A 53,710-nucleotide genomic window follows, 5' to 3' on the forward strand; every position below is an offset into this window, starting at 1 on the left:
GGCATCGGCTCATGATTTTTCGGGAACGTTCGCGCAAAACACCCATCCAATCCCTGTGAAGCAACGCGCCGGCCAACGTCCGGCACCACAGGAGCATCGAGCCATGTTCACCCGACGGAGCGCGGCGATCGCCGCGGCCATTCTGTTGTCGAGTCCCGCGCTGCTGCAAAGCGCCGGCGCAGCCGACAAGCCCACCGATCCTCAGATCGCCCACATCGCCTACACCGCCGGCGTGATCGACATCAACGCCGCCAAGCAGGCGCAGAAGAAGGCGAAGAGCAAGGACGTCAAGGCATTTGCCGAGGACATGCTGCGCGACCACGAGGCCGTCAACAAGCAGGCGCTGGCGCTGGTCAAGAAGCTGAACGTCACGCCGGAGGATAACGACACCAGCAAGACGCTGTCGAAGCAGGCGAGCGACAAGCTGGCCGAGCTCGACAAGCTGGACGGCGCCGCCTTCGACAAGGCCTACGTCGCCAACGAGGTCGCCTACCACAAGGCGGTCAACGGCGCGCTGGAGACCCAGCTGATCCCGTCCGCGAACAATGCCGAGCTGAAGAGCCTGCTACAGACGGGCCTGAAGATCTTCCAGGGACACCAGCAGCACGCCGAGCACGTCGCGGCAGAGCTGAAATAGGGGAGTGGCAATGATGCCGGAGCGACTGGCTTCGATCGCCATAGCACTTGTCCTTGCGGCGATGGTCGCGCCGGCACACGCCGCGACGATCGAGATCACGATGGACAATCTCGTGATTGCTCCGGCCGAGGTATCGGCGAAGATCGGCGATACCATTACCTGGGTCAACAAGGACGTCTTCGCCCACACGGCCACGGCGAAGAACGGCGACTTCGACGTGACATTGCCGCCGAAGAAATCGGCGACATCGGTTCTGAAGAAGACGGGAGTGATCGACTATTACTGCCGCTATCATCCCAACATGAAAGCGACGCTTAAGGTCGAGCCGTGAGGGGAGGGAGCAGGTTCCTGATCGCCGCGGGAACATCTCCCGGCCGCCGCGAGACTAATGCTTGTCGGCGGCAAGCGGCTTCCGTGCGATAAACGCGGCAGACTTCGCGAAGGCTTTCGCCAAATCCGTTCGCAAAGTCATTCATCCGTTGACTGGCCCCGCCCGCGTGGCGGGGTCATTTTCGCGGAAAGCTCACTGCCTTGCGAGCGTGACCGAGAACTCGCCGTTGCGGATGCGACCCGGAAAACCCTCGACGAACTTGGCGACCGCGTCCTCGCCATAGGTCCCGACGAGCTCGGCGAAGGCCGCAAACAAGCTCGCCTGCGCCAGGCAGTCGCCGTCGACGCCCTCATGGCGCGCTTCGGCCCAGGCCTCGTTGAGATAGCTCAGTGCGGCCTGCTTCTGCTCGTGATCGGGCAGCGGCGCGCGGTCGGGGGCGTAGGAAATCGGCTGGCTCATGAAACTCGATCAGGGCTGGGGCGCGATCCACGGCGATGCGCTGTGCGAGAGGTGTAGCACGCACATTAACGACCGCTAGGCCACATCTTTAAGAACGGTTAACGGCTGTGAACAAAGTCGATGACAGGGTTCCACCGACTGCCCCAATCCTCATGGTGATAAGGCGCGTCAGCGCCGTCTCGAACCATGGAAGGCCCCGCTGCCGCAGCTGGGCCTTCCATCCTTCGAGACGCGCGTTCCGCGCTCCTCAGGATGAGGAGTTACGGCTGAGAGTGCGGTTGGTGAGAGCTCAGTTCGCGTAGCGCGCCGTCAGATCGCGCGAGATCTTCGAGCCTTCCTCGATATAGCGGCGGATCGCCACCGTCGCCGCCGGCGTGCAGCTCCGATAGGTCTGCTGAAAGCCGTTATAGCCGCGGTTGAAGCCGGCGATCATGCGGGTGCGGCGCTCCCCGGAGGGGGTTTCGGCATCGATCAGCGCCTGCATCTCGTTGCGCCATTTGTTGCCCTCGTTGGACCCGCAGATGCCGCGCAGATAGTGCAGCCCGCCGAGGATCTCCGCCAGCCGCTGCAAATCGCCGTCAAACGGCGCCGCCCCGTCCTGGGCCCTCGCGGGTCCGGAGGCGCAGGCGAGAATCAGGGCAAAAATGGCCAGAAATCGCGTGGACATCGGCGGGGTGTATGCCTCTTCGAGGCTGTTGACGCAAGGCGACGCGAGGGCGGTACGCTCCCTCTCCCGCTTGCGGGGGAGGGCTGGGGAGGGGGTGTCGCCGCGGGCGAGAACCCCCAAGAGGAGAAAGGCCCCACCCGCCGCGCTCTTGCAAGCGCGTCGACCTCCCCCGCAAGCGGAAGAGGTGCAGCGGAGCCCGGAGCTGGCTTCAGGTTATTACGAGCCGCGCGGCGGACTGGATGACCTCGTCCAGCCCCCCGGTCAGCTTGAGGTCTCCGAGGCCCGCCAGAACGTCGGGGGCGATCCAGCGGTAGTCGTCGAGCTCGTCGTTCAGGACCGGCTCCCGGGCCACCCAGCGGGCGGCAAACGACATGATCAGATAATGGCCGGCGCCAGCCGTCGCCGGCAGCACCTCGCGCCAGCCGGCGAGGCCGACGATTGCGATGTCGAGCCCGGTCTCCTCGTCGACCTCGCGGCTCAGGGCCTGATGCAGCGATTCGCCGAATTCGACCCGGCCGCCCGGGAGCGAATAGAAGCCCTTGGCGGGCGAGCGGGCGCGGCGGGTCAAAAGCACCTTGCCGTCGCGGAAAATCGCGGCGCTGACGGCGAGCTGGGGATGGGTGGGCTGGATAACCGAAGCCATTTCTCAAAGGACCTGATTCTTAAAGGACCTAATTCTTAAAGGAGTTGGCTCAGTTCGCCATGATGGTGTCGACGTCGGCTTCCGCCCCGCCATTGATGATGCCGCCGCAGGCGGCGATCAGCGGCTTGACCCAGAGCGTGGCCTGCTCGGCGAGGCGGACGCGGGTCGTGTCCTTCTCGACCTCGCGCATGGCCGAGCCGACCGCGGTCAGGATCGAGGTCATGGTATCGGTGATGTGGTCGAACTGGGCGCGCACGTTGGGGTTGGCCTTCTCATAGGCCTCGATAGCCAGATCCCGCGCCTTGAAGTTCGACGCCGTGAAATGCTCGGCATAGGACAGCGGCGACCAGGTCAAGAAATCTTCCGCGCATTCCGGCATGTCCGGAACCATTTCCAGCAGCATCACGGCTTCATTGAAATGGTTGAGATAGTCGGTGGCAAGCCCGGTCCGCGGGTTGATATTGGCCACGCGCAGCCGTTCGGCCCAGTCGGCGGCCTCGGGGCCCGTCTGTGCATGCGTCCGCGCGGGTTGGGAGGCCGTTGAGCTCATCTGCCGCAGTGTTAACGTTCGGGGTTAAAAGGACCTGAACGGACCCTATATAGACACCCTGGGATGTGTGGACGCTTCGTCATAACTTCGGCCCCCGCGGCTTTGCGGCAACTGTTCGGCTATGTCGAGCAGCCCAACTTCCCGCCCCGGTACAATGTCGCCCCGACACAACCGATTCCGGTCGTGTTGATGGAGAATGGCGCGCGCCATTTCCGCCTGATGCGCTGGGGATTGCTGCCGGGCTGGGTCAAGGACCCCAAGGGCTTTACGCTCCTGATCAATGCCCGCTCCGAGACGGTGCTGGAGAAGCCCGCCTTCAAACGCGCGATTCGCCGGCGCCGCGGCCTGATCCCGGCCGATGGCTATTACGAATGGAAGGTGGAGGACGGCCGCAAGCAGCCCTTCTTCATCCACCGCGCCGACGGTGCGCCGCTCGGCTTTGCCGCATTGTTCGAGACCTGGGCCGGGCCGAACGGCGAGGAGCTCGACACGGTCGCGATCGTCACGGCTGCGGCGGGCGAGGATCTCGCCGCGCTGCATGACCGCGTACCCGTCACCATCAGCGAGCGCGATTTCGAGCGCTGGCTCGACATCAGGGGCGACGAGGTCGATGCCATCCTGCCGCTGATGACCGCGCCGCGCATCGGCGAGTTTGCCTGGCACCCGGTCTCCACCCGCATCAACCGCGTCGCTAATGACGACGATCAGTTGCTGCTGCCGATCAGCGCGGAGGAGATGGCGGCGGAAGCCGAGGCGGCGAAGCCAAAGAAGGCAGCGCGGAAGGCGGCGGCCGGGCCGGCCGATGACGGGCAGGGGTCGTTGTTCTAGCTCTGCCGCCGTAGGGTGGGCAAAGCGAAGCGTGCCCACGATCACTCACCGAAGGAAACGGATGGATTGGTGGGCACGGCGCGTTGCGCCTTTGCCCACCCTACGACAGCGGAGTTCTAAACAATCTCCCTTGCCCGCAGCGCCGCGATCTCAGCCGCATCGAATCCGAGCTCGCCCAGCACCGCGTCCGTATCCGCGCCGAGCTCCGGCGCCATCCGGTCGAGCCTGCCGCCGCCATGGGCGAGCTTGAAGCCGCTGCCGGCAAAGCGCAGGCGGCCGTATTGCGTGTCCAGCTGCTGGATCGCGCCGCGCGCCTTGATCTGCGGATGGTCGATCACCTCCTCGACCTTCCAGATGCTCGCGCAGGGCGCGCCGGCGTCTTCCAGGATCGTCTCCCATTCGCGCGCCGGCCTGGCCGCGAGCGCCGCTTCGATGATGGCGCGCAGCGCCGGCTCGTTCTCGTTGCGCGAAAACCAGTCGGCAAAGCGCGGGTCGCTCAGCGTGTCCTCGCGGCCGAGCGCGCTCATCAGCGCGCGGTACTGCTTCTCGTTGTTGACGGCGAGCAGGATGTGGCCGTCGCCGCACTTGAACAAATTCGCCGTGGTCCTGCGGCTCACGGCCTGGTTGCCCGAGAGTGTCTGGCGATGGCCGGCGACCGACCAGTCCGCGATCTGTCCCGACAGAAACGCCATCGTCGCCTCCAGCATGGAGACATCAATGAGCTGGCCCTTGCCGGTGCGGTCGCGCTGATACAGCGCGCTCGACAGGCCGAACGCGGCCGTGGCGCCCGACAGCACGTCGCACACCGCAAAGCCCGCGCGCGTCGGTCCCGTCTCGGGATGGCCGGTGATTGCCATGATGCCTGACAGCGCCTGCATCTTGCCGTCATAGCCGGGCCGCAGGCGATCCGGGCCGGTCTGGCCGAAGCCTGAGACCGCGCAATAGATCAGTTTTGGATTGATCGCCGACAGTGCCTCGTAGCCGATGCCGAGCTTGTCCATCACGCCCGGACGGAAATTCTCCATGACGACGTCGACCGATGCCGCGAGCTTCTTCACGATCGCGATCGCCTCCGGCTTCTGCAGATCGAGCGTCAGGCTGCGCTTGTTGCCGTTGACGGCCTGGAACGCCGGCGCGAGGCCGCGGTCGGCCCATTCGCGGCTGAGCGGGGTGCGGCGCATGTCCTCGCCTTCGCGCCGCTCGACCTTGATGACATCGGCGCCCAGCAGCGCGAGCTGGTAGCTGGCATAGGGGCCGGCCAGCACTTGCGTGAAATCCAGGATCTTCACGCCCTCGAACGGTCGCGTCACGTCGCTCTCCCCTTGTTTGTTTTTGTCGGAGGACGTCAGGCGGCGCGGTTGCCGCGCGCGATCTCCTTCTGCTTGTCGAATTCGGCGCGGCGGCGGGCCAGCTCTTCCGGCGACAGCTGCGCGACGTTGTTGTAGTCGAGCTTCCAGGAGGCGTCCTCGCTCCAGCGCAACGGCGACTGCATCGTCGTTTGCGGGCCGCTCGCGCTCTCCAGCAGCTTGAGCGCCAGTTCCAGCGTCTGCGCCTGCGAGGCGACGTCGTGTGGCTTGCCGGCGGAATTGCCGAGCGGGAAGTCGGAGAACAGGAAGCGCGGCACGGCGGCGTGCTCGATGATGTCCTTGGCGCAGCCCATCACCACGGTCGGAATGCCGTTGGCCTCGAGATGCCGCGCCACCAGCGCCGTGGTCTGGTGGCAGACCGGGCAGTTCGGCACCAGCACCGCGACGTCAACCTTGTCCGCAAGGCAGCGCGCCAGGATGTCCGGTGCGTCGGTGTCGAGCGTGACGCGATGGCTGCGGTTGGTCGGCGCGCCGAAGAAGCGCGGGGCGACCTCGCCGATGCGGCCGGCGGCGGACGCCTTCAACAGCTGCGGCAGCGGAAACCAGGTGCCGTTGTCGGTCGCCGAGGTGTGCTTACGGTCGTAGCCGATATGCGAGATGCGCAAATCGTGCTCTTTCGACGTGTCGCCGTCATAGACCTGGTAAAACTTTGCGCTGCCGTTGTACGCCGCGCCCGGTCCCTGGTCGCCCTTGGCGGGATCATACGGCGCAGCGGTCGTGATGATGGTCACGCGCGACTTTGCCAGCGGCTTCTTCAGCGGCTGGAACGGCGCCTCGGTGTAATGCGCCCAGCGATACGCGGTGGTGTAGCCAATCGCCGCGTAATAATCGCGGGTGCGCTGCATGTAGGGGACGGGGGAGTCGTAATCGGGCGCAAAGCCGAATTCGTCGTCGCGCGGCGCGGACATGGCGCGTCTCCTGGTTCTTGGTTGGCGACAGATTAGAGATAGTTTTGGGGTTGCTCAACGGGGGGAGGGGAGATGCAGGCCTGAATTGCAGATGACGATGGTGCGGCACGCGCGGTGCCACTTACCCCTCCCTGGAGGGGGAGGGTCGGCTCACATTGAGCGCAGCGAAAATGTGAGACGGGGTGGGGTGACGGTCTCACCACATCCAACAGTGCCCGAGTGGAGAGATCACCCCACCCCGCTCGCGCTTCGCGCGATCGACCCTCCCCCTCCAGGGGAGGGTAAGTCACTTGAACACGTGCAGTGCCACATATTGCAGCAGCATGATCGCCTTGGCGTCGATGATGCGGCCGTCGGCGATCATCGCCAGGGCCTCGTCGATCGAGAGCTCCAGCACCTCGATGTCCTCGCCCTCGTGCTCGAGGCCGCCGCCGTCGCTGACACGCATCGAAGGCTCGTATTCGGCGACGAAGAAATGGAGTTTTTCGGTGATGGCGCCGGGGCTCATGAAGGCCTCGAACACCTTGTGGACGTGGTGCAGGCGGTAGCCGGTCTCCTCCTCGGCCTCGGCGCGGATGCGCTCTTCGGGCTCGGCGTTGTCAAGCACGCCGGCGGCGGCTTCGATCAGGAGATCGTCGTAGCCGCGGATGAAGGCCGGCAGGCGAAACTGGCGCACCAGGATCACGGTACGCCCAGCGCGGTTATACGGCAGCACGGCGGCGGCGTTGTCGCGCTCATAGGTCTCGCGGTGCTGCGTCTGCCACTCGCCACTGGCGCGCCGGTACTCGAACGTGGTGTTCTTCAGCGTGGTCCAGCCGTCCGAGAGCACGCGGACGTCCTTGATGCGGACGCGGTCGGAAATGGTCATTTGCTTGATCTCAGTTGCTTGGCGTGGTCGCGCGGCCGTCGAGCCACTTCTGGAACATCACGGATGTCGATAGCTCGAAGCCCAGCGAGCCGTAGAACGCATTGGCCTGCGCGTTCTCGCGGCGGACGAGGAGTTGCAGCTTCGAAATTCCCGCCGCGCGCAGCCAGTCCTCGGCCGCGGCCATGATGACGCGGCCATGGCCGCGCTTGCGGCCGTCGGGATCGACCGCGACGTAATAGACCCAGCCGCGGTGGCCGTCATGGCCGACCATGACGGTCGCCACGATCGCGCCGCCATCGCGGCCGATCAGCACGGTGGAATTGTCGCGCCGCCGCGCCAGCGCGATGTCGGCATGCGGGTCATTCCAGGGACGCGTCAGGCCGCAGCGCTGCCACAGCGCGACAACCTCCTCGACATCCGCATCCCCGATCGCGTCGATCGCAAGAGCGGTCACAGCACCTTCCCCGGATTCATGATGCCGAGCGGATCGAGCATCGCCTTGATGGCGCGCATCAGCTCGATCGCGGTCTTGTCCTTGACGTCAGGCAGCTCGTCGCGCTTGAGCACGCCGATGCCGTGCTCGGCCGAGATCGATCCGCCCATGCGCAGCACGATCTCGAACACGACGGCGTTCATGTCGTGCCAGCGCGCCAGAAAATCCGCGGTGTCGGCGCCGATCGGCTGGCTGACATTGTAATGCAGATTGCCGTCGCCGAGATGGCCGAACGGCACCGGACGCGCCCCAGGGATCAGCTTCACCACGGCAGCATTCGCTTCCTCGATGAAATCGGGCACGGCGGCGATCGGCACCGAGATGTCGTGCTTGATCGAGCCGCCCTCCGGCTTCTGTGCCGACGACATCTCCTCGCGCAGCTTCCAGAAGCCGTTGCGTTGGGTAAGGTTGGCCGCGATCACGGCGTCGTCGACGATCTCCTCTTCCATGGCGCGGGCGAGGATCGTCTCCAGCGGCGTGCGGGCGTCGTCGCCGGGGGACGACAATTCCATCAGCACGTACCAGGGATGCTTCTCTGCGAGCGGATCGCGCACGTCGATGCCGTGTCGCACCGAGAAATCGACCGCCATCTCCGACAATAGTTCAAAACTCGTCAGCGCATTGGCGGCCTCGCTCTGCGCGATGGTCAGCAGCTTCAGCGCCGCCGCCGGCGACTTCAGCCCGACATAGGCGGTCTCGACTGCCCGCGGCTTTGGAAACAGTTTCAGCGTCGCCGCCGTGATGATGCCAAGCGTGCCTTCGGCGCCGATGAAGAGATTGTGCAGATTGTAGCCGGTGTTGTCCTTTTTCAGCTTCGACAGCACGTTGAGCACGCGCCCGTCGGCGAGCACGACCTCGAGCCCCAGCGCCATCTCGCGCGCCACGCCATAGGCGAGTGCGGCGGTGCCGCCGGCATTGGTGGAGAGATTGCCGCCGATGGTGCAGCTTCCTTCCGCGCCGAGCGAGAGCGGAAACAACCGGTCCACCTCAGCCGCCTTCGCTTGCGCGATCTGCAGCACCACGCCGGCCTCGCAGGTCATGGTATTGGAGGCGGTGTCGACCTCGCGGATCTTGTCCAGGCGTCGCAGCGACACCACCACCTCGCCATTGTGCGGCGTCTGGCCACCGACCAGCCCGGTGTTGCCGCCCTGCGGCACCAGCGCGATTTTATGCGCGGAGGCGAGCTTGCAGATTTCGGAAACCTCCGCCGTCGAGCCCGGACGCAACACCAGCGGCGAGCGGCCGTGAAACAAATTGCGCTCCTCGGTGACGTAAGGCTCGATGTCGTTCGCATCGGTGATCGTATGGCGCTCGCCGACGATCTTGCGGAATTGTTCGATCAGCTCGGGCGCAAGTGGAGGGATCGCAGGCTTGTTGATATTCATTGTCTCGTCTCTACTTCCACTCTTGTCTTTTGCGCATGGTCTTATCGGAAAACCGCTGCGCACTTTTCCGGATCATGCGCTATCTTGCCACCGCAGCCCGGCGCAGCCGGTCGTTGATCGCTTCGCCCAGGCCTTCCTCGGGGATCGCCATCACCGCGATCGCCCGCGGGCTCTTCGCGTCGAGGCTGCGAAGATAGCCGAACAGATTGGCGGCGGCTTCATCGAGATCACCGGTGGGCGACAAATTCATGACGGCGACGGCCGCATCGACGCCGGGCAGGCGCTCAGAGCCGAACGCCAGTAGCGCTTCTCCGGGCGCAACGTCCTGCGCGCGAAGCCGCACATGGGCGCGCGGCGCGTAATGCGAGGCCAGCATGCCCGGCGCCAGCGGCTGGCTGTCGTCGCTCTCGGCCTCCACAGTCGGCCGCGCCAGGGGCGCGCCCAGCACCGCCTCGATCCGCTCGCGCGACAGCCCGCCGGGCCGCAGCAGCATCGGCGCATCGAAGCAGCCGACGATGGTCGATTCCACGCCGACCGTAACGGGGCCACCGTCTACGATCAGGTCGATCCGCCCCGATAAGTCGCTCTCGACATGGGCCGCCAGCGTCGGCGAGACATGGCCGGAGATGTTGGCGGACGGCGCCACCACGGCGCCGCCGAAGGCGCGCAGGATCGCTTCCGCCACCGGGTGCGCGGGAATGCGAATCGCGACCGTGTCGAGGCCCGCAGTGGCGAGATCGGCCACCGGGCAGCCCTCCGTCTTCGGTACCACCAGCGTCAGAGGTCCCGGCCAGAACGCTTCCGCGAGCTTCAGAGCGCGCGCGTCGAACCGGCCGATCCGCCGCGCGGCCGCAATGTCCGCGACATGGGCGATCAGCGGATTGAAGGCCGGCCGCCCCTTGGCGGCGTAGAGATGGGCGATCGCGGCGGCATTGGCCGCATCCGCCCCGAGCCCGTAGACGGTCTCGGTCGGAAACGCGACCAGCCCGCCGGCGGCCAGCGTGCGGGCCGCAGCCTCGGCGCCGGCCGCGCCGGCCGGTAAAATCAGCGTTTCAAGACCCGTTTTCACAGGGACAAAATTCCTCATGCCGGCCGCTTGCGGTGCGCCAAACCCGACGCTATAAGCCGCCTTCTTGTCGGAGTGTGGCTCAGCCCGGTAGAGCACTGCGTTCGGGACGCAGGGGTCGCAGGTTCGAATCCTGCCACTCCGACCATTCTTCCAAAAGTCGACGTTTTCCAGAGGCTTGGCGGACCGGCCGCCGGCGCCTCGGGAGCGCCTTTCTGCAACGATTTCGGGATCGGGTCCACGGCCGATTTGGCCGGGCAGGGCCGCTTGTTGCGGCGACATGGCTTGTTGGTTGTCGGCGCTGACGCGCCGCAGGTGTGGGTCCCGCCTACCGCCGCGCCACCACCACGCCCACCAGGAACGCCACGATCAGCGCCGGCAACGGGGCCTCGCGCACCATGCCGCGCACGACGTCGGGCCAGTGCTGCTCGGGGACCAGTCTCGGCGATCGTACGGTAGGCGCGGACTCGATATCCCAGCTTGATGCGAGTTCGGCGATCTCGCTTTGCGCGAGGCGCACGCCATCACGCACGCGGTAGATCGCGGCCTCCGATCGCTCGCGCGGCGCGAGCGCCGTCAGCGTCGCGATGGCCGTGCGCAACGTCATCTCGCCAAAACCTTGCAGCCTCACCTGCTCCTCGGGATCGGACGTCATGCAAAATCCCTCACAGCGCAAAGTGGCGCGCGACGGCGAAGGCCGCCGTCGCGCACAGGACCAGCGTGGAAACTGCGCCGGCGATGCCGCGTGCGAGATGGGCCCGTGTAAGATGCCTGGTCATGATCGTGCTCCATGCTCTGCATGGAAATGGCGGCGATGGATCTTGGTTCCTGCGCGCAAGAAGCGAATCGGCGAACTTACTTCCGCAGCAACTCGCTCAATGCCGCCGTCGCCTCGGCGCAGCGGATGTCGTCGATCTCGCGCGACAGGCTGATCGCGCTCGCTCTCAGTTCTTCGAGTTTCCAGGTCTCCGGATGCTGGTTTTCGAGCTGAACAAGACGCTTGTTCAGATCGTCCAGTCTCGATTGGAGCTGCCCGATGCTGGCGTCTCCATTCACCTTCCAAACGCGCTGTGCACGCATCGTCGTTCCCTTAGCTGTCTCACGGCCTTGTGAGAGCGGTTCGTGGCCGGAATGGGAGTTTGTCTTGTCCGGCTTCAGATCGTGGGGAACCGTTGCAAATTCGCAACGAATTTCGGGGGGTGATGCGCGGCCGCCGACCGCTGCACAATGATACCCACAGGCATGGAATTTGATTGTGCCTCACGTCGGCGGCAGTTGCATCATCGGGCCCTCGGGGGAGATCACCCGCGAGATGCGCGACCACGGGCGACGAGATCGCGCTGGCGCGCTGCGATCCCGATCTCTGCAACTCGTACAAGCGCACCACCTTCAATTTCGACGTTCACCGCCAGCCGCAGGCTTATGGGATGATCGTGGAACGGAAGGATGTGACTATGACGGCGCATGGGACGCCGGTGTTGCCGAAGGGGGATATCCGTAGCCCGGATGGAGCGAAAAGCGTAATCCGGGGCCGCTCGCCCGGTATTGCGCACTCCATCACCGTCACCCTGAGGTGCTCGCCTCTTTGGCGAGCCTCGAAGGGCGACGGCCCGACTGTGGCCGTCTATCCTTCGAGGCTCCCCATGGGACGCCTTGCGTCCCATGTCTCGCACCTCAGGATGACGGAATGAGCGTCGGTGTGTCGCCCGCTGTCAATCCGCTTCGCCGAAAATATTCCACTTTACCGAAATTCGGTTTCGGCGTATGTGTCGTCCATCCCGGCTCACCCAAGAGGGGCGACTATGTGGTCGTCACTGTCGCGAGCCGGGGTTGCGGTGGACGCGGCAGCGTCGGCACGAGAGGTGCGGGCAGGGCGGATAGTCCCTGTGAGCCCGAGGCTTCGTGCGGACGAGCGGCGCTGCCAGGCTTCGTCTCGTCTGTAAGTTTTCGGCTCCGTCGACAGGGCTGGAAAAACTGCGGCGAAATGGCGGGCCGTGCGTACGGCAAAACCGTGTGGTCCTGGCCGTCGTTGCTACGGTCAAGTCCTTGCGAAGGTGCGAGCGAGCCCAACCGGGCAGACTGCATCATCCAATTCGCGGGGCGAGGGAGGCCAGAAGGAATGGTCGGCTCCCGGGAGATCACGGCATAAGCCGTCCAGCCATCGCGCAGGGAAGGCCGAGTGATCGGCACCACCTGTATGCTGCTGTGCGGTCTCCTTTGCGCGTGCGCTCTTCGCGCAGCAGACCGCGGGTGCGAGCCGGCACCCGGCCTTCCCTGCGCCCTCTTGGATGAGAGGGGAGCGAGACGAAGCAAAGCTCGGGCGAATGAAGCCGCGAGATCGGGAAGGCGTGTCTGCGACTTGAGTGCATGCCACAAACCAGATCTCGTAGGGTGGGCAAAGCGCAGCGTGCCCACGCCTTGTCGCTCATGGAGGGAGATCGTGGGCACGGCGCTATGCGCCTTTGCCCACCCTACGGCACCGCCGCTGGGATGTGCACTAGAGTATCGCAATGACGATGCTGAAGCAGCGAGATCTCACTCCATGACCGTCACCCTGAGGTGCGCGCTCGGCGGCGCAACCGCGCCGCGGAGCAAGCCTCGAAGGGCGACGGCCCGGCTGCCAGCTCGGCCGTGCATCCTTCGAGGCTCCCGATGGAGCGCTTCGCGCCCCATCACTCGCGCGTCAGGATGACGGCATCACAACCAATTGTCTTTATTAGGAAACAATCATTCCCTAATAACCCGCAATGCAAAAAGCCGCCCGCCGATCCCCGTCTGCCGCCCGTCCGCCCGGTCGTCCCCGGGAATTCGACATGGATACGGCGCTGGATCGCGCCGTGCGGGTGTTTCGCGAGCGTGGCTATCATGCGACCTCCATCGGCGACCTCACCGCGGCGATGCGGCTGGCGACGGGGAGTATCTACAAGGCGTTTCGCGACAAGCATGCGGTGTTCCTGGCTGCCTTCGAGCGTTATACGGCGCGGCGCCAGGAGCAGACCCGCAGTGCCGCCGCGCGCGGCACAAACGGACGCGATCGGGTCCGCAATTTGCTGCTGTCCTATGTCGCGCAGTCCCAGGGCACCGAGGGACGGCGCGGCTGCCTCGTGGTCGGCAGCGCGGTCGAGTTGTCGGCAGTCGATTCCGTCGTCGCCGCCCGCGTCGGCGCGCAGCTCAAGACCAACGAAGACTTCATCGCCGGCCTCATTCGCGAAGGGCAGGCCGACGGCTCGATTCCCGGTCATGTTGCGGCTGACGACACCGCGCGGCTGATGATCTGCATCACGCAGGGCCTGCGAGTCGTCGGCAAGGCGCGCCTGCCGCTCGACGGGACCCGCCTCGTCGGCGTCGCGATGAAACTGCTCGCCTGAACTTTTGACTTGTTAGGGAACGATCGTTCCCGATTCCGGAGACCGTACGTCATGACGATGAATGCCACGATCGAGACCGCGCCCGGGCCGGATGCGGTGTCGCAGCGCCTGACCTTCGTGCTTGCCGCGGCCTGTGGCATGATCGCGGCCAACATCTACTACGCGCAGCCCCTGATCGCCCCGATCAGCGCCGCGCTCGGCCTGTCGCACGCAGCGGCCGGGCTGATCGTCACCATGACGCAGATCGGCTACGGCACCGGGCTGCTGCTGATCGTGCCGCTCGGCGATCTCGTCGAGAACCGTATCCTGATCTGCTCCGTCATCACGCTCGGCGCCGCGGCCCTGCTCGCCGCCGCGTTCGCCACCCATGCGCTGCCGTTCCTGATCGCCGCGCTGTTCATCGGCCTCGGCTCGGTCGCGGTGCAGATCATCATTCCCTATGCCGCGCATCTGGCGCCGGAAGCCATCCGCGGCCGCGTCGTCGGCAACGTCTCGACCGGCCTGATGCTCGGCATCATGCTGGCGCGTCCGGTTTCGAGCTTCGTCACCGCGGCGCTGTCGTGGCACGCCGTGTTCTTCGCTTCCGCCGCGTTGATGATCGTGCTGACGGCCGTGCTCTGGATGTCGCTGCCGAACCGCAAGCCGGTGACGCGGATGCACTATGGCGAACTGTTGCTGTCGATGCCGCATCTGGTGCGAGCAACGCCGCTGCTGCGGCGCCGGGCGCTCTACCAGGCGAGCCTGTTCGGCTGCTTCACTTTGTTCTGGACGGTGGCGCCGCTCCAGCTTGCGGACGCGTTCGGCTTCACCCAGCGCGGCATCGCGTTGTTCGCGCTGGCCGGCGTGGCCGGCGTGTTCGCGGCGCCCATCGCCGGACGGCTCGCCGATCGCGGCCACAGCCGCATCGCGACGCTGGTCGCGATGTTGCTCGCGGCCGGGGGCTTCCTCGTGACCTATCTCGGCGCGCCCGGCTCGATGCTGAACCTGGTCTGCCTGGTTGCGGCGGCGATTGCCATCGACGTCGGTGTCCAGGGCAACGTCGTGCTCGGCTTCCGCGCTATCTTCGCGCTCGGGCACGAGCACCGCAGCCGCCTCAACGGGCTCTACATGGCGACGTTCTTCACGGCCGGTGCAGCCGGCTCAGCGGTCGGCGCCTGGGCTTTCGCGCAAGGCGGCTGGACGCTCGCATCGGCCATCGGCCTCGCTCTGCCCGTCATCGGCTTGCTCTATGCGGCGACCGAATAGCCGCCGGCCGCAGCAATTGTGCGATGCGGGCGTTTACCAAGGCTCGCACACGAAGCCGCGGGCGGCGCAATTTCCGTCTCGCGATTTCGGTGCCGCTGTAGTACTTTGGTCTCAAGCGGGCCAGGTTAATGGGCGGCAGGGGGAGGCTGATGAGGCGTGCGGGGCTGTTTGGCGTACCGCGGGTACGGCCATGGTCGTGGCAGGCGTTTCTGCTCGGATGCGTCGTTGTCGCCATGTCGGCTGCATTTCAGGGCATTTGCGTCGCGCTCGGCGCAAAGCTCTATTTTGCAGCATTCCTGCCCGGCCTGTTCATGCTCGGCATCGTTGCGGGCACGCCGGCGGCGGGATTTGCCGCGCTGTTCACCATTCCCCTGGTGTGGTGGGCGTTCATTCCGCCCTTCTTCGAGTTCAACGCGCTGAGCAGCGCAAATACCGATTCCATCAACCTGTTCTGCCTGCTCGCGGTGCTGCTGATTGGCCTCGCCGATCTCTGCCGCGAGACCATGAGGATCGTCAGCCAGGGCGGGCTGAAGTCCCCGGGCGAGAGCGCGGCAACGAATCCGCAATAATTCGCCTTTGCACGACGGTGCGCGTTGCCTGCGCGCAACAGTCCGGCAACCATCCGCAAGCTTGCCGCGCGCCGCTAACTTTTCGAAAAAGATTTGGCCGCAGGTTCTCCCCCGGGAATGACGAGGGAGTTTTCGGACATGAACGGTCAAGCCATCTTGGAGAATGTGCGCCGCTATCGCGGCATCGCATCGCTTTATCGCCAGACCGCTGCGTTCCGCCCGGGCCAGAGCTGGTCGCTGCTGGAGCAGGCGAGCGATTGGGAAGCGCGGGCGTTGTCGGAGCTGGAAGCCTATTTCGCGTTGCGCGCGGACTACGCCGCTCCGCTCGCAGCCTGATTGTTAACCATCGCTCACGATATGATCGTCAGATCGGGTGCGGGCACCACGAATTGTCCGCCCCAGGCGCGAACCTCCGCCAGCTGGCCGATGATCTCGTCCTTCAGATTCCAGGGCAGGATGAAGACGTAATAAGGCCTGGCCGCGATCAGGGCGGCAGGATCGCGGATCGGCAGATGCGTTCCCGGCAGCAGCAGGCCCTGCTTGTGCGGATTGCGGTCCACGGTGAACGGAATCAGCTCGCGCGTGACGCCGCAATAATTGAGCAGCGTGTTGCCCTTCGCGGGCGCGCCGTAAGCCAGCACCGTCTTGCCCGCGCGCCCCGCCGCGACGAGGAAGTCGCGGATCGTCTCGCGCTTGGCCGCCACCTTCGCCTGAAAATCACGATAGATCGCGGGCTGGTCGAGCCCCGCCATGGTCTCGCGCCGGCGCAAATTCTCGAGTGCAGGCGAGGCTCTCGGAGGCGCAGTCTCGCTGCAGACGTGCAGACGGAGCGAGCCGCCATGCGTCGGCAATTCATCCACGTCGAAAACGCGCAAGGCGTGTGCGCGAAACACCCTCTCGAGGGTCGCGAGCGAGAAGTACGACAGATGCTCGTGATAGATCGTGTCGAACTGGATGGCTTCGATCAGATGCAACAGATGCGGAAGCTCCAGCGTCGCGCGCCCGGTCTCGGGCAGGAGAATGCGCAGGCCCGCGACGAAATCGTTGATGTCGGGGACGTGCGGCAGCACGTTGTTGGCGACGATCAGCTCGGGCCCGTGGCCTTCGGCGCGCAGCGCGGTCGCGACATCGCGGCCGAAATAGCAGGTCCGGGTCGGGATGCCCTTGGCGATCGCAGTGGCCGCCGGACCGCTGGCCGGCTCGATCCCGAGCGCGCGGATGCCGGCGCGCTGGAAATATTGCAGCAGATATCCGTCATTGCTGGCGATCTCGATCACCTCGGACGCTGCGCCGAGCTTCGCGCGGATGATCATCTCGGCGGCGTAACTCTCCGCGTGTCGCAGCCAGCTCTCGGAATAGGACGAGTAGTAGAGATACTGCGCGAAGATGTTGGCCGCCGGCTCGAATTGCGGAAGCTGCACCAGCCCGCAGGCACCGCACGCACGGGCATGCAGCGGATAGGTCGGCTCAGTCGCATCCGCCCGCTCCGGCGGCAGATAGGAATTCGCCAGAGGCGACAGGCCGAGATCGACGAAGGTCTCGTCGAGCTCCTGCGCGCAAAAGCGGCATCGGTGCCTGTCCATGAACGGATCGTCCCGTTGTGCCGTCGTGCCGCGCCTGTTAGTGAATTCTCTCAAGCCACGGAAATTCCGACAAGGTTGCGCATGATGCAACCGAAAAGGCGTTTCGGTGAACCGACGTTCGCAACGGCGGTGTCGCGGCGCGGAGGCCCGGGATGAAGTTCACTGCATTGGCTCTCCCAGGCGTGGTTGAAATTGGGATCGAGCCGGAGACCGACGCGCGCGGATTCTTCGCCCGGCTGTTCGACGCTGAGGCCTTCGCGGCGCAGGGCCTGCCGACGCATTTCGCGCAACACAGCCTCTCGCATAACGAGCGCGCCGGCACATTGCGGGGCCTGCACTACCAGGCGGGCCGGCCGGAGGCCAAGCTGGTGCGGTGCGTGGCCGGCCGCGCCTTCGACGTGATCGTCGATCTGCGCCGGTCGCTGCCGACCTACGGACAATGGTGCTCGGTCGAGCTCGCCGCCGACCGTGGCAATGCCGTGTTCATTCCCGCTGGATGCGCGCACGGCTTCCAGACGCTCGTCGATGGGACCGAGCTGATGTATTGCATCGATGTGCCCTATGACGCGCAAGGCGCGGCGGGCATTCGCTGGGACGATCCATCGCTGGCGATCGATTGGCCGCTTGCCGATCCGATCCTGTCCGCGCGCGACCGCGCGCTGCCGTGTCTCCCATGAGGCGGGTGCTGGTCACGGGCGCGTCCGGATTCGTCGGTCGTGCGCTGCTGCCTGCGCTGGTCGGTCGCGGCTTTGAGGTCCACGGCGTCGCGCGCGCGGCTCAACCGACGATGGCCGGCGTAACGTGGCACGCGGTCGATCTTCTCACCGAAGCCGGCCGCGCGCATGCGCTATCCGCATCGCGTCCGACCCATTTGGTTCATCTCGCCTGGGAAGCCCGGCCGGGCCGTTATCGCGAGGATCCTGTCAACCGGCTGTGGGCAGAGGCGAGCATTGACCTGTTGTCACGGGCGCGAGCCTCCGGCACCAAGCGCATCCTCGGCATCGGAAGCTGCTTCGAATACGGACCGCAGAGCGGCCTCTGTGAGGAACGCACCAGCCAATGCCGTCCGACGACATTGTACGGACAAGCCAAGCTCGCTACGGCCGAGGCCTATGTCGCGGCAGGCGCCGCCTGGGGCCGGGTGTTTGTCCCGTTCGGGCCGCACGAGCCCGAGGCGCGCCTGATCCCTTCGCTGATCCGGAGCCTTCGCGCAGGAGCGAATTTCGATTGCTCGCATGGCGGGCAGCTGCGCGATTTCGTCTATGTCGATGACCTCGCGCAGATGATCGCCGCCGTGCTCGACAGCGAAATCTCCGGCGTCGTCAATCTCGCCAGTGGCGAAGTGCGCAGCCTGCGCTGCGTGATCGAGCATGTCGCAGGTCTGCTCGACGCAAGGCATCTGATCAGGTTCGGCGCCGTCGATGCAACGGGAGTCGACGCCGAGCCGATCATTGCCGCCGACGTCCGCCACCTCCGCGGCGTGACTGCGGGCGTGCCAATCATCGGATTCGAGGCGGGCGCTGCGCGCGATCTCGCATGGTGGATCGACCGTCTGCCGGGGAGGGGATGACGTGCGATCTCCTCGCAACAGGCCGGCGGCAAGCGGCACCCGTGGCAATTACGGAGTTGTCTGGCTGGGTGCCTGTGCTAGCAACGGGCCGACCGAAATCTCCCTCACGTCGGCCGGGGCAAGCAATGATCACGTTCAACCGCATCTTCACGACCGAGCGTCTGCTTCAGATCATCGTGATTCTGGCGGCGACGGTTGCCATGAAGCTGATGAGCTGAACGCGGGCTGGTTATCGCGCGCCGAACTCGGGCACGTCGGGCAGATAGTTCGACCCTTCCGAGCCCAGAAAATCGAACATCGCCTGCGCCGGCGGCAGCAGCACCTTGTCGCTGCGGCGGATCACGTACCATTGCCGCACGATCGGCAGGCCCGCGACGTCGAGCACGATGAGCCGGCCCTCGGTGAGCTCATGCGCCACCGTGTGGGCCGAGATAAAGGCGATGCCGAGCCCGGCGATGACGGCCTGCTTGATGGTCTCGTTGCTGCTCATCTCCATGCCGATGATCGGCTCGAGGTCGGACTTCTGGAACATGCCCTCCATCAGCGTCCGTGTGCCCGAACCAGGCTCGCGGGTGAGGAAGGTCTCGTGCACGAGGTCGGTCAGGTTGAGGCCGGAATCGTTCTCCAGCCAGTGTCCCTTGCGCGCGACGATGATGTGCGGATTGCGCCCGAGCTGGCGGACGTCGACGGTGACGTCGGCCGGTGGCCGACCCATCACCGCGAAATCGAGGTCGTAGCCGTGCATGGCCTCGCGGATCTCCTCGCGATTGCCGATGGTGAGCTTGATCTCGATCTTGGGGTACCGCTTGGAGAACGCCGCGATCGCATGCGGCACGAAATATTTCGCGGTCGAGACCGCGCCGAGATGCACTATGCCGCCGGTCCTTCCCGCGAGCAGGTCGAGCGCGCCCTGGCAGTCCATGATGGCGGCCTCGACGCGTTCGGCCAGCGTCAGCACCTCCTTGCCCGCCTCGGTCAGCAGCATGCCGTCACCGGTCCGCTGCACCAGCGGCAGGCCGGCGAGATCCTGCAGTTGCCGCAGTTGCTGGGTCACGGCCGGCTGGGTCAGCCCGAGATGGCCGGACGCAGCCGTCACGCTGCCCTTGGCCGAGAGCGCCGCAAGCGAGCGCAGCTGCCGGATCGTCAGATGCCGGAGCTGGGCCGCCGCGTGGCCGGGGCCATTATAAGAAAATTCTTTGACGCTCATTATGAATAGAAATTTTCCTTATTAAGCTGCCCCTGTCAATCTCCTGATGCCGGGACTGACCGTACCGACCTCCAGAGGGGAGGGAACTGGATACGGCGCCGGCAAAGGGGATGCGCAGATGACCGGGCAACTGAGGCTGGACGACCACCTTCAACGGTATTCCGAGACCGCACCTCACGCGCTGGCCGTGGCGGCCGCGGTCGATGCCATCGCGGCAGCGGCGATCGAGATCGCCGACCTGATCGCCACCGGAGATCTCGCGGATGCCTCCGGCCTGACCACCGGCCGCAATAGCGACGGCGACGTCCAGCGCGATCTCGACGTGCAGGCGGATGCGATCCTGCGCCGCTGCCTCAGCAAGCTGCCGGTCGCGGCGCTCGCCTCGGAAGAGATGCGCGAGGCCCAGATCGGCGATCGTGAGGCGAAGATCTGCATCGCGATCGATCCGCTCGACGGCTCCTCCAACATCGACATCAACATGACGGTCGGCACGATCTTCTCGATCCTGCCGGCGCCCGATGATCTCTCGCTCGCCTTCCATCAACGCGGCTCGGCGCAGCTTGCGGCAGGCTTCGTCACCTACGGGCCGCAGACCTCCCTGGTGCTGACGCTCGGCGAAGGCGTCGATATCTTCACGCTCGATCGCAAGGCGGGCTGCTTCCGCCTCGCGCGCAGCGGCGCGCAGATCGCCGAGGCCTGCGAGGAGTTCGCGATCAATGCGTCGAACCGCCGGCACTGGGATTCGCCGGTGCGTGCCTTCGTCGACGAGTGCCTCGCCGGCGTCGAGGGGCCAGCCAACCACAATTTCAACATGCGCTGGGTCGGCTCGCTGGTCGCCGAGGCCTACCGCATCCTCACCCGCGGCGGCATCTTCCTCTATCCCTCGGACGCGCGTGCCGGCTACGGCGACGGCCGCCTGCGCCTGACTTACGAAGCGCATCCGATGGCCATGATCATCGAGCAGGCCGGCGGCTCCGCCACGACGGGGCGCGAGCGCATCCTCGATCTCTCGGCGCAGAGTCTGCACCAGCGCGTGCCGCTGATCATGGGATCGAGCAACGAGGTGCGCCGCGTCGAGGAACTGCATTGCGATCCGCTCCTGGTTGCCAGCGTCTCAGCGCCGCTGTTCGCGCGGCGCGGATTCTTCCGGCTGTAAGGAGGGCCTCCGATGTCCAGGAAGCATCCGATCATCTCCATCACCGGCTCCTCCGGCGCCGGCACCACCTCGGTCAAGAAGACCTTCGAGCAGATATTTTTCCGCGAGAAGGTCAACGCGGCCTACATCGAGGGTGACGCGTTTCATCGCTACGACCGCGCCGAGATGCGCGCGCAGATGGCGAAGGAGGCCGATCGCGGCAACAAGCATTTCAGCCATTTCAGCCCCGAGACCAATTTGTTCGAGGAGCTGGAGCGCGCGTTCCGCGACTATGGCGAAACCGGCACGGCGACGACACGGCATTACGTGCATGACGCCGAGGAGTCCGGGCTGCATGGCGCGGCGCCCGGCACCTTCACCGACTGGAAGCGGCTGCCGGAGAATTCGGACCTGTTGTTCTACGAGGGCCTGCACGGCGCCGTCGTCACCGACAAGGTCAATGTCGCGCGCTATGCCGACCTCAAGATCGGCGTCGTGCCGGTCATCAATCTCGAATGGATCCAGAAGCTGCACCGCGATCGCAGCGCGCGCGGCTATTCGACCGAGGCGGTCACCGACACCATCCTGCGGCGGATGCCCGACTACATCCACTACATCTGCCCGCAATTCACCGAGACCGACATCAACTTCCAGCGCGTGCCGACGGTGGACACCTCCAATCCGTTCATCGCGCGCTGGATCCCGACGCCGGACGAATCGATGGTCGTGATCCGCTTCAAGAACCCGCGCGGTATCGACTTCCCCTATCTCCTCTCGATGCTGCCGCAGAGCTGGATGTCGCGCGCGAACTCGATCGTGTGCCCCGGCGCAAAGCTCGATCTCGCGATGCAGCTGATCCTGACGCCGCTGATCATGCAGCTCATCGAGCGCAAGCGCAGCTTGAAGTGAACCAGGAGAGAATCCGATGAACATCTCCGTCCACGCCGAAGCCGACCTCACGGCGGTCACGCACAACGATCTCGCCAACGCCGTCCGCTTCCTCGCGGTCGACGCCATCGAGACCTCGCAGTCCGGCCATCCCGGCCTGCCCATGGGCATGGCCGACGTCGCAACCGTGCTGTTCTCGCGCTTCCTGAAGTTCGACTCGGCGCACCCCAACTGGCCGGACCGCGACCGCTTCGTGCTGTCGGCGGGCCACGGCTCGATGCTGCTCTACGCACTGCTGCATCTGACCGGCGGCGACGTCAGCCTCGATGACATCAAGGCCTTCCGGCAATGGGGCTCCAAGACGCCGGGCCATCCGGAATATGGTCACACGCCGGGCGTCGAGATGACGACAGGGCCGCTGGGGCAGGGGATCGCGACCGCGGTCGGCATGGCGCTCGCCGAGAGGATGGCCAACGCGCGACATGGCGACGGTCTCGTCGATCATTTCACCTATGTCATCGCCGGTGATGGCTGCCTGATGGAGGGCCTCAGCCAGGAGGCAATCTCGCTCGCCGGCCATCTCGGGCTTGGCCGCCTGATCGTGCTGTTCGACGACAACGGGATCTCGATCGACGGGCCGACCTCGCTGGCAACGTCCGACGACCAACTCGCGCGTTTCGCCGCCTCCGGCTGGTCGGTGCGCAGCATCGACGGCCACGATCCCGAAGCGATTGCGCAGGCAATCGCAGAGGAACGCGAGACCGCAAAGCCGTCGCTGATCGCCTGTCGCACCATCATCGGCTACGGCGCGCCTGATCGGCAGGGCACGGAGAAAGCCCATGGTGCGCCGCTCGGCACCGAGCAGACCGCGGCCGCGCGCCGGACGTTGAGCTGGGACTATCAGCCCTTCGTGGTGCCTGTTACCGTCCAGAAGGCGTGGCGGATGATCGGGCAACGCGGCCAGGTCGATCGGCTCGCCTGGCTCGATCGCTATGAATGCGCGACGGCCGAGCAGCGCGACATGTTCGTCGAAGGCAAGGCGCTTGCCCTGCCAGCCGCCTATGCGATGGCCGCGGCGAAATTGCGCGAACGCTTTGCGTCCGAGCGTCCGAAGCTCGCGACGCGGCAGGCCTCGCAACAGGTGCTCGACGGCATTGCCGGGACGATTGCCGGCCTGGTCGGCGGCTCCGCGGACCTGACGCATTCGAATCTGACGCACGCCAAGGTGCAGGCTCCGGTCAAGAATGGCGCGTTCGCCGGCGACTACATCCATTACGGCATTCGCGAGCACGGCATGGCCGCCGCGATGAACGGCCTCGCGCTCCATGGCGGCTTCATCCCGTACGGCGGCACGTTCCTCGCGTTCTCCGACTACAGCCGGCCGGCGATCCGCCTTGCGGCGCTGATGCGGCTGCGCGTCATCCATGTGATGACCCACGACTCCATTGGCCTCGGCGAGGACGGCCCGACGCACCAGCCGGTCGAACACCTTGCCGCGCTGCGGGTGATCCCGAACCTGCTGGTGTTCCGTCCCGCCGACGCGGTGGAGACGCTGGAGGCCTGGGACTGCGCGCTGAATTCCGAAGACCGCCCCTCCGTGCTGTGCCTGTCGCGGCAGGCGTTGCCGACCTTCCGCAGCGATGCCCGCGGCAGAAACCGCGTCGCACACGGCGCCTATCTCGTCGTATCGCCGGACGGCGGCCGCGACGTGACGCTGATCGCAACCGGTTCGGAAGTCTCGATTGCACTGGAAGCCGCCCGCCTGCTTGCGACCGAGCACATCCGCGCCGCCGTGGTGTCCGCGCCTTGCTTCGCCCTGTTCGAGGAGCAGCCGGACGAATACCGCGCCAGCGTGCTCGGCACCGCGCCGCGCGTCGGGATCGAGGCGGCCGTGCAGGGCGACTGGTCGCGCTGGCTCGGCGCTGAGGGCGAATTCGTTGGCATGCGCGGCTTCGGCGCCTCGGCGCCGGCGCCGGTGCTGTACCGCGAATTCGGCATCACACCGCAAAGCATTGCGGAAGCCGCCCGCCGGGCGATCGCTCGCAAGCGACAATAAGGAGGACTTCACGTGGCCCGTATCACCCTTCGCCAACTGCTCGATCACGCCGCCAGCCACGGCTATGCCGTGCCGGCGTTCAACATCAACAATATGGAGCAGGGCATCGCGATCATGCAGGCGGCGGCCGAGGTCGATGCGCCCGTCATCATCCAGGCCTCGCGCGGCGCGCGCAGCTACGCCGGCGATCTCATGCTCTCGCACATGATCGATGCGCTGGAGCGGACCTATCCCGACATCCCGCTCTGCATGCATCAGGACCACGGCAATGACGAAGCGACCTGCGCCTCCGCCATTGCCCACGGCTTCACCTCCGTCATGATGGACGGCTCGCTCAAGGCCGATGCCAAGACGGCGGCCGATTATGACTACAACGTCGCGATCACCCGCCGCGTCGTCGATCTCGCCCATTGGGTCGGCGCTTCCGTCGAAGGCGAGCTCGGCGTGCTCGGCTCGCTGGAACATGGCGGCGGCGAGCAGGAGGATGGCCACGGCGTCGAGGGCACGGTCAGCCACGACCAGCTCTTGACCGATCCCGATCAGGCAGTCGACTTCGTTCGGGCCACCAAGGTCGATGCGCTCGCCATCGCGATGGGCACCTCGCACGGAGCCTACAAGTTCAGCCGCAAGCCGGATGGCGACATCCTGGCGATGCGGGTGGTCGAGGAGATCCATCGCCGGCTGCCGAATACGCACCTCGTCATGCACGGCTCCTCGTCGGTGCCGCAGCCCCTGCAGGACATGTTCAACCAGTTCGGCGGCGAGATGCCCCAGACCTGGGGCGTGCCGGTCGAGGAGATCGTGCGTGGCATCAAGAGCGGCGTGCGCAAGGTCAATATCGACACCGACTGCCGCCTCGCGATGACGGCCGTGTTCCGCAAGGTCGCCGCGCAAACGCGTTCCGAGTTCGACCCGCGCAAATTCCTCAAGCCGGCAATGGACGCGATGCGCGAGCTCTGCCGCGACCGTTTCGAGCAGTTCGGCACCGCGGGCCATGCCAGCAAGATCAAGGTCATTCCCTTAAGCGAGATGGCACGACGCTATCGCGCCGGCGAGCTCGATCCGCGCATCGACGCCCGCGAACCCGTTGCGGCTTAGTCAATCGGAAACAACAGAGAAAACAACAGGAGAGAGACATGAACGCACATGCAGGCACGGTTCGCGGCAAAGAGCGCTATCGCTCCGGCGTGATGGAATACAAGCGCATGGGTTATTGGGAGCCCGACTACACGCCGAAGGACACCGACGTCATCGCGCTGTTCCGCGTGACGCCGCAGGAGGGCGTCGATCCGATCGAAGCGTCGGCCGCAGTCGCCGGTGAATCCTCGACCGCGACCTGGACCGTGGTGTGGACCGATCGCCTGACCGCGGCAGAGAAATATCGCGCGAAATGCTACCGCGTCGATCCCGTGCCGGGCACGCCGGGCTCGTATTTCGCCTACATCGCCTATGACCTCGACCTGTTCGAGCCGGGCTCGATCGCGAACCTCTCGGCCTCGATCATCGGCAACGTGTTCGGCTTCAAGCCGCTCAAGGCGCTGCGGCTGGAAGACATGCGTTTCCCTGTCGCCTATGTGAAGACCTTCCAGGGGCCGGCGACCGGCATCGTGGTCGAGCGCGAACGGCTCGACAAGTTCGGCCGGCCGCTGCTGGGCGCGACGGTGAAGCCGAAGCTCGGGCTTTCGGGCCGCAACTATGGCCGCGTGGTGTACGAGGCGCTGAAGGGCGGACTCGACTTCACCAAGGACGACGAGAATATCAACTCGCAGCCCTTCATGCACTGGCGCGACCGCTTCCTCTACTGCATGGAGGCGGTGAACCGCGCGCAGGCGGCTTCGGGCGAGGTCAAAGGCACTTACCTGAACGTCACCGCGGGCACGATGGAGGACATGTATGAGCGTGCCGAGTTCGCCAAGGAGCTCGGATCGTGCATCGTGATGATCGACCTCGTGATCGGCTACACCGCGATTCAGTCGATGGCCAAATGGGCGCGGCGCAACGACATGATCCTGCATCTGCATCGCGCCGGTCACTCGACCTACACGCGGCAGAAGAGCCATGGCGTGTCGTTCCGCGTCATCGCCAAATGGATGCGGCTCGCGGGTGTCGATCACATCCATGCCGGCACGGTGGTCGGCAAGCTGGAAGGCGACCCCAACACCACGCGCGGCTATTACGATGTCTGCCGCGAGGACTTCAATCCGACCAAGCTCGAGCACGGCCTGTTCTTCGACCAGAACTGGGCGAGCCTGAACAAGATGATGCCGGTCGCCTCCGGCGGCATCCATGCCGGCCAGATGCACCAGCTGCTCGATCTCCTGGGCGAAGACGTCGTGTTGCAGTTCGGCGGTGGCACCATCGGCCATCCCATGGGCATTGCGGCCGGCGCGATCGCCAACCGCGTGGCGCTGGAAGCGATGATCCTCGCCCGTAACGAGGGGCGCGACTACGTCCACGAGGGTCCCGAGATCCTGGCCAGGGCGGCCGAGACCTGCACACCGCTGAAGGCCGCGCTCGAGGTCTGGAAGGACGTGACGTTCAATTATCAATCCACCGACACGCCGGACTTCGTGCCGACCGCGCTCGAAACCGTCTAGGGAGACGCAGCATGAAACTCACTCAGGGTTGCTTTTCGTTCCTGCCCGATCTGACCGACGACCAGATCTATAAGCAGGTGCAATATTGCCTTGGCAACGGCTGGGCGGTGAATATCGAATTCACCGACGATCCTCATCCCCGCAACACCTATTGGGAAATGTGGGGCCTGCCGATGTTCGACCTCCAGGACGCCGCCGGCGTGATGATGGAGCTCGCGGAGTGCCGCAGGGTGTATGGCAACAAGTACATCCGCATCAGCGGCTTCGATTCCAGTCACGGCTGGGAATCGGTGCGGATCTCCTTCCTCGTCAATCGGCCTCCGCATGAGGCGGAGTTCGAGCTGGTGCGGCAAGAGGTGGGCGGCCGCGCGATCCGTTACACCACTGTGCGGAAACCAGCCCACGCGTCGACTTAACGATCCGCTTCCGCGCGGAGCACTCCCTGCTCCGCATCCTTGGCGGACCAACTGCTTCGCCGCTCCCCCGCGGCGAAGCTCTTTTCTTCGAGGGTAGCCATGCTCGATGTTCCCCACGCAACCACGACTGAGCCCAACGAGACCCAATTCGATCTCCGCAAGGAAGCCGAGGCAGCCGGGATCACCGACACGCTGCAGCAGCTCGAGCAGGAGCTGATCGGATTGAAGCCGGTGAAGAACCGCGTGCGCCAGATCGCCTCGCTGCTGCTGATCGAGCGCATCAGGCAGCGCGCGGGCCTGGCATCGGCTCCGCCGACGCTGCACATGTCGTTCACCGGCAATCCCGGCACCGGCAAGACGACCGTCGCGCTGCGCATGGCCAAGATCCTGCACGGGCTCGGCTTCGTGCGGCGCGGGCAGGTGATCTCGGTGACGCGCGACGATCTCGTCGGCCAATATATCGGCCACACTGCGCCGAAGACCAAGGAGATCCTGAAGAAGGCGATGGGCGGCGTGCTGTTCATCGACGAAGCCTATTATCTGCATCGCCCCGACAACGAGCGCGACTACGGTCAGGAGGCCATCGAGATCCTGCTCCAGGTGATGGAGAACCAGCGCGAAGACCTCGTCGTGATCCTCGCCGGCTATGGCGAGCGCATGACGAGCTTCTTCGCCTCCAATCCCGGCTTCCGCTCGCGCATCGCCCACCACATCGAATTCCCTGATTATGCGGAGGCCGAGTTGCTCGTCATTGCCGAGCTGATGCTGAAGGAGCGGGGCTATCGCTTTTCGGCCACGGCCCGCGAGGCGTTCGAGAAATACATCGCATTGCGTCGGACTCAGCCGTTCTTCTCCAATGCGCGTTCGATCCGCAACGCCGTCGACCGCATCCGCTTGCGGCAGGCCGATCGCCTGGTGTCCGACCTCGACCGTATGCTCGATGTCGACGATCTCGAAACCATCGATCCCATGGACGTCCTGGCGAGCCGTGTCTTCAGCGGCGGCGCCGATGCGCGGAGTGCAAAGCCATGACCAGAGAGATCATGATCGCTCCCTCGATCCTGGCCGCGGATTTCGCGCGCCTCGGCGAGGAGATCGCCGCAATCGACACGGCCGGCGCCGATTGGATCCATTGCGACGTCATGGATGGACACTTCGTGCCCAACATCAGCTTCGGTGCCGATGTCATCAAGGCGATCCGCCCGACGACGAAGAAGATATTCGACGTGCATCTCATGATCGCGCCTGTCGATCCCTATCTCGAGGCGTTCGCAAAGGCCGGGGCTGACGTCATCACGATTCACGCCGAAGCCGGCGCCCATCTCGACCGCTCGCTGCAGGCCATCCGTGCCCTCGGCAAGAAAGCCGGCGTCAGCCTCTGTCCAGCGACTCCCGAGAGCGCGATCGAATATGTGCTCGACCGCATCGATCTCGTGCTGGTGATGACGGTCAATCCGGGATTCGGCGGCCAGTCCTTCCTCGAATCCCAGCTCGAGAAGATCGAACGGATCAAAGCCATGATCGGCGACCGGCCGATCCGGCTGGAGGTCGATGGCGGTGTCACGCGCGACAATGCCGCTGCAGTGGCGGCAGCGGGCGCCGATACGCTGGTGGCAGGTTCCGCCGTGTTCCGCGGCAAGAGTGCTGCCGACTATGCCGCAAATATCGAGGCCATTCGCATGGCCGCCGAGACGGGCCGGATTACTAAGCTGCAAGATATTTCTACGCAGCCGCTGCGCGTCAGCGAGGCAGGCCGTAGCCGGTAGACTACGGAAGGCGCAAGCCGTGGAAGATCCGCCCGTGCCGGTTGTCCCACGGCGTGGCACTTATCTCCGGGGTTCCACGGAGGTTGCGGCAAAAAGCGATCGCGTCTTTCAGGTCGGGGTAACCAACGCATTCGAGGCGAAAATTCGATTAACGCCCGCGCAAGGCTGTGCATCGCAACCTGCGTGCAGGAATGCCAAGAGAGCGCGGGGATGCGGATCAAGGCTATTGCCAGGCATGAGGCCTGCACGCGGGGCGATGGCGTGAGCATGCATCGCTTGTTCGCCGAGCAGCTTCGCTGCGCGACCGATGCGGCCGGACATGTCGACGTCCTCAAGCTGGGCGAGCTCGTCAGCGCGGCCTATGACGCGAGCGATCGCGACCGCCAGCGGATGACCGACGCACGCGCTCACACGCACGATGAGGTCGAGCTTGATCTGCTGCGAACCCAGGAATTCCTCGACACCATCGTCGAGAACATTCCGATCGCCGTCTTCGCGAAATGCGCGAAGAGTTCGCGCTATATCCTGCTCAACCGCGCCGGGGAAGACTATTACGGCATGCCGCGCGAACAGATGCTCGGCCGAACACCTGAAGAGATATTCCCGGCCGACGTCGCGCGCGTGGTCATTGAACAGGATCGTCGAGTCGTTGCCAGCGGCATGCCGATGTTCCTCGAGGAGCATCTGCTCGACATCGGCGTCAAGGGCCACGACCGCGTGGTCAATTCACGCAAGATGCTGATCGCGGATGGCGCCGGCGATCCGCAATATCTGGTCGGTGTGATCGAGGACGTCACCGAGCGCGTCACCACCCGCGAACGCATCAGCCACCTTGCGCATCATGATGCGTTGACCGACCTGCCGAACCGCAGCGCCTTCAACGCCGTGCTCGGCGAACGGCTGGAGCGGGCGCAGGAGGCGGCGACCAGTTTTGCCGTGCTCAGCCTCGATCTCGACCGCTTCAAGGAAGTCAACGACGTGTTCGGCCACCCCGTCGGCGATCTGCTGATGCGGGCGGCGGCGGACCGCCTTGCCGAGGAAGCCGACAGCGCCTTCGTCGCCCGTATCGGCGGCGATGAGTTCATGATCCTGATGCCCGACGACATCAGCCGCGATGACGTTCTGGCGCTCGCCGAACGACTGGTCGAGAGCATCGGCCAGGAGCTGGAGGTCGACGACTATCTCTCCCATGTCGGCCTCAGCGTCGGCATCGCGTTCTGTCCGGACGACGGCGTGAATGCCGCCACGCTGCTCGCCAACGCCGACTCGGCGCTCTATCGTGCCAAGCGCAAGGGCAGGGGCCGAGTGCGCTTCTTCGAATCCGAGATGGACCAGGAGCTGCGCGACCGCAGGCTGTTGCAGCACGATCTGCGACAGGCGCTGGAGCAGAACCAGTTCCTGGTCTACTTCCAGCCGCAGGCGCGGGTGGATGGCGAGGTCATCGGCTTCGAGGCTCTGCTGCGCTGGGACCATCCGACCCGAGGCTTCGTTCCGCCGGACCAGTTCATTCCACTCGCCGAGGAGAACGGGCTGATCGTCCGGATCGGCGAATGGGTCTTGCGCGAAGCCTGCCGCGAGGCGGCATCCTGGCCGCGGCCGCTGCAGGTCGCCGTCAATCTGTCGCCGATCCAGTTCCAGGCCGGCGATCTCGAACGTTCGATCCATCAGATCCTGCTGGAGACGGGGCTGGCGCCGACGCGGCTCGAGGTCGAGATCACCGAGGGCGTGCTGATCGGCGATTTCACCCGCGCGCTCACTCTGCTGCGGCGGCTGAAGGCGCTCGGCATCCGCATCGCGATGGACGATTTCGGCACCGGCTATTCCTCGCTGTCCTATCTCCAGTCGTTCCCGTTCGACAAGATCAAGATCGATCGCAGCTTCATCTCCAATCTCGAGGCGACGCCGCAATCGGCCGAGATCGTCCGCGCGGTCCTGAGCCTCGCGCACGCGCTGCATATCCCGGTCATTGCCGAGGGGGTGGAGACGGAAGCGCAGCGTGCCTTCCTGGCGGGGGAGGCCTGCGAGGAGATGCAGGGCTATCTGGTCGGCCGACCCGCCCTGATCGAGCGCTATCTCGACCTGGTCGGCATGACCGTGGAGAGCCGGCTCTACGCCTAGAGCGCGATGCGATTAGAATGAATCGTCATCGCGCTTTAGGTTGTTATTTAAGCATGATCCGGAAAACCGCTGCGCACTTTTCCGGATCGTGCTTTAGTCCCTGGCTCCGGTGGCGGGTTACCGAGTGTCAGTCGTCGACATTTGGAACCTTGGCCCGGATACGCGCTTCCCAAGAACGAGCCGAGGTCAGGCGCGCGACGGGCGCAGCAAATCTTTTGCACAATCGCCATCGGCCTGACGCAAATCGGGGCAATAAGCCTTGTGAGTGCGAGGGAGGGTCTCATGGAGAACGTACGTCGCTACCGGGCGCTGGCGTCCCTCTGTCGTCAGCAGGCGGCCTACCGGCCGCTACAGAACTGGGAACTCCTCGGCCAGGCCGAACATTTCGAATATCTCGCCGAGGTCGAGCTCAAGGCGCATTTCGACGCGTGTAATGTGCAGCACGACGAGGGCGCCGCTGCGCCCGCGACGTGGGAGACCCCGGTCGCGGCGTGACGGCGCCGGGCCGGCCCGGCTCAATGCGACATCAGCGTCGGGACCGTCATGGCCTGCAGCATGGCGCGGGTGACGCCGCCGAGAACGCGCTCCTGCAACCGCGAATGGCCGTAGCCGCCCATCACCAGGAGATCGAGCCCCTCATCGGCCGCCAGTGACAGGATGGTCGGCTGGATGTCGGCGCGCGTCGCTGACAGGCCGACCGTGCGGGTCGACAGTCCGCGCCGGCCGAGGTGTCTTGCCAGACCGTTCGCTGAAGCTTCGTCGGAGACCGCGGCGGCCTCGTTGATGGTGATGACCACGATCGCATCGGCGCGCGCCAGGAACGGCGCCGCGTCGTGCACGGCGCGAGCCGCGAGGCGGCTGCCGTCCCAGCAGATGCCGATCCGGTTCGCCTTGAAAGGTCCATGGAAGGTGTAGGGCAGGAACAGCACCGGGCTGCCCGCCTGAAACAGGATCTCGCCCGGCACGTCGTTGTCGAACGAGCTTTGCGCCGGATCTGGCTGGAGCACGACGCTGAGGTCGTGCAGTCGCGCCATCTCGCCGAGCGAGCCGGCTGCATCCACCGGGATCGCGCCGAGCGCGCGGCAGCCGTAGGAGATGCCGGCGTTCGCCGCTTCGATGCCAAACACCGCGAGCGCGGCCTCGGCCCGCTCGACTGCGCGCTCGCGCTCCAGTTCGAACACGGCCGCCACCGCGGCGCCGCCCTCCATTACGTAAGCGGCACTGGTTGCGACATAGCCGATCGCAACTGCGTCGAGATGGGCGTTGAACTGCGCCGCGAGCGAAATCGAGCCGTCGATCGCGGAACGCATGGGACGTTCGGTGGGGATGTGAACGAGAATGTCTTTGTACATGGCGCGCCTCCGATGAACATCAGCCGGTGGCCGCAGTTTTTCACCGCCGGAAGGGCCCGCGTTGAGCTGCATCAAATGCGCAGGGGAGGACTTCCGCTGGGGCGCGCGCATTGTTTGCCAAGATTTAATCGGATGGACGGGACGTCGTAAGGTGACGATGGCCATGTTGGAGGCAAGGCGACACCTTATCCAACATGGACATTTCGACATGAACGATCGCGTCAATTCCGACACCACGACGTCCCGCAGGATCTTGAGGCCGCGCCGGCTTGCGCTGCTTGGCACCGTGGCCGCGCTCGGCGTGGCCGTGCTGGCGGCTGCTCCCGGCTCGTCGCCGTTCGGTCCGAGCTCCTTCATTGCCCCGGCCCAGGCCGCCGAATCCGCCGCGACGCCGCCTGGCTTTGGTGACCTCGTCAGCAAGGTCAAACCCGCCGTCATCTCGGTACGGGTCAAGATCGACCAGGACAACGACAAGAGCGCGATGCTGCAGCAGAACCGGATGGATCAGGACGAGGACACCCCGTTCGACCAATTCTCGCGGCAGTTCGGCTTCCGCGGCCCGGGCGGCATGAACGGCATGCCGCGCCAGCGCCATCAGATGATTACGGGCGAAGGCTCCGGCTTCTTCATCTCCGCCGACGGCTATGCCGTGACCAACAACCACGTCGTCGACCATGCCGAGTCGGTGCAGGTGACCATGGATGACGGCACGAGCTACACCGCCAAGGTCGTCGGCACCGATCCGAAGACCGATCTCGCGCTGATCAAGGTCGACGGCAAGAAGGATTTTCCGTTCGTCAAATTCTCCGACCAGAAGCCGCGCATCGGCGACTGGGTGGTCGCGGTCGGCAATCCCTTCGGCCTCGGCGGCACCGTGACTGCCGGCATCGTCTCGGCCAGCGGCCGTGACATCGGCAACGGCCCCTATGACGACTTCATCCAGATCGATGCGCCCATCAACAAGGGCAATTCCGGCGGCCCGGCCTTCGACATGAACGGCAACGTGATCGGCGTGAACACTGCGATCTTCTCGCCCTCCGGCGGTTCGGTCGGCATCGGCTTCGACATTCCGGCCTCGACCGCAAAGCTCGTCGTCGCGCAGCTGAAGGACAAGGGCGCGGTGACCCGTGGCTGGCTCGGCGTGCAAGTGCAGCCGGTTACCGCCGAGATTGCCGACAGCCTCGGCCTGAAGGAGGCGCGCGGTGCGATCGTCGACGATCCCCAGGATGGCAGCCCGGCGGCGAAGGCCGGCATCGAGGCGGGTGACGTCATCACCGCCGTCAACGGCACCGCGATCAAGGATTCCCGCGACCTCGCCCGCACGATCGCGACCCTTGCGCCTGGCAGCTCAGTGAAGCTCGACGTCTTCCACAAAGGCGACAGCAAGACGGTGACGCTCGCGCTCGGCGAACTGCCGAACGAAAGGCAGGCCAAGGCCGATGTTGGCAAGGACCAGCCGGGCCCCGGCACGCCGCGCCTCGGTCTTGCTTTGGCTCCGGCCGGTGACGTCCAGGGCGCTGGCCAGAAGGGCGTTGTCGTCACCGAAGTCGATCCGCAAGGGCCGGCGGCGCAGCGCGGCATCCAGACCGGCGACGTCATCCTCAATGTCGGCGGCAAGGCCGTCGCCAATGTCGGCGACGTCCGCTCCGAGCTGGCGCAGGCCAAATCGTCCGGCAAGCGCAGCGTGCTGTTGCAGGTCAAAGGCGCGCAGGCGACCCGCTTCGTCGCGGTCCCACTCGCCTGAGGCGAACCTCGATCGGCATAGATCAAGAAAGGCGGCCCTCGTGGCCGCCTTTTCCGTTCGCCTTCAGGCTCGCCGGGATGTGATCGATAACATTCTCGTTAACGGCAGCGACGATGACGCGGTTCGTCCGAAAAAGCCGTGTTCGCTCATCAAAGTTCCGAACTGTGCAGGTCGCCGGCGGCAACGATGCCACCGGGACGCAAGCGTGGAACTTCGAACTTGCCGCCGGCTTCTGGAACTGGCCGCTGGTTCGCATTTGATCGGTGCCGACATGGATCGATTGAAGCTCTCGCTGAGGAGGGCGCTGCTCGTGGCGCCATTCGTGCTGTGGGGCGGAGACGCTCTCGGGCGGGACGACGGCCGCTACGCGGATTCACCCCTGAAGCCATGGTTCGACAGTTTGCGCAGCCACCTTGGTCCGTGCTGCTCGGATGCGGATGGCTTTGCCGTCGCCGATCCCGACTGGGAGTCGCATAACGGGCATTATCGCGTGCGTCTCGACGGTGAGTGGATCGAGGTGCCGGACGAAGCCGTCATCACCGAGCCGAACCGGGCCGGCCGCACCATGGTGTGGCCGGTGAAGACCGCGTTCGGGGTTTCGATCCGCTGCTTCATGCCGGGCAGCATGATCTGACGCGGGTCAGCGTCAGCGCTTGCTGGATTTGCGCTTCGACGATTTCCTGCTTGTCTTCTTCGTCGTCCTCTTCTTGGACGTTTTCCTGGAGGTCTTCTTGGCAGCCTTCTTCGGGACCTTCTTGCCCTTCTTGCGTGCCTTCGACAGTCCGATCGCGATCGCCTGCTTGCGACTCTTCACGCGTCCGCCACGGCCTTTGCGACCGCTCTTTGCCGTGCCCTTCTTGTAGCGGCGCATCTCGCTCTCGACATCGCTGCCGGAGCTGCGCGAGTAGCGGCGCTTCTTTGCCTTGCGTGCCATGCATGTTCTCCCTTGGCCGGGGAGAACCATTCGACACGGGCATGGTTCCCGAAGGACGCGGACAGCGTTCCAGGCGCAGCCTAGAAGGAATTCGCCAGCTCGATCTCGGCTTCCAGCACCTGGATGCGACGTGCGGCCTCGCTGAAGGACAGATCGCGCGCATATTGCGCGGGCTGATACGCTTCTTCACTCAGCCGTTTCAGCCTGAGCCCCTGCGTCCGCGTCATCTGCTCGGCAAGGAAAACCCTGGCGTCGTATTTGCCTTGAACCTGCATGTCGCTTCTCCGCTCTGAAATCGTGACTTGACTATATGTTCTTATTTTGTTCTAACAAGCCATGGACAACAGAATTAATGAAATTCGACGTCAAATCAGCGCCTTGAGGGTTGAGATGGCCGGCGTCGAGGCCTCCGTGCGCGATCTCATCAACGGCGACCGCGATTGCGTCCAGCAGGCCTTGGCGCAGATGGATTTGCGCCGGAAGGTCAATTTGCTGATCGGCGAATGGAAGGCTGCCGGCGGCGGCGATGTCCTGCCTGACGTTCGCGACCGGGTGCGCCTTCGTCTCGTGAAGACAGTCGTTAGTCCCGAGCGCGCGAGCACGCGGCGCTGAACCTTTTGGGGGGGCGCCATGGAGGAAGACCCGGACACTTACCGGATCTTGAGGTTGCGCGCCGAGATTCTCGAATTGGGCTCTGCCATCCGGCAATTGCAGCGTGCGGGTCTCGACGATGCTGCGGCCCAACTTCTGATCGGACGCAAGCGGGCGCAGCTCGAACAACTCGTGAAGACGAATGCTGCGAGCCGCGCGCTCAACTCTGAAACGCGTCGCCCGTAATGTGCTGACGCGGGCGCTCGACGGTGTGGCGGCTCGATTGCTGATCGGCATCAAGAAAATAGAAAAAGCCCCGCGTCGCGGCGGGGCTTTTGATGTCGTGTCGGCCTGAGCTCACTTGGTATTGCTCATGCCCTTGCTGCTCTGGTTCGTCATGGTGCCGCCCTGGTCCGAGCCGGGACCGGAGCCGCCTTGGCCGGAAGGATCCGCGCCCTTCGAGGCCTTGGTGTTGGCGCCCGTGGTCTGCGAGGACGACATCGATGATCCGTGTTTCGCCTTGTGCGACTTGGCCTGTGCGGCGAGCGGCGCGGCGGCGAGGCCGGTGGCCAACATTGCGGTGAGAACGAGCTTGGCCGTTGTCATGCGGGGAACTCCCTGAGTTAAATTGACGCAGGCAGCCAACCGCCATTTGCCGAAGGAGTTCCCGACAAACGCATCTGTCGCTCGCACGCGCGCTTCAAGATTGCTTGTCCTCAGCGAGGATGAACACGACGCCGGTGAGTGTCGCGCCGATCGCGAACGTCGTCACCAATGTGAGGGCGAAGACGATTACGGCCTGGCTTCCGCCGTGATCGAGCAGCCTGGCGACGGCGGGATTGGACAGGATCAGCGCGAGACTGAAGGCGAGGCCGAGGGCTGCGCCCATCATCGCATGCGTCATCAGCTTGATGAGGCCGGTGGGAGAGATCAGGTCCGACGACTTTTTTGCGCGCATGGGAACTGCATCCCGAACTGACATGCAAACGCGGACGATATTCACCGGTTCCAAACGCATGAAGGAATTGTCATCACCGGCTTCATCCGACGTTCATGCCGGGCCTGCGAGGATAAGCGTCGGCAAAACGGGAACATTCGATATGGGTAAGGTAGTCTTTCTTTACCGCTCGCTGGCCTATCGCAACGCGGCTGCGGACATGCTGCGCAAGGCCCGCAAACTGCCGCGCGGCGCGGAGCGAAGTGCGGCCCGCCGCTACGCGAGGGCGCTACGCGATCTCGCTCAGACGGAAGCCTGGCTCGAAGGCCGCCTTGCCGAGGAAGCGCAGCCGGCGCGGCAAACCAGGATGGCGGCGTCGGGCTAAAGCATGATCCGGAAAAGTGCGCAGCGGTTTTCCGAAAAGATCATGCTCGAATAACGACCTAAAGCGCGATGACGATTCATCCTGATCGCATCGCGCTTCAGCCCGAGGCGCGTTGCAATTCGGCGGAGCCGGGGGCGTCGAATTTTCCGGGTGCGGTCGTCGCCGTCTTGCGTGTCAGCGGCACCTCGAGGCGGCACAACAGTCCTTCGGCTCGCCAATCGAATTGCGCCTGTCCACCGAGCTGGGACTCGACGCTCGCAAGCAGGCTCCGCGTGCCGAAGCCGCGAGATTTCGGGGTCATGACGAGCGGACCGCCGGACTCTTCCCACCTCAGCGTCAGCAGCTGGTCCTCGACTTGCCAGCCGATCATGAGCCGTCCCGACCTGGTCGAGAGTGCGCCATACTTGGCCGAGTTGGTGAAGAGCTCGTGCAACGCGAGCGCCAGCGTCTGGGCCGTCGCCGGCACCAACTGGACCTCCGGACCCGCCAATACGATCTGGCCGCCGAGCGAATAGGGCGCAAGCTCCTCGTCGATCAGCTTGGAGAGCTCCGCGCCCTGCCAGCTCGACAGCGACAGGATGGTGTGCACGCGCGCCAGCGCGTTGATGCGTCCCTCGACGGCGTTGACATAGGCCTTGACCTCGTCGGCACGGGTGAGACGCACGATGGACTGCGCCAGCGCCAGCGCATTCTTGGCGCGATGATCGACTTCCCGCGCCAGCAGATTCTGCCGTTCCTCGGCTCGCTTGCGTTCGGTGATGTCCACGGTGACACCGCTCACGCGCACGACACGACCGCTGTCGTCGACCGTCGCGGCCGCCGTGCCGACGCACCAGCGCACCTCACCGTCGGGCCGCACAATGCGAAACTCGGTCTCATAGGCCCGCGTGCCCTTGAACTCGGCGATCGCCTTGCGCAACTGATCGACGTCGTCGGGATGCAACAGCGCCTGAACGTTGGCCGGATTGACCTCGAAGCTCTCCGGGCCGACGCCAAAGATGCGATATTGCCCCTCGTCCCACATCCAGTCGCCGCTGATCCAGTCCCAATCCCAGGAGCCCATCTTGCCGGCGGCGATCGCCATGCTGCGCCGCTGCTCGCTTTCGCGCAGCTTCGCGGTGGAGTTCTCCAGTTCCGCGGTGCGCGCGCGGACGCGGTCCTCGAGCTCCTGGTTCAGCCGTTCCAGCTCGCGGGTCTTGCGGTACAGCTCGGCAAACACCTTGATCTTGGCGCGCAGCACCTCCGGCACGACCGGGACCGGCACGTAGTCGACCGCGCCCATCTCGTAGCCGCGCAACCGGTCGATGTCGCTGACCTGGATGGCGGAGATGAAGATCATCGCGGTCTTCTGGAAGCGCGGATGCTCGCGGATCATCGCGGCGAGCTCGAAGCCGTCGAGCTCGGGCATGCAGACGTCGACCAGGATCACCGCGATCTCGGTCTTGAGCAGCACCTCCAGCGCCTCGCGTCCGGACGAAGCGATCACGAGGTTCTCGCCGAGTTCCTTCAGGATCACCTCATAGGCGAGCAGCTTGGCCGGCTGGTCGTCGACAAGCAGGATGTTGACCTTTTCGTGGTCCATTCGCGGGCCCAACTCAGCGGTGCAGCCACATGCGGATCGCAAGCAGCAATTGATCGGTGTTGACGGGTTTGGCGAGGTAATCGGACGCGCCGGCTTCGAGGCATTTTTCCCGGTCACCCTTCATCGCCTTGGCGGTCAGCGCGATGATCGGAAGGCGGGCGAAGGCCGGGTTTTCGCGAATGACGCCGATGGTCTGGTAGCCATCCATCTGCGGCATCATGATGTCCATCAGAACGATGGCGATCTCCGGATTGGATTCGACCAGGGTGACGGCTTCACTGCCGGTCGTGGCAGTCAGCACCTTCATGCCGCGCCGTTCCAGCACGCTCGACAGCGCGAAGATGTTGCGGGCGTCGTCGTCGACGAGAAGCGCGGTCTTGCCGATCAAATCCTCGTCGGAACTGTTCAGCTTCTCCAGCATGCGCTGCTTCTCGACCGGAAGCTCCGTGATCACGCGGTGCAGGAACAGCGCGGTCTCGTCGAGCAGACGCTCGGGCGATTCGACGCCCTTGACCACGATGCTGCGCGCCATGGTGTGGAGTTCCGCATCCTCCTCCGCCGAAAGCTCGCGGCCGGTGAAGACCACCACCGGAACGTTCGACAGCGCCTCGTCGTTGCGGATCTGGTCCAGCACCTCGAAGCCGCTCATGTCGGGCAGCCGGAGGTCGAGCACCACGCAGTCGCAGGGCGCCTCGCGCAGCGTCGAGAGCGCGCCGGCGCCGGTGTCGGTCGTCACGATCTCGATGTCGTCGTGGTGCAGCAGCTCGCGGATCGAAAGCTGCTCGGCCTCGTTGTCCTCGACGATCAGGAGCCGCTTGCGCCTGGGACGCGCATATTCCTTGATCTGCGTCAGCGCGGCCGAGACGCCCTCGGTCGTCGTCGGCTTGTTGACGAAGGAGAACGCGCCACGGGCCAGCGCATGCTGGCGGTCCTCGTCGAGCGTGATGATCTGCACGGGGATGTGGCGCGTCAGAGGATTGTGCTTGAGCTGGCTCAGCACGGTCCAGCCGAGCATGTCAGGCAGGAACACGTCGAGCGAGACTGCTCTCGGCTGGTACTGCTTGGCAAGCTCCAGCGCCTCGGCGCCGCGGCCGGCGACCAGAACCTTGAATCCCTTGTCGCGCGCGAGGTCGACCAGCACACGTGCATAATGCGGGTCGTCCTCGACGATCAGGAGGATGCTGTCGCCAGGCTCGAGGTTGAGCCGGTCGTCGGGAAGCTGCTCGATGACGCGCTGCTGCTCCGGCGCGGCCGGCTGCAGCGCCGGCGGCTGGTTGTATTGCTGCGGCGCGGGTGCGGCGCGCGGCGCGAGCGTCGGGCCGGAATATTTGAGCGGCAGATACAGCGTGAACGACGAGCCCTTGCCTGGCGAGCTGCGCAGATGAATCTCGCCGCCGAGCAGGCTTGCCAGTTCGCGACTGATCGCAAGCCCAAGGCCAGTGCCGCCATATTTCCGGCTGGTGCCGGCGTCGGCCTGCTGGAACGCCTCGAAGATCAGCTTCTGCTTCTCCAGGGGAATGCCGATGCCGGTGTCGGACACTTCGAACGCGATCACCGCCGGCGCGGAGTTCAGTACCGGATGATCCGTTCCCCAGCCGCCGACCGCGGCGGCGACATTGAGGCGCACCTCGCCTTCGGCGGTGAACTTGAAGGCGTTGGAGAGCAGGTTCTTCAGCACCTGTTGCAGGCGCTTGGAGTCGGTGACGATGCTGCGTGGGAGGGCCGGATCGACGTCGATCTTGAATGACAGATTGCGGTTGTCCGCCTCATGCCGGAACGGCCGTCCGACGGTCTCCAGCAGGTTCGCGGTCAGGATTTCCTCGGCGTCGACCGTCACCGTGCCGGATTCGATCTTGGACAGATCCAGAATGTCGCTGATGAGATTAAGCAGGTCGGTGCCGGCGCCGTGGATGGTGCGGGCGAATTCGACCTGCTTGGCCGAGAGGTTGCCGTCCGGATTGTCGGTGAGCTGCTGTCCGAGGATCAGGATCGAGTTCAGCGGCGTGCGCAGCTCGTGGCTCATATTGGCGAGGAATTCGGACTTGTACTTCGAGGTCAGCGCGAGCTCGGTCGCCTTTTCCTCGAGGGCGCGGCGAGCCTGCTCGATCTCCTGGTTCTTGCGCTCGACCTCGACGTTGCGCTCGGCGAGCTGCTGTGCCTTCTGTTCGAGCTGGTCGTTGGTCTGCTGCAATTCGCGCTGCTGGGTCTGGAGTTCGCCGGCAAGCTGCTGCGACTGCTTGAGCAGGCCTTCGGTCTGCATGGTCGCTTCGATCGAATTGAGCACGATGCCGATGGAGTCGGTGAGCTGCTCCAGGAAAGTCATCTGCGAGGTCGTGAAGGAGACGAGCGAGGCGAGCTCGATCACGGCCTTGACCTGGCCCTCGAACAGCACCGGTAGCACGACGAGGTTCTTCGGCGCGACCCGGAACAGCGCCGAGTTGATCGGCACCGCGTCGGACGGAATGTCGGCGACCACGCGCGGCCGCTTGTCGAGCGCGCACTGGCCGATCAAGCCGTCGCCGAACTGCAGCACGCGCTGATACGGGTAGATGCCGTCACTGGCATAGGAGGCCAGCAGCAGGAGCTGCGGATTGTCCTCGCTCTCGACCTGGTAGATCACGCCGGTATGGGCGTTCACCAGCGGCGACAGCTCGGTGAGCAGCAGCCGGCCCACCGTGGTGAGGTCGCGCTGGCCTTGCAGCATGTTGGTGAATTTGGCGAGGTTGGTCTTCAGCCAGTCCTGCTCGGTGTTCACGTCCGTCGTGAGACGGAGGTTCGTGATCATCGTGTTGATGTTGTCTTTCAGCTCGGCGAGCTCGCCGCGGGCGTCGACCTGGATCGACCGCGTCAGATCGCCTTTGGTCACGGCGGTCGCGACTTCCGCGATCGCGCGCACCTGCGAGGTGAGGTTGGCCGCGAGCAGGTTGACGTTACCAGTGAGGTCCTTCCAGGTGCCGGCGGCGCGGGGCACGTCGGCCTGGCCGCCGAGCCGGCCTTCGACGCCGACCTCGCGTGCCACCGACGTCACCTGGTCGGCGAAGGTCGCGAGCGTCTCGGTCATGTTGTTGATGGTATCGGCGAGAGCGGCGACTTCGCCCTTGGATTTCACAGTGAGGTTCTGCTTGAGGTCGCCGTTGGCGACCGCGGTCACAACCTTGACGATGCCGCGGACCTGCTCGGTCAGGTTCGCCGCCATGAAGTTGACGGTGTCGGTGAGATCCTTCCAGGTGCCGGCGACGCCGGGCACCTGGGCCTGGCCGCCGAGCTCGCCCTCGGTGCCGACCTCGCGCGCCACGCGCGTGACTTCGCCGGCGAAGGCGTTGAGCTGGTCCACCATGGTGTTGATGGTGTTCTTCAGCTCGAGGATTTCGCCCTTCACGTCGACGGTGATCTTGCGGGACAAGTCACCGCGCGCGACCGCCGTGGTCACTTCGGCGATGTTGCGGACCTGGGTGGTGAGGTTCGCCGCCAGCAGGTTGACGTTGTCGGTCAGATCCTTCCAGGTGCCGCCGACGCCGGGCACGACGGCCTGACCGCCGAGCCGGCCTTCGGTGCCGACCTCGCGCGCCACGCGCGTCACTTCGGCGGCGAAGGAGCGCAGCTGCTCGACCATGGTGTTCAAGGTGTCCTTGAGCAGCAGGATCTCGCCGCGCACGTCCACCGTGATCTTCTTCGACAGGTCGCCGCCGGCGATGGCGGTCGCGACCTCCGCGATGTTGCGGACCTGGGCCGTGAGGTTCGAGGCCATGAAGTTGACGTTGTCGGTGAGGTCCTTCCAGGTGCCGGCAACGCCGGGCACTTCGGCCTGACCGCCGAGCTTGCCTTCGGTGCCGACCTCGCGCGCCACGCGCGTCACTTCGCCGGCAAAGCCGTTGAGCTGGTCCACCATGGTGTTGATGGTGTTCTTCAGCTCGAGGATTTCGCCCTTCACGTCGACGGTGATCTTGCGCGACAGGTCGCCGCGCGCCACGGCGGTGGTCACTTCGGCGATGTTGCGGACCTGGGCGGTGAGGTTGCCGGCCATTGAGTTCACGGAGTCCGTCAAGTCCTTCCAGGTGCCGGCGACGCCGGGCACGTTGGCCTGTCCGCCGAGGCGGCCTTCGGTGCCGACCTCGCGCGCCACGCGCGTCACCTCGCCCGCGAAGCGGTTGAGCTGGTCGACCATCGTGTTCAGCGTGTCCTTGAGCTGAAGGATCTCGCCGCGCACGTCCACGGTGATCTTGCGCGACAGGTCGCCGCCGGCGATCGCGGTCGCGACCTCGGCGATGTTGCGAACCTGGGCGGTGAGGTTGCCCGCCATCGAGTTCACGGAGTCGGTCAAGTCCTTCCAGGTGCCGGCAACGCCGGGCACGCCGGCCTGGCCGCCGAGCTTGCCGTCGGTGCCGACCTCGCGGGCGACGCGCGTGACTTCGCCGGCGAAGGCGTTGAGCTGGTCGACCATGGTGTTGAGCGTTTCCTTCAGCTGAAGGATTTCGCCCGACACGTTCACCGTGATCTTCTTCGACAGATCGCCCTTGGCGACCGCGGTCGCGACCTCGGCGATGTTGCGGACCTGGCCGGTGAGGTTCGAGGCCATCGAGTTGACGCTGTCGGTGAGGTCCTTCCAGGTGCCGCCGACGCCGCGCACGACGGCCTGGCCGCCGAGCTTGCCTTCGGTGCCGACCTCGCGCGCGACGCGCGTGACCTCGCCGGCGAAGGCGTTGAGCTGGTCCACCATGGTGTTGATGGTGTCCTTCAGCTCCAGGATCTCACCGCGCACGTCCACCGTGATCTTCTTCGACAAATCGCCGCCGGCAACTGCCGTCGTCACTTCCGCGATGTTGCGGACCTGCGCGGTCAGGTTCGAGGCCATCGAATTGACGCTTTCGGTGAGGTCCTTCCAGGTGCCGGCGACGCCGAGCACGTTGGCCTGGCCGCCGAGCCGGCCCTCGGTGCCGACCTCGCGTGCGACGCGCGTCACTTCGCCGGCAAAGGCGTTGAGCTGGTCGACCATGGTGTTGAGCGTCTCCTTCAGCTGAAGGATTTCGCCCGAGACGTTCACCGTGATCTTCTTCGAGAGGTCGCCGCTCGCGATGGCGGTGGCGACGTCGGCGATGTTGCGGACCTGCGCGGTCAGGTTCGAGGCCATGAAGTTGACGTTGTCGGTGAGGTCCTTCCAGGTGCCGGCGACGCCAGGCACCTGCGCCTGGCCGCCGAGCTTGCCTTCGGTGCCGACCTCGCGCGCCACGCGGGTCACTTCCGAGGCGAACGAGTTGAGCTGGTCCACCATGGTGTTGATGGTGTCCTTCAGCTCCAGGATCTCGCCGCGCACGTCCACCGTGATCTTGCGCGAGAGGTCGCCGCGCGCCACGGCGGTGGTGACGTTGGCGATGTTGCGAACCTGCGCGGTCAGGTTGCCGCACATCGCGTTGACGGAGTCGGTCAGGTCCTTCCAGGTGCCGGCGACGCCGGGCACGATCGCCTGGCCGCCGAGCTTGCCGTCGGTGCCGACCTCGCGCGCCACGCGCGTCACTTCGGAGGCGAAGGAGCGGAGCTGGTCCACCATCGTGTTGATGGCTTCCTTGAGCTGGAGGATCTCGCCGCGGACGTCGACCGTGATCTTCTTGGAGAGGTCGCCGTTGGCGACCGCGATCGTCACCTCGGCGATGTTGCGAACCTGGTTGGTCAGGTTGTTCGCCATCGAGTTGACGCTCTCGGTAAGGTCCTTCCAGACGCCGGTCACCTCAGGCACCTGGGCCTGGCCGCCGAGCTTGCCTTCGGTGCCGACCTCGCGCGCCACGCGCGTCACCTCGGAGGTGAACACGCCGAGCTGCTTGATCATGGTGTTGACGATGGTCGCCGACTGCAGGAATTCGCCCCGGAGCGGACGGCCATCGACGTCGAGCTTGACGGTCTGAAGCAGGTCGCCTTGCGCCACCGCGGCGACCGCACGCGTCACCTCGCGGGTCGGCCACAGCAGATCGTCGATCAGCGTGTTGACGGAGCCTTCCATGTCGGCCCAGGAGCCGGAGGCGAGGCCGAATTTCACGCGCTGGCGCGTCTTGCCCTCGCGGCCGACCACCTGGCCGACCAGCTCGAGCTGCTGCGCCATGCGCTGGTTGGCGGCGATGATTTCATTAAAAGTGTCGGCGATCTTGCCGTCGATGCCGAGATAGTCGCCGCTCATCCGGACGGAGAAATCGCCGCTACGCATGGCCTGCAGGGCGAGCAGCAATTCGGCCCGGGAATCCGGATCCGATACACCATTGGGTTTTGGCTTTGGGACGCGACGACCGGACCGTGATGCAGATCCGGGATCGAGGTCGCTCATACTGATTCCCCCGCAGGTGTCGGCCGAATCCACGGCAAGACGCAATTGTCAAAATAGAGCGTCAGCCAAATTCGAAATCAAGCGCCAACGTGTGACGCGAGGTATGGAACCTGTCTTGCTCAGCCCGACGGCATTAACCGCAATCCGCTGAATTGGTTCCATTGGGGTCCAAAAAAGAAACGGCATCGGCGACCCGCCCCATTGTCGGTCCCCGGAAGGCCCCTTCGGAACGGAGCGCCGAGCCTCGCGGTTAGCCCCAAAACAGGGAGAAGGGATATGAAAGCAGGACTTGCTGCGATCGTCGTCATGCTGTTTGCCGGGTCAGCCTTGGCACAGGGCGGGGCGCCCAGCGGCCGGGGGTCGATGACCGGCGATCCCGCCGCGAGCTCCGCCAGCCCGAAGGCGGATTCACCGACCACGGGGGCGGCGACCCGGTCGAACCCGAGCGGAAGCGGCACCTCATCTTCGGGCGGCAAGGATGACAATGGCGATGCGGGTCGGGACAAGATGCCGGAGAGCGATCGCACCGTGCGGCCGCAGAGCCAGCAACATCATCCGAACTCCAAGTAAGAACTCCAAGTAACGAGGCTACTTGTCCGCCATGGTGCGCTCGGCGTTCTTGACCTGCGCGCGCAGCATCGGGAGCTGCTCGCGCGCAAACGTTGCGAGCGCCGCATTGTCGGGCGCCTTCAGGTAGCTTTCGAGCAGCTTGATGGCCGATTCGTATTCCGGAATCTGCGAGGCATAGAAGCTTCGGACGTAAGTCGGTCCGTCCGAGGTTTCGGGCTCGATCAGGCTGGCGCCGACGGACGTCGTCTTGCCGACGCGCGGCTCCGCGCCGATCGCCTCCTGGATCTGCTTCAGCGCCTTGTCGCGCTTGGCAGCTTCCTCGGCACGCAAGGCGGCGAGGTTCTTGACCTCGGCGTTGCCCTTCAGATCGGTTCCTGCTGGAAGCGGCTGAAATCATAGAGGCCGCTGATGACGTCGGTCGCGCTCGGAGGGCGGTCGCCAGACTTTCGTTCACCGGTGCTGTCGGCAAGCGCGGCGGTGCTGATGAATGCCAGGACGATCGCGACAGGAACTCGCATCGATATCAAACAGCGAATCGCGTGCGAAGTTCCCTGAACATTACGATCCGGAAAGCGGGTTGCGACGCGAGAGTTCCGTCCCCACGTCTTCAACATGAAACAGTCTGACATCTTCAGGGATAATGCCGACAACTGTCTTCAGCTCGCTGAGCGCGCCGAGGGACAACCCGCTCATAAGCGCTTTTCGCGCATGGCGGACGCCTGGACGGCGCTCGCTCACGAGCAGGATTGGCTTGATGGCGAAATTCCTCCCGTCGTGGTCCGTTTCCCTCAAAAGCAGGATGCGTGAGGGCCCTCTCTTCGTGAATCCGCGTGTGAGACCGCTCACGGAACACAAGTGACCAATCCAGGATGATCAGGGAATAGTCGATCGCGTTGGTTTTCGCTTCCAGAAGGAGGTTTTGTGATGGCTCCACGTCTGGCTCTTCTTTCACTCATTCTCGCCTTTGGTGTCTCGGTTGCGTTCGCGACGGTGACGACGGTGCGCCAGGTTCATCTGGAGAAGGCATCGGCTGCGGTCCACGCGGCGCACAGCTAACGCCGCGCCGGAACATTCGACGCCGCAGTGCGTAACCGCTTCGACACATCAGGAGAGGCGAAGCACATCATGGCCCATTCCGACCACGGCATCGTCAAGGACAAGCGGGCGGAGGAACAGCCGCGCGACAAGCAGCGCGCGCAGTCCGTGCACAAGACGGATCCGCAAAAGACGGGTTCGAAAGGCTCACCGTCGCGGGAGGCGACGCGCGATCCCAAGCTGAACGACAACAGCAAGACCCCGGGCTCAGGCATGACGCCGGACGATTCCGGCGACGCGCCGAGCGGCTAAAGCATGATCCGGAGAAGCGCGCAGCGGTCTTCCGGAAGAAAGGATCATGCCTAAACAACAACCTAAAGCGCGATGACGATTCATCCTCATCGCATCGCGCTTTAGACGCAACGGATTAGCGCGAGGAACGAATCCTCGCGCAAGGCGTCGATAGGTTGCTTCCGGCTGTCATGCCCCCGGTGCGCCGGAAGCAATCTCCAAGGACGGCCCTGGCACCCACGGTGCCGGGGTCGTTCGCTTATGAACGGTTCTTGCGGGTCAGCCCCCTGTGCCGTTCTCGGGATCTTCCTGAGTATGTCCGTCGGGTCCGCGGCCGAACACGCCGAAGCTGCTCGACTTCACACCCGCACCTGCGTCGACGCCGACGGCGGCCAGTCCGAACCTGAGCAGTTCGCGGACCGCTGCCGCACGCGTCGGCATGCGATGTTTGAACCGGAAATCGTCAACGGCGGCCAACTCGTCCGGCGAGAGCATGACCTGAAGGCGCTCGGCGCGAAGGTCGTTCATGGTCGATCACGCAATTGAGTAGATTGAGTAGGTTACTCAACAAACTAACTTGGCGGGAGTTCCACAAGAGTCGAAAAAGACGCCAAATGAGTAAGAAAGTATAGCAAAATCAATAGGTTATTATTGAAACGACTTTGGCGGTGGCGCATTCTCTTGGAAAAGGGAGAGAAGCCATGACGGACGAAGTCAGGTTGCCCCGAAAGCTTTCCGAAGAGCCGGAAGCCCCCAAGCCGGTGCGTCCCAGCCACCAGAAGGTCATCGAACAAGTCGAGCGCTGGGCCAACAGCCCGGGGCTGCAGCCACCGAGGACGGAAGATGCGAAGACGATCTGAGCCACATACATTCGAGCAGCGTCTCGGGGCGCAGAAGCTGCGGCTGGAGCACGAACTGTCGGGCTTGGCGGACGGCCCCCAGCGTGACGTTATTCTGGCGCGCATCGATCAGCTTCAGACGGCCGCCGAAATGTATGGTTTTCTGAAGCTACGGGAAGAGGCCGCGGCCCCTCGCTGATGGCCCCATGCGTTCGGTCTGCGTGGTGCGCGAGGTGATGCGAAGCTTTCGTCGCAGCCACCACGCCGACACCGACACGGCCGCCCATACCAGGATGGCGGCCACGAATGCGCCGATCACGGTTGTCGAAACCACGACATAAAAGACTGCAGCAAATGCCGCCAGGCCGATGCTTCCCAGGCCGGCACCGGCGGCATCGAGCGCCGCGGCCTGCTGCCCGCGTCTGTCTCCGCTGAGGCCGGCCTTTTCCTTGGCGCGGCGCTCATGGCTTTCGATCAGCGTTGCGCTGGCGCAGAAGATGGCGGGGAGCGCGAGGAAGAGGCCGCCGACGGAGACGCCGAAACCTGTGGTCACGGCCCCCGCGAGGACGGTCGCCAGTCCGCCGAGCAGAAAGCGGATACCATACTCGTACCACCGCGTCTGTTTGAGCGCCGATGTAGACAGTTTGACCAGCATCAGGCAGCACCTCCGAAACCCGCGAGCAGAGCGAAGGCGACGACGAGCCATGCGGCAAAAGCGAGGGTGGTGGCTGGCAGAGCGGAGAAGTGAAACCTCATCAGGAGATGGCAGACGACGAGGCTGTAGCAGCCGAGTGCGATGGCACCATAGATCATCGTCCAGCTTTCGGCGGCGACATATCGCGGGCCGTGCTGGACGACGGCGATGCTGAGGGTGGCCAGCGCGACCGACGGCGCCGCGCCGAGCAGACCGGCAAAGCTCTTCGGTCGAAGCATGTCGCCCAGGATCGCGAAGGCAGAGACGATCAGGCCGCCGGCGATGAAGCGCAGGAGATATTCGGTCATGACCGGACCCGCGAGGCTTTAGGCCGCCGTTTCGCCAGCGTGAACGGCCTGAACAGTCGCTCTACGGCGACGCCAAGCGTAAAGCCCGCCACCACATCGCTGGCCCAATGCGCCAGCACCACGACGCGCGTCAACGATAGCACCACGGCAAGGGCGCGGACCGCCCGACGCCGGGCAGGCGGCAACAGGCCGGCCGCCGAGGCGAGCGCGCCCATATGCACGGCGTGACCGGAGGGAAATGCGTCGCGGGATCGCCCCGAGAAGGGGACGCCGCGCCAATGACCGGTGACGGTCAGCCGGTCCGGCCTGGTCTGATCGAACACGGACTTCAGAACGTGCGGCAGTATGGCCGTCGCCAGCGAGACCATCAGAACGTGATCTGCAACGGGACGCTGCTGCGGGTGCCGCAGCCGGGTGTAGAGCCATCCCGCAGCGGCCAGCGCGATGAGCACATGCTCGTCGGCCCCCCAGGTCAATATCTGGGTGGTATGCTCAAGCCCCGAGTTGGTGTTGTGTGCGATCTCGTTCGCGATCGCCGTATCGATCCGGGTGGGTTTGACTGTTACGAGCGCCATCGGTGAGCCGGCGATATTTCCTCCATGACAGATTTGTAAAAGCTTGGAGACAAAGATGGTTCCTGAGCTCCAGCGAGCGTCCCAGCTCTGCTAAGGCTGCCCCGATCCACCCGCCGCCCCGTAAACCTGGCCGGTCGCATAGCTGGCGTCGGCGGCGGCAAGCTGCACGTAGATCGAGGCGAGCTCGACCGGCTGGCCGGGGCGGCCGAGCGGCGTCATGCCGCCGAATTTCTCGAGCTTCTCCATCGTTGCGCCGCCGGAGACCTGAAGCGGCGTCCAGATCGGCCCGGGCGCCACGCCGTTGACGCGGATGCCCTTCGACGCCAGCTGCTTGGCCAGTGCCTTCACATAGTTCATCGTCGCTGCCTTGGTCTGCGCATAATCGTAGAGATCGGGCGAGGGATCGTAAGCCTGCTCGGAGGTCGTGCCGATGATGCAGGATCCTGGCTTGAGATGCGGCAGCGCCGCCTTGATGATCCAGAATGGCGCGTAGATGTTGGTCTTCATGGTTGCGTCGAAGTCCTCCGAGGAGACGTCGAGGATGGAGGCGCGCGCCTGCTGCCGGGCGGCATTGTTGACGATGATGTCGAGACCGCCAAGATCTCGCACGGTCTGCTCGACCAGCCTTTTGCAGAACGCTTCCTCCTGGAGATCGCCGGGGATCGCCAGCCCGGTGCGACCTTCCTTCTTGATCAGCGCGATCACCTCCTGCGCATCCGGCTCTTCTGCCGCCAGGTAATTGATGGCGACGTCGGCGCCTTCGCGCGCATAGGCAATGGCGGCGGCGCGGCCCATGCCGGAATCGCCGCCGGTGATCAGCGCCTTGCGGCCGGCGAGCCGACCGGAGCCCTTGTAGCTGGTCTCGCCATGGTCCGGCCGCGGCTCCATCTTGCCGGCGAGGCCCGGCCAGGGCTGCGACTGCTTTTTGAACGGCGGCTTCGGAAAGCGGCCGACGGGATCGATCAGCGGCTGCTCGGCCATGTGCGGATCTCCTTTCGCGGTGGAAGACGCCAGCGTGCCGCGGCGAGCGACATGCTCGCGGCGCGAACGACGTGCCGGCTGGATATTGGGGTCCTGTCCTGCTGGGCCACGATGCTCTCCGCGACGTCCGTGATCGCAATCCACGGGAGACAGGCATCGGTGCCGGGACGCAGAGGACGCCGGCAAAGCCGGCGCCCGCGTTCGAGGTTTACTTCGCCTGGCCGACGCTCGGCGCCTTGCCGAGCTCCTTGGCCATGTCGAGATGGTGCTTGAGCGCCGGCAGAGTCTTGCCGGCCCAATCCTTCAGCGTGGAATTGTCGCCGCCCTTGGCGTAGCGCTCGAACAGCGACACGGCATCCTCATGGGCGCTCACCTGATAGGAATTGTAGTCCGAGCTGAAGTCCTTGCCATTCGCACTCTTGAGCTTGTCGAGCTTGCTCTGGTGCGAGCTGTCGAGCGCCGTCGGCAGGGTCGCCTGCACCTTGCCGTCACCGACGAGGCCCTTGAGCTCGGTGCTGGTCTTGGTGTGGTCGGTCACCATCTGTTGCGCGAAGCTCTTCTCCTGCGCGTTGCCCTTTTGCGTGGCAAGGTTGCTCGACTCGATCTCGAACATGTCGCTGATGGCGACCTGCTTGACGAAGTCGGCAGTCGTTGGCGCGACGCCGAGCGCCGAATTGACGCCGGTCTTCTCGCCCAGCGACTGGGCGATCGCGGGCCCGGCGACAAGCACGCAGGCAAGGGCGATGATGGTACGTTTCATGGTTCGGTCCCTCCGTGGGCGCGCGGCCTCTTGCCGCGTGGTGTTGCGCCGATCAACACGTCGCATGCACCGAGGTTCCTAACGACTAATCCGTCGGATTCCGCCCGGTGCGCGGATTGATGGGATCGGTCGGTTTGCGTCGAAGCCGCTCGGGCAGAAACGGCTCGGCGGGGGCGGCCGTGGCGTCGGCACGCACATCGGCATGGTGCTGCGCGCGCTCGTGCGGAGTCTTGTTGTCGTTGAAATGGTATTTCACGTCGACGCCGTCGACGGGATCGTTGACGCCGTGCTGGATGTCGCGAAAGTCACTCATGGTTGACCTCATTGCTTTCCGGGCAGGATCGTTTCGAGCACCTGCCGCGCTGCTCCCTTGATCATCCCGCTTTCGTTCGGATCGCCCTTCAAGAGGGCGAGCGAGAAGTTCTTGGCCTGCTGAAGCGTGATATGCGGCGGCAGCGGCGGCACTTCGGGATCGGTCTTCACCTCCAGCACGACGGGCATCTCGCTTCCCAGCGCCTGCTCCCAGGCCGAGCCGAGCAGCTGCGGGCTGTCGACGAAGATGCCGCGCAGGCCGATGAGCTCGGCGAAGCGTGAATAGGAGACGTCGGGAATGCGCTGCGAGGCTTCGAATTTGGGATCGCCGTTGATGATGCGCTGCTCCCAGGTCACCTGGTTGAGGTCCTCGTTGTTGAAGACGCAGACGATGAAGCGCGGGTCGCGCCAGGAGCGCCAGTATTTCGCAGCGGTGATCAATTCGGCCATGTTGTTCATCTGCATCGCGCCGTCGCCGACGAGGGCAATCACCGGACGGTCCGGATGGGCGTACTTCGCGGCGAGCGCATAGGGCACCGCGGCGCCCATCGAGGCGAGGCCGCCGGAGAGCGAGGCCGTCATGCCGCGCCGCATCTTCAGGTCGCGGGCGAACCAGTTGGCGCAGGAGCCGGAATCGCTGGTGATGATCGCGCGGTCGGGCAGGCGCGGGGACAATTCCCAGGCGACGAGCTGCGGATTGACCGGCGCTGCCGGCTGATGTGCCCGGCCATCCAGCGTTTTCCACCATGTCGTGACGTCGTCTTCGATACCCTGGCGCCAGGCGCCGTCGCTCTTGGGTTTCAGCCGCGGCAACAGTGCGCGCAGCGTCTCGGCGGCGTCGCCCACGAGGCCGACCTCCATGGGAAAGCGGATCGACATCATGCCGGCGTCGATGTCGATCTGCACGCCCCGCGCCGCGCCTTCCTTCGGCAGGAACTCGGCGTAGGGGAAGGCGGAGCCGACCATCAGCAGCGTGTCGCATTCCATCATCATGTTGTAGCTGGGCTCGGTGCCGAGCAGGCCGATCGAGCCGGTGACCCACGGCAGGTCGTCGGGCAGCGCTGCCTTGCCGAGCAGCGCCTTGGCGCAGCCGGCCGAGAGGCGGTCAGCGACGGCGATCACCTCGTCGGTTGCGCCAAGCGCGCCGGCGCCGACGAGCATCGCGACCTTCCTGCCGGCATTCAGCACTTCCGCGGCGCGATCGAGATCGGCCTCACGCGGCATAATGCTGGGCGCGCTGTAACCAATGCCGGAATGCAGCGTGCCGTGTGCACGTGGCGGGCTCTCGAAGGCTTCTTCCTGCAGGTCGTTGGGCAGGATGATCGCGGTCGGGGTCCGCCGCGCCAGCGCGATCCGCACCGCTCGGTCGATCAGGTGTCGCACTTGCGCAGGCGAGGATGCCTGCATGACGTAGGCGCCGGCGACGTCCTTGAACATCGAGAGAAGGTCGAGCTCCTGCTGATAGTGTCCGCCGAGAGCGTTGCGGGCCTGCTGGCCGACAATCGCCAGCACCGGCTGGTGATCGAGCAGCGCATCGTAGAGCCCGGTGATGAGATGCGAGGCACCTGGGCCCGAGGTCGCGATGCAGACGCCGAGCTGCCCTGAGAATTTTGCGTAGGCGCTGGCCATGAATGCCGCCATCTCCTCGTGCCGCGCCTGCACGAAGCCGATCTCTTCTGCCTTGCCTTGGGCCCGGCTCATCGCGCCGAACACGCCGTTGATGCCGTCGCCGGGATAGCCGAAGATGTGTCGCACGCCCCATTGATGCAGACGCTGGACGATGAAGTCGGAGACGGTCTGAGACATCGCGCGTGGCTCTCGGTTGTGCGTGAAGTTCAGAGAACGGCTCCTTCCCTGCGATGTTCCTGGCTCGCTTCCGGGAACATCTGCGCCGGAACGATCGCTTGCTCATCCGGTTGATTCATATTGGCTGAGTGGAGGATTAAGATGCTGAATCAAGGCGAGCTGGGCCGCAGCGAGATGGGACGGCTGATCGGCAGCGACAAGGTCGAGGGAACGTCGGTCTACGGCGCCGACCGCAACCGGATCGGTTCGATCGAACGCGTGATGATCGACAAGGTCAGCGGCAGGGTGTCTTACGCCGTGCTCGGCTTCGGCGGATTCCTGGGCCTCGGCAACGACCACTATCCGTTGCCCTGGCAGTCGCTGAAATACGACACGGAGCTTGGCGGGTATGTCACCGGCATCACCACCAAGGAACTGGAAGGGGCCCCGAAATATGGCGAACGAAGCGATTGGAACTGGGGTGATGACGCAGCTGTGCGCGGCATCAACTCCTATTACGGTGTTCCCTTCGCTTGACGTTCCCGGAAAGGGAGATCGATGAGCAAGGAACGGCCCAACGACGATCCCCGGCAGCAGAACGACTGGGGTTCGCACCGGCAGACGGACAAGCCCTGGAAGGGCAATCCGGAAAAGGAGCAGGGATCGGACGAGGAGAAGCCCGATCTCGAGAAATGGCACGAGACGAAGACGCACTGAGACAGGCGGGCTTCCCGTGAGACGTCAGAGACGAGCGCGGCACGCAACTGTGCCGCGCTTCCTTTTTGAGCAGGCATTCACGAATGGCGGCGGGCCTCTCGCGATGCGGAACCATGCTTCGGTGCTGCGGTTAGGCTCGCGGCGGGCGAGGCGGCTCGTTGCCACCTGCCGCCGGTTGAGTCCCGAGAAAGGTGTTGGCCGTGGATGCTCAAACCCGGGAGCGTGGGCCGTCCGCGGAGCAACCGCAGAGGGCGAAGGAAGCGCCAAGAACGCCTCCCGATCATACAA

Annotated in this window: 62 protein-coding genes, 1 tRNA gene and 2 pseudogenes (2 of these 65 only partly in view); 35 read left to right on the forward strand and 30 right to left on the reverse strand. The window is 65.0% G+C overall.

What is annotated here, in order from left to right:
- From GGD61_RS30385 to GGD61_RS30395, 3 genes are all read left to right on the forward strand, one after another.
- A protein-coding gene (locus tag GGD61_RS30385) for an RNA polymerase sigma factor (protein ID WP_177237511.1) crosses the window boundary here: on the forward strand, positions 1-15 show its end. Its footprint begins 678 nt before the window's first position; only the last 15 of its 693 coding nucleotides appear in the window; its start codon lies off the left edge, out of view; its stop codon occupies positions 13-15.
- A gap of 88 nt (positions 16-103) precedes the next feature.
- On the forward strand, positions 104-637 hold the full coding sequence (locus GGD61_RS30390) for a DUF4142 domain-containing protein (RefSeq protein WP_177237512.1): 534 nt from the start codon (positions 104-106) through the stop codon (positions 635-637).
- A gap of 10 nt (positions 638-647) precedes the next feature.
- Complete coding sequence (locus tag GGD61_RS30395; RefSeq protein WP_092262473.1) at positions 648-968, forward strand: cupredoxin domain-containing protein; 321 nt, start codon at positions 648-650, stop codon at positions 966-968.
- 192 nt (positions 969-1,160) lie between these two features.
- On the opposite strand, the gene GGD61_RS30400 is transcribed toward GGD61_RS30395, so the two are convergent.
- The 4 genes from GGD61_RS30400 to GGD61_RS30415 all read right to left on the reverse strand — a co-directional run bounded on the left by GGD61_RS30400 (position 1,161) and on the right by GGD61_RS30415 (position 3,287).
- Positions 1,161-1,427, reverse strand: a complete 267-nt coding sequence (locus GGD61_RS30400) for a hypothetical protein (RefSeq protein ID WP_018323382.1) — start codon at positions 1,425-1,427, stop codon at positions 1,161-1,163.
- 289 nt (positions 1,428-1,716) lie between these two features.
- Positions 1,717-2,094, reverse strand: coding sequence for a TIGR02301 family protein (locus GGD61_RS30405; RefSeq protein WP_018323383.1), 378 nt, complete (start codon positions 2,092-2,094; stop codon positions 1,717-1,719).
- 208 nt (positions 2,095-2,302) lie between these two features.
- On the reverse strand, positions 2,303-2,737 hold the full coding sequence (locus GGD61_RS30410) for an NUDIX hydrolase (RefSeq protein WP_092262476.1): 435 nt from the start codon (positions 2,735-2,737) through the stop codon (positions 2,303-2,305).
- Between the two features lie 49 nt (positions 2,738-2,786).
- A complete protein-coding gene (locus tag GGD61_RS30415; RefSeq protein WP_018323385.1) occupies positions 2,787-3,287 on the reverse strand; it encodes a hypothetical protein in 501 nt (166 codons plus the stop codon).
- 63 nt (positions 3,288-3,350) lie between these two features.
- Between GGD61_RS30415 and GGD61_RS30420 the strand changes: the two genes are divergently transcribed.
- On the forward strand, positions 3,351-4,115 hold the full coding sequence (locus GGD61_RS30420) for an SOS response-associated peptidase (protein WP_092262479.1): 765 nt from the start codon (positions 3,351-3,353) through the stop codon (positions 4,113-4,115).
- A 116-nt stretch (positions 4,116-4,231) separates the two neighbouring features.
- Here the strand turns inward: GGD61_RS30420 and GGD61_RS30425 are convergent, their stop codons facing one another.
- From GGD61_RS30425 to GGD61_RS30450, 6 genes are all read right to left on the reverse strand, one after another.
- Positions 4,232-5,425 carry a CaiB/BaiF CoA-transferase family protein gene (locus GGD61_RS30425; protein ID WP_183231746.1) on the reverse strand — a complete coding sequence of 398 codons (1,194 nt, stop codon included), beginning with the start codon at positions 5,423-5,425 and terminating at the stop codon, positions 4,232-4,234.
- Positions 5,426-5,460: 35 nt separating this feature from the next.
- Positions 5,461-6,390 carry a glycine reductase gene (locus GGD61_RS30430; RefSeq protein WP_092262485.1) on the reverse strand — a complete coding sequence of 310 codons (930 nt, stop codon included), beginning with the start codon at positions 6,388-6,390 and terminating at the stop codon, positions 5,461-5,463.
- 286 nt (positions 6,391-6,676) lie between these two features.
- Positions 6,677-7,258 (reverse strand): NUDIX domain-containing protein, encoded by a 582-nt coding sequence (locus GGD61_RS30435; RefSeq protein WP_092262493.1) that lies wholly within the window; start codon positions 7,256-7,258, stop codon positions 6,677-6,679.
- Between the two features lie 10 nt (positions 7,259-7,268).
- Positions 7,269-7,712: a GNAT family acetyltransferase gene (locus GGD61_RS30440; RefSeq protein WP_092262496.1), complete on the reverse strand. Its 444-nt coding sequence runs from the start codon at positions 7,710-7,712 to the stop codon at positions 7,269-7,271.
- The gene (locus tag GGD61_RS30445) at positions 7,709-9,136 is read right to left on the reverse strand and encodes an FAD-binding oxidoreductase (RefSeq protein WP_092262500.1); all 1,428 of its coding nucleotides are present in this window, start codon (positions 9,134-9,136) and stop codon (positions 7,709-7,711) included. Before GGD61_RS30445 ends, GGD61_RS30440 begins: the two co-directional genes overlap by 4 nt.
- Before the next feature lie 79 nt (positions 9,137-9,215).
- Positions 9,216-10,223, reverse strand: coding sequence for an L-threonylcarbamoyladenylate synthase (locus tag GGD61_RS30450; RefSeq protein WP_143109169.1), 1,008 nt, complete (start codon positions 10,221-10,223; stop codon positions 9,216-9,218).
- 50 nt (positions 10,224-10,273) lie between these two features.
- Here GGD61_RS30450 and GGD61_RS30455 point away from each other — a divergent pair.
- A tRNA-Pro gene (locus tag GGD61_RS30455) sits at positions 10,274-10,350 on the forward strand.
- A 180-nt stretch (positions 10,351-10,530) separates the two neighbouring features.
- Here GGD61_RS30455 and GGD61_RS30460 read toward each other — a convergent pair.
- Together GGD61_RS30460 and GGD61_RS30465 are read right to left on the reverse strand one after the other, a co-directional pair.
- Positions 10,531-10,857, reverse strand: coding sequence for a hypothetical protein (locus GGD61_RS30460; protein WP_092262505.1), 327 nt, complete (start codon positions 10,855-10,857; stop codon positions 10,531-10,533).
- Between the two features lie 200 nt (positions 10,858-11,057).
- Entirely contained in the window at positions 11,058-11,282 is a 225-nt protein-coding gene (locus tag GGD61_RS30465) for a hypothetical protein (protein WP_092262508.1), read from the reverse strand.
- A gap of 175 nt (positions 11,283-11,457) precedes the next feature.
- Here GGD61_RS30465 and GGD61_RS40785 point away from each other — a divergent pair.
- The 5 genes and pseudogenes from GGD61_RS40785 to GGD61_RS30485 all read left to right on the forward strand — a co-directional run.
- Positions 11,458-11,680 (forward strand): annotated as a pseudogene (locus tag GGD61_RS40785) (N-carbamoyl-D-amino-acid hydrolase); the annotation flags it as partial.
- A 1,269-nt stretch (positions 11,681-12,949) separates the two neighbouring features.
- Positions 12,950-13,570, forward strand: coding sequence for a TetR/AcrR family transcriptional regulator (locus tag GGD61_RS30470; protein WP_092262511.1), 621 nt, complete (start codon positions 12,950-12,952; stop codon positions 13,568-13,570).
- Between the two features lie 51 nt (positions 13,571-13,621).
- Positions 13,622-14,815 carry an MFS transporter gene (locus GGD61_RS30475; protein WP_092262514.1) on the forward strand — a complete coding sequence of 398 codons (1,194 nt, stop codon included), beginning with the start codon at positions 13,622-13,624 and terminating at the stop codon, positions 14,813-14,815.
- 149 nt (positions 14,816-14,964) lie between these two features.
- The gene (locus GGD61_RS30480; protein ID WP_018321773.1) at positions 14,965-15,384 is read left to right on the forward strand and encodes a hypothetical protein; all 420 of its coding nucleotides are present in this window, start codon (positions 14,965-14,967) and stop codon (positions 15,382-15,384) included.
- Between the two features lie 138 nt (positions 15,385-15,522).
- On the forward strand, positions 15,523-15,720 hold the full coding sequence (locus GGD61_RS30485) for a hypothetical protein (protein WP_028144073.1): 198 nt from the start codon (positions 15,523-15,525) through the stop codon (positions 15,718-15,720).
- 14 nt (positions 15,721-15,734) lie between these two features.
- Here the strand turns inward: GGD61_RS30485 and GGD61_RS30490 are convergent, their stop codons facing one another.
- A complete protein-coding gene (locus tag GGD61_RS30490; RefSeq protein WP_092262516.1) occupies positions 15,735-16,967 on the reverse strand; it encodes a class I SAM-dependent methyltransferase in 1,233 nt (410 codons plus the stop codon).
- 152 nt (positions 16,968-17,119) lie between these two features.
- Here GGD61_RS30490 and rfbC point away from each other — a divergent pair, with 152 nt between their 5' ends.
- Both rfbC and GGD61_RS30500 read left to right on the forward strand, forming a co-directional pair.
- A complete protein-coding gene (rfbC, locus tag GGD61_RS30495; RefSeq protein ID WP_092262518.1) occupies positions 17,120-17,644 on the forward strand; it encodes a dTDP-4-dehydrorhamnose 3,5-epimerase in 525 nt (174 codons plus the stop codon).
- Entirely contained in the window at positions 17,641-18,537 is an 897-nt protein-coding gene (locus GGD61_RS30500; protein WP_092262521.1) for an NAD(P)-dependent oxidoreductase, read from the forward strand. The genes rfbC and GGD61_RS30500 overlap by 4 nt, the downstream gene beginning before the upstream one ends.
- Positions 18,538-18,766: 229 nt before the next feature.
- Here GGD61_RS30500 and GGD61_RS30505 read toward each other — a convergent pair whose 3' ends face one another.
- Positions 18,767-19,744, reverse strand: coding sequence for a LysR family transcriptional regulator (locus GGD61_RS30505; protein WP_092262524.1), 978 nt, complete (start codon positions 19,742-19,744; stop codon positions 18,767-18,769).
- Between the two features lie 118 nt (positions 19,745-19,862).
- Between GGD61_RS30505 and GGD61_RS30510 the strand changes: the two genes are divergently transcribed.
- The 10 genes from GGD61_RS30510 (at position 19,863) to GGD61_RS30555 (ending at position 31,215) form a co-directional block, all read left to right on the forward strand.
- On the forward strand, positions 19,863-20,900 hold the full coding sequence (locus tag GGD61_RS30510; protein ID WP_018321766.1) for a class 1 fructose-bisphosphatase: 1,038 nt from the start codon (positions 19,863-19,865) through the stop codon (positions 20,898-20,900).
- A gap of 12 nt (positions 20,901-20,912) precedes the next feature.
- On the forward strand, positions 20,913-21,788 hold the full coding sequence (locus GGD61_RS30515) for a phosphoribulokinase (protein WP_092262527.1): 876 nt from the start codon (positions 20,913-20,915) through the stop codon (positions 21,786-21,788).
- A gap of 16 nt (positions 21,789-21,804) precedes the next feature.
- Positions 21,805-23,823: a transketolase gene (gene tkt, locus GGD61_RS30520; protein WP_092262531.1), complete on the forward strand. Its 2,019-nt coding sequence runs from the start codon at positions 21,805-21,807 to the stop codon at positions 23,821-23,823.
- Between the two features lie 12 nt (positions 23,824-23,835).
- On the forward strand, positions 23,836-24,921 hold the full coding sequence (fba, locus tag GGD61_RS30525) for a class II fructose-bisphosphate aldolase (RefSeq protein WP_092262535.1): 1,086 nt from the start codon (positions 23,836-23,838) through the stop codon (positions 24,919-24,921).
- A gap of 38 nt (positions 24,922-24,959) precedes the next feature.
- The gene (locus GGD61_RS30530) at positions 24,960-26,420 is read left to right on the forward strand and encodes a form I ribulose bisphosphate carboxylase large subunit (protein WP_018321762.1); all 1,461 of its coding nucleotides are present in this window, start codon (positions 24,960-24,962) and stop codon (positions 26,418-26,420) included.
- An 11-nt stretch (positions 26,421-26,431) separates the two neighbouring features.
- Positions 26,432-26,836, forward strand: coding sequence for a ribulose bisphosphate carboxylase small subunit (locus GGD61_RS30535; protein WP_018321761.1), 405 nt, complete (start codon positions 26,432-26,434; stop codon positions 26,834-26,836).
- A gap of 99 nt (positions 26,837-26,935) precedes the next feature.
- Positions 26,936-27,868, forward strand: coding sequence for a CbbX protein (gene cbbX, locus GGD61_RS30540; RefSeq protein WP_018321759.1), 933 nt, complete (start codon positions 26,936-26,938; stop codon positions 27,866-27,868).
- Positions 27,865-28,602 carry a ribulose-phosphate 3-epimerase gene (gene rpe, locus GGD61_RS30545; protein WP_092262538.1) on the forward strand — a complete coding sequence of 246 codons (738 nt, stop codon included), beginning with the start codon at positions 27,865-27,867 and terminating at the stop codon, positions 28,600-28,602. Before cbbX ends, rpe begins: the two co-directional genes overlap by 4 nt.
- Positions 28,603-28,812: 210 nt before the next feature.
- On the forward strand, positions 28,813-30,720 hold the full coding sequence (locus tag GGD61_RS30550; protein WP_210311237.1) for a bifunctional diguanylate cyclase/phosphodiesterase: 1,908 nt from the start codon (positions 28,813-28,815) through the stop codon (positions 30,718-30,720).
- 282 nt (positions 30,721-31,002) lie between these two features.
- The gene (locus GGD61_RS30555; RefSeq protein ID WP_063203548.1) at positions 31,003-31,215 is read left to right on the forward strand and encodes a hypothetical protein; all 213 of its coding nucleotides are present in this window, start codon (positions 31,003-31,005) and stop codon (positions 31,213-31,215) included.
- Positions 31,216-31,235: 20 nt separating this feature from the next.
- Here the strand turns inward: GGD61_RS30555 and GGD61_RS30560 are convergent, their stop codons facing one another.
- Positions 31,236-32,072: a universal stress protein gene (locus tag GGD61_RS30560; RefSeq protein ID WP_177237513.1), complete on the reverse strand. Its 837-nt coding sequence runs from the start codon at positions 32,070-32,072 to the stop codon at positions 31,236-31,238.
- 208 nt (positions 32,073-32,280) lie between these two features.
- Between GGD61_RS30560 and GGD61_RS30565 the strand changes: the two genes are divergently transcribed.
- Positions 32,281-33,816: a Do family serine endopeptidase gene (locus GGD61_RS30565; protein WP_177237514.1), complete on the forward strand. Its 1,536-nt coding sequence runs from the start codon at positions 32,281-32,283 to the stop codon at positions 33,814-33,816.
- Between the two features lie 271 nt (positions 33,817-34,087).
- Entirely contained in the window at positions 34,088-34,450 is a 363-nt protein-coding gene (locus GGD61_RS30570) for a hypothetical protein (protein WP_092262621.1), read from the forward strand.
- A 12-nt stretch (positions 34,451-34,462) separates the two neighbouring features.
- Here the strand turns inward: GGD61_RS30570 and GGD61_RS30575 are convergent, their stop codons facing one another.
- Complete coding sequence (locus GGD61_RS30575) at positions 34,463-34,750, reverse strand: DUF6496 domain-containing protein (protein ID WP_092262543.1); 288 nt, start codon at positions 34,748-34,750, stop codon at positions 34,463-34,465.
- An 80-nt stretch (positions 34,751-34,830) separates the two neighbouring features.
- Entirely contained in the window at positions 34,831-35,025 is a 195-nt protein-coding gene (locus tag GGD61_RS30580) for a DUF3072 domain-containing protein (RefSeq protein WP_018321749.1), read from the reverse strand.
- Between the two features lie 115 nt (positions 35,026-35,140).
- Between GGD61_RS30580 and GGD61_RS30585 the strand changes: the two genes are divergently transcribed.
- Positions 35,141-35,362, forward strand: a complete 222-nt coding sequence (locus GGD61_RS30585; RefSeq protein ID WP_092262545.1) for a hypothetical protein — start codon at positions 35,141-35,143, stop codon at positions 35,360-35,362.
- 18 nt (positions 35,363-35,380) lie between these two features.
- On the forward strand, positions 35,381-35,587 hold the full coding sequence (locus tag GGD61_RS30590; RefSeq protein ID WP_091964874.1) for a hypothetical protein: 207 nt from the start codon (positions 35,381-35,383) through the stop codon (positions 35,585-35,587).
- Between the two features lie 111 nt (positions 35,588-35,698).
- Here the strand turns inward: GGD61_RS30590 and GGD61_RS30595 are convergent, their stop codons facing one another.
- Both GGD61_RS30595 and GGD61_RS30600 read right to left on the reverse strand, forming a co-directional pair.
- Positions 35,699-35,947: a hypothetical protein gene (locus tag GGD61_RS30595; protein WP_018321746.1), complete on the reverse strand. Its 249-nt coding sequence runs from the start codon at positions 35,945-35,947 to the stop codon at positions 35,699-35,701.
- A gap of 94 nt (positions 35,948-36,041) precedes the next feature.
- A complete protein-coding gene (locus GGD61_RS30600) occupies positions 36,042-36,299 on the reverse strand; it encodes a hypothetical protein (protein ID WP_092262548.1) in 258 nt (85 codons plus the stop codon).
- Positions 36,300-36,441: 142 nt separating this feature from the next.
- On the opposite strand from GGD61_RS30600, the gene GGD61_RS30605 reads away from it, so the two are divergent.
- Positions 36,442-36,663, forward strand: a complete 222-nt coding sequence (locus tag GGD61_RS30605) for a hypothetical protein (protein ID WP_183231747.1) — start codon at positions 36,442-36,444, stop codon at positions 36,661-36,663.
- 97 nt (positions 36,664-36,760) lie between these two features.
- On the opposite strand, the gene GGD61_RS30610 is transcribed toward GGD61_RS30605, so the two are convergent.
- Together GGD61_RS30610 and GGD61_RS30615 are read right to left on the reverse strand one after the other, a co-directional pair.
- Entirely contained in the window at positions 36,761-38,245 is a 1,485-nt protein-coding gene (locus GGD61_RS30610) for an HWE histidine kinase domain-containing protein (protein ID WP_092262551.1), read from the reverse strand.
- A 13-nt stretch (positions 38,246-38,258) separates the two neighbouring features.
- Entirely contained in the window at positions 38,259-44,555 is a 6,297-nt protein-coding gene (locus GGD61_RS30615; protein ID WP_018321742.1) for a HAMP domain-containing protein, read from the reverse strand.
- Between the two features lie 276 nt (positions 44,556-44,831).
- Between GGD61_RS30615 and GGD61_RS30620 the strand changes: the two genes are divergently transcribed.
- Positions 44,832-45,125: a hypothetical protein gene (locus GGD61_RS30620; protein ID WP_092262554.1), complete on the forward strand. Its 294-nt coding sequence runs from the start codon at positions 44,832-44,834 to the stop codon at positions 45,123-45,125.
- An 18-nt stretch (positions 45,126-45,143) separates the two neighbouring features.
- Here GGD61_RS30620 and GGD61_RS30625 read toward each other — a convergent pair.
- Positions 45,144-45,643: pseudogene (locus GGD61_RS30625) on the reverse strand (DUF4142 domain-containing protein).
- A 94-nt stretch (positions 45,644-45,737) separates the two neighbouring features.
- Between GGD61_RS30625 and GGD61_RS30630 the strand changes: the two are divergent.
- The 3 genes from GGD61_RS30630 (at position 45,738) to GGD61_RS30635 (ending at position 46,472) form a co-directional block, all read left to right on the forward strand.
- Positions 45,738-45,932 (forward strand): hypothetical protein, encoded by a 195-nt coding sequence (locus tag GGD61_RS30630; protein WP_092262557.1) that lies wholly within the window; start codon positions 45,738-45,740, stop codon positions 45,930-45,932.
- Between the two features lie 117 nt (positions 45,933-46,049).
- Positions 46,050-46,181: a hypothetical protein gene (locus GGD61_RS41300; protein WP_283806143.1), complete on the forward strand. Its 132-nt coding sequence runs from the start codon at positions 46,050-46,052 to the stop codon at positions 46,179-46,181.
- 69 nt (positions 46,182-46,250) lie between these two features.
- Entirely contained in the window at positions 46,251-46,472 is a 222-nt protein-coding gene (locus tag GGD61_RS30635) for a hypothetical protein (RefSeq protein ID WP_028144043.1), read from the forward strand.
- 258 nt (positions 46,473-46,730) lie between these two features.
- Here GGD61_RS30635 and GGD61_RS30640 read toward each other — a convergent pair whose 3' ends face one another.
- Positions 46,731-46,979, reverse strand: a complete 249-nt coding sequence (locus GGD61_RS30640) for a hypothetical protein (RefSeq protein WP_183231748.1) — start codon at positions 46,977-46,979, stop codon at positions 46,731-46,733.
- Positions 46,980-47,152: 173 nt separating this feature from the next.
- On the opposite strand from GGD61_RS30640, the gene GGD61_RS30645 reads away from it, so the two are divergent.
- Entirely contained in the window at positions 47,153-47,311 is a 159-nt protein-coding gene (locus tag GGD61_RS30645; protein WP_018321736.1) for a hypothetical protein, read from the forward strand.
- A gap of 148 nt (positions 47,312-47,459) precedes the next feature.
- Here the strand turns inward: GGD61_RS30645 and GGD61_RS30650 are convergent, their stop codons facing one another.
- From GGD61_RS30650 to GGD61_RS30680, 7 genes are all read right to left on the reverse strand, one after another.
- On the reverse strand, positions 47,460-47,945 hold the full coding sequence (locus GGD61_RS30650) for a hypothetical protein (RefSeq protein WP_183231749.1): 486 nt from the start codon (positions 47,943-47,945) through the stop codon (positions 47,460-47,462).
- On the reverse strand, positions 47,945-48,292 hold the full coding sequence (locus GGD61_RS30655) for a DUF3147 family protein (protein WP_092262571.1): 348 nt from the start codon (positions 48,290-48,292) through the stop codon (positions 47,945-47,947). The genes GGD61_RS30650 and GGD61_RS30655 overlap by 1 nt, the downstream gene beginning before the upstream one ends.
- Complete coding sequence (locus tag GGD61_RS30660; protein ID WP_092262575.1) at positions 48,289-48,867, reverse strand: phosphatase PAP2 family protein; 579 nt, start codon at positions 48,865-48,867, stop codon at positions 48,289-48,291. The genes GGD61_RS30655 and GGD61_RS30660 overlap by 4 nt, the downstream gene beginning before the upstream one ends.
- 90 nt (positions 48,868-48,957) lie before the next feature.
- Positions 48,958-49,848 (reverse strand): SDR family oxidoreductase, encoded by an 891-nt coding sequence (locus GGD61_RS30665; protein WP_092262578.1) that lies wholly within the window; start codon positions 49,846-49,848, stop codon positions 48,958-48,960.
- Positions 49,849-50,056: 208 nt separating this feature from the next.
- Entirely contained in the window at positions 50,057-50,608 is a 552-nt protein-coding gene (locus GGD61_RS30670) for a DUF4142 domain-containing protein (protein ID WP_092262580.1), read from the reverse strand.
- An 85-nt stretch (positions 50,609-50,693) separates the two neighbouring features.
- A complete protein-coding gene (locus tag GGD61_RS30675; protein WP_018321730.1) occupies positions 50,694-50,921 on the reverse strand; it encodes a hypothetical protein in 228 nt (75 codons plus the stop codon).
- Positions 50,922-50,929: 8 nt separating this feature from the next.
- Positions 50,930-52,726 carry a thiamine pyrophosphate-requiring protein gene (locus GGD61_RS30680; protein ID WP_092262582.1) on the reverse strand — a complete coding sequence of 599 codons (1,797 nt, stop codon included), beginning with the start codon at positions 52,724-52,726 and terminating at the stop codon, positions 50,930-50,932.
- A 141-nt stretch (positions 52,727-52,867) separates the two neighbouring features.
- On the opposite strand from GGD61_RS30680, the gene GGD61_RS30685 reads away from it, so the two are divergent.
- From GGD61_RS30685 to GGD61_RS30695, 3 genes are all read left to right on the forward strand, one after another.
- Complete coding sequence (locus GGD61_RS30685; RefSeq protein ID WP_028144036.1) at positions 52,868-53,242, forward strand: PRC-barrel domain-containing protein; 375 nt, start codon at positions 52,868-52,870, stop codon at positions 53,240-53,242.
- 21 nt (positions 53,243-53,263) lie between these two features.
- Complete coding sequence (locus tag GGD61_RS30690) at positions 53,264-53,422, forward strand: hypothetical protein (RefSeq protein WP_018321727.1); 159 nt, start codon at positions 53,264-53,266, stop codon at positions 53,420-53,422.
- Positions 53,423-53,622: 200 nt separating this feature from the next.
- On the forward strand, positions 53,623-53,710 hold the 5' end (the start) of the coding sequence (locus GGD61_RS30695) for an HlyD family secretion protein (RefSeq protein ID WP_092262623.1). It continues 1,061 nt past the right edge of the window; 88 of the gene's 1,149 nt are visible here — the first part of the coding sequence; its start codon is at positions 53,623-53,625; the stop codon falls past the right edge of the window.

The organism is Bradyrhizobium sp. SBR1B (genome assembly GCF_014198205.1).
Taxonomy (GTDB): domain Bacteria; phylum Pseudomonadota; class Alphaproteobacteria; order Rhizobiales; family Xanthobacteraceae; genus Bradyrhizobium.

Excerpts from the sequence above, each read along its gene's own strand:
- GGD61_RS30390 (WP_177237512.1), top strand. The coding sequence starts at position 104 with ATGTTCACCCGACGGAGCGCGGCGATCGCCGCGGCCATTCTGTTGTCG.
- GGD61_RS30395 (WP_092262473.1), top strand. The coding sequence starts at position 648 with ATGATGCCGGAGCGACTGGCTTCGATCGCCATAGCACTTGTCCTTGCG.
- GGD61_RS30400 (WP_018323382.1), bottom strand. The coding sequence starts at position 1,427 with ATGAGCCAGCCGATTTCCTACGCCCCCGACCGCGCGCCGCTGCCCGAT.
- GGD61_RS30405 (WP_018323383.1), bottom strand. The coding sequence starts at position 2,094 with ATGTCCACGCGATTTCTGGCCATTTTTGCCCTGATTCTCGCCTGCGCC.
- GGD61_RS30410 (WP_092262476.1), bottom strand. The coding sequence starts at position 2,737 with ATGGCTTCGGTTATCCAGCCCACCCATCCCCAGCTCGCCGTCAGCGCC.
- GGD61_RS30415 (WP_018323385.1), bottom strand. The coding sequence starts at position 3,287 with ATGAGCTCAACGGCCTCCCAACCCGCGCGGACGCATGCACAGACGGGC.
- GGD61_RS30420 (WP_092262479.1), top strand. The coding sequence starts at position 3,351 with ATGTGTGGACGCTTCGTCATAACTTCGGCCCCCGCGGCTTTGCGGCAA.
- GGD61_RS30430 (WP_092262485.1), bottom strand. The coding sequence starts at position 6,390 with ATGTCCGCGCCGCGCGACGACGAATTCGGCTTTGCGCCCGATTACGAC.
- GGD61_RS30435 (WP_092262493.1), bottom strand. The coding sequence starts at position 7,258 with ATGACCATTTCCGACCGCGTCCGCATCAAGGACGTCCGCGTGCTCTCG.
- GGD61_RS30445 (WP_092262500.1), bottom strand. The coding sequence starts at position 9,136 with ATGAATATCAACAAGCCTGCGATCCCTCCACTTGCGCCCGAGCTGATC.
- GGD61_RS30450 (WP_143109169.1), bottom strand. The coding sequence starts at position 10,223 with ATGAGGAATTTTGTCCCTGTGAAAACGGGTCTTGAAACGCTGATTTTA.
- GGD61_RS30460 (WP_092262505.1), bottom strand. The coding sequence starts at position 10,857 with ATGACGTCCGATCCCGAGGAGCAGGTGAGGCTGCAAGGTTTTGGCGAG.
- GGD61_RS30465 (WP_092262508.1), bottom strand. The coding sequence starts at position 11,282 with ATGCGTGCACAGCGCGTTTGGAAGGTGAATGGAGACGCCAGCATCGGG.
- GGD61_RS30470 (WP_092262511.1), top strand. The coding sequence starts at position 12,950 with ATGCAAAAAGCCGCCCGCCGATCCCCGTCTGCCGCCCGTCCGCCCGGT.
- GGD61_RS30475 (WP_092262514.1), top strand. The coding sequence starts at position 13,622 with ATGACGATGAATGCCACGATCGAGACCGCGCCCGGGCCGGATGCGGTG.
- GGD61_RS30480 (WP_018321773.1), top strand. The coding sequence starts at position 14,965 with ATGAGGCGTGCGGGGCTGTTTGGCGTACCGCGGGTACGGCCATGGTCG.
- GGD61_RS30485 (WP_028144073.1), top strand. The coding sequence starts at position 15,523 with ATGAACGGTCAAGCCATCTTGGAGAATGTGCGCCGCTATCGCGGCATC.
- GGD61_RS30490 (WP_092262516.1), bottom strand. The coding sequence starts at position 16,967 with ATGGACAGGCACCGATGCCGCTTTTGCGCGCAGGAGCTCGACGAGACC.
- rfbC (WP_092262518.1), top strand. The coding sequence starts at position 17,120 with ATGAAGTTCACTGCATTGGCTCTCCCAGGCGTGGTTGAAATTGGGATC.
- GGD61_RS30500 (WP_092262521.1), top strand. The coding sequence starts at position 17,641 with ATGAGGCGGGTGCTGGTCACGGGCGCGTCCGGATTCGTCGGTCGTGCG.
- GGD61_RS30505 (WP_092262524.1), bottom strand. The coding sequence starts at position 19,744 with ATGAGCGTCAAAGAATTTTCTTATAATGGCCCCGGCCACGCGGCGGCC.
- GGD61_RS30510 (WP_018321766.1), top strand. The coding sequence starts at position 19,863 with ATGACCGGGCAACTGAGGCTGGACGACCACCTTCAACGGTATTCCGAG.
- GGD61_RS30515 (WP_092262527.1), top strand. The coding sequence starts at position 20,913 with ATGTCCAGGAAGCATCCGATCATCTCCATCACCGGCTCCTCCGGCGCC.
- tkt (WP_092262531.1), top strand. The coding sequence starts at position 21,805 with ATGAACATCTCCGTCCACGCCGAAGCCGACCTCACGGCGGTCACGCAC.
- GGD61_RS30530 (WP_018321762.1), top strand. The coding sequence starts at position 24,960 with ATGAACGCACATGCAGGCACGGTTCGCGGCAAAGAGCGCTATCGCTCC.
- GGD61_RS30535 (WP_018321761.1), top strand. The coding sequence starts at position 26,432 with ATGAAACTCACTCAGGGTTGCTTTTCGTTCCTGCCCGATCTGACCGAC.
- cbbX (WP_018321759.1), top strand. The coding sequence starts at position 26,936 with ATGCTCGATGTTCCCCACGCAACCACGACTGAGCCCAACGAGACCCAA.
- rpe (WP_092262538.1), top strand. The coding sequence starts at position 27,865 with ATGACCAGAGAGATCATGATCGCTCCCTCGATCCTGGCCGCGGATTTC.
- GGD61_RS30550 (WP_210311237.1), top strand. The coding sequence starts at position 28,813 with ATGCGGATCAAGGCTATTGCCAGGCATGAGGCCTGCACGCGGGGCGAT.
- GGD61_RS30555 (WP_063203548.1), top strand. The coding sequence starts at position 31,003 with ATGGAGAACGTACGTCGCTACCGGGCGCTGGCGTCCCTCTGTCGTCAG.
- GGD61_RS30560 (WP_177237513.1), bottom strand. The coding sequence starts at position 32,072 with ATGTACAAAGACATTCTCGTTCACATCCCCACCGAACGTCCCATGCGT.
- GGD61_RS30565 (WP_177237514.1), top strand. The coding sequence starts at position 32,281 with ATGAACGATCGCGTCAATTCCGACACCACGACGTCCCGCAGGATCTTG.
- GGD61_RS30570 (WP_092262621.1), top strand. The coding sequence starts at position 34,088 with ATGGATCGATTGAAGCTCTCGCTGAGGAGGGCGCTGCTCGTGGCGCCA.
- GGD61_RS30575 (WP_092262543.1), bottom strand. The coding sequence starts at position 34,750 with ATGGCACGCAAGGCAAAGAAGCGCCGCTACTCGCGCAGCTCCGGCAGC.
- GGD61_RS30580 (WP_018321749.1), bottom strand. The coding sequence starts at position 35,025 with ATGCAGGTTCAAGGCAAATACGACGCCAGGGTTTTCCTTGCCGAGCAG.
- GGD61_RS30585 (WP_092262545.1), top strand. The coding sequence starts at position 35,141 with ATGGCCGGCGTCGAGGCCTCCGTGCGCGATCTCATCAACGGCGACCGC.
- GGD61_RS30590 (WP_091964874.1), top strand. The coding sequence starts at position 35,381 with ATGGAGGAAGACCCGGACACTTACCGGATCTTGAGGTTGCGCGCCGAG.
- GGD61_RS30595 (WP_018321746.1), bottom strand. The coding sequence starts at position 35,947 with ATGACAACGGCCAAGCTCGTTCTCACCGCAATGTTGGCCACCGGCCTC.
- GGD61_RS30600 (WP_092262548.1), bottom strand. The coding sequence starts at position 36,299 with ATGCGCGCAAAAAAGTCGTCGGACCTGATCTCTCCCACCGGCCTCATC.
- GGD61_RS30605 (WP_183231747.1), top strand. The coding sequence starts at position 36,442 with ATGGGTAAGGTAGTCTTTCTTTACCGCTCGCTGGCCTATCGCAACGCG.
- GGD61_RS30610 (WP_092262551.1), bottom strand. The coding sequence starts at position 38,245 with ATGGACCACGAAAAGGTCAACATCCTGCTTGTCGACGACCAGCCGGCC.
- GGD61_RS30615 (WP_018321742.1), bottom strand. The coding sequence starts at position 44,555 with ATGAGCGACCTCGATCCCGGATCTGCATCACGGTCCGGTCGTCGCGTC.
- GGD61_RS30620 (WP_092262554.1), top strand. The coding sequence starts at position 44,832 with ATGAAAGCAGGACTTGCTGCGATCGTCGTCATGCTGTTTGCCGGGTCA.
- GGD61_RS30630 (WP_092262557.1), top strand. The coding sequence starts at position 45,738 with ATGAAACAGTCTGACATCTTCAGGGATAATGCCGACAACTGTCTTCAG.
- GGD61_RS41300 (WP_283806143.1), top strand. The coding sequence starts at position 46,050 with ATGGCTCCACGTCTGGCTCTTCTTTCACTCATTCTCGCCTTTGGTGTC.
- GGD61_RS30635 (WP_028144043.1), top strand. The coding sequence starts at position 46,251 with ATGGCCCATTCCGACCACGGCATCGTCAAGGACAAGCGGGCGGAGGAA.
- GGD61_RS30640 (WP_183231748.1), bottom strand. The coding sequence starts at position 46,979 with ATGAACGACCTTCGCGCCGAGCGCCTTCAGGTCATGCTCTCGCCGGAC.
- GGD61_RS30645 (WP_018321736.1), top strand. The coding sequence starts at position 47,153 with ATGACGGACGAAGTCAGGTTGCCCCGAAAGCTTTCCGAAGAGCCGGAA.
- GGD61_RS30650 (WP_183231749.1), bottom strand. The coding sequence starts at position 47,945 with ATGCTGGTCAAACTGTCTACATCGGCGCTCAAACAGACGCGGTGGTAC.
- GGD61_RS30655 (WP_092262571.1), bottom strand. The coding sequence starts at position 48,292 with ATGACCGAATATCTCCTGCGCTTCATCGCCGGCGGCCTGATCGTCTCT.
- GGD61_RS30660 (WP_092262575.1), bottom strand. The coding sequence starts at position 48,867 with ATGGCGCTCGTAACAGTCAAACCCACCCGGATCGATACGGCGATCGCG.
- GGD61_RS30665 (WP_092262578.1), bottom strand. The coding sequence starts at position 49,848 with ATGGCCGAGCAGCCGCTGATCGATCCCGTCGGCCGCTTTCCGAAGCCG.
- GGD61_RS30670 (WP_092262580.1), bottom strand. The coding sequence starts at position 50,608 with ATGAAACGTACCATCATCGCCCTTGCCTGCGTGCTTGTCGCCGGGCCC.
- GGD61_RS30675 (WP_018321730.1), bottom strand. The coding sequence starts at position 50,921 with ATGAGTGACTTTCGCGACATCCAGCACGGCGTCAACGATCCCGTCGAC.
- GGD61_RS30680 (WP_092262582.1), bottom strand. The coding sequence starts at position 52,726 with ATGTCTCAGACCGTCTCCGACTTCATCGTCCAGCGTCTGCATCAATGG.
- GGD61_RS30685 (WP_028144036.1), top strand. The coding sequence starts at position 52,868 with ATGCTGAATCAAGGCGAGCTGGGCCGCAGCGAGATGGGACGGCTGATC.
- GGD61_RS30690 (WP_018321727.1), top strand. The coding sequence starts at position 53,264 with ATGAGCAAGGAACGGCCCAACGACGATCCCCGGCAGCAGAACGACTGG.